Annotated in this window: 54 protein-coding genes and 1 pseudogene (1 of these 55 cut by a window edge); 23 read left to right on the plus strand and 32 right to left on the minus strand. The window is 61.9% G+C overall.

What is annotated here, in order from left to right; genetic code table 11:
• Window positions 1-394 precede the first annotated feature (394 nt).
• Window positions 395-859, minus strand: a complete 465-nt coding sequence (locus tag EB235_RS26050; RefSeq protein WP_032926124.1) for a hypothetical protein — start codon at window positions 857-859, stop codon at window positions 395-397.
• Between the two features lie 534 nt (window positions 860-1,393).
• Here EB235_RS26050 and EB235_RS26055 point away from each other — a divergent pair.
• On the plus strand, window positions 1,394-1,705 hold the full coding sequence (locus tag EB235_RS26055) for a transcriptional regulator (RefSeq protein WP_027034525.1): 312 nt from the start codon (window positions 1,394-1,396) through the stop codon (window positions 1,703-1,705).
• A gap of 7 nt (window positions 1,706-1,712) precedes the next feature.
• Here EB235_RS26055 and EB235_RS26060 read toward each other — a convergent pair whose 3' ends face one another.
• The 6 genes from EB235_RS26060 to EB235_RS26085 form a co-directional block, all read right to left on the minus strand.
• Window positions 1,713-2,327, minus strand: coding sequence for a LysE family translocator (locus tag EB235_RS26060; RefSeq protein ID WP_027034524.1), 615 nt, complete (start codon window positions 2,325-2,327; stop codon window positions 1,713-1,715).
• A gap of 77 nt (window positions 2,328-2,404) precedes the next feature.
• Window positions 2,405-2,593 carry a hypothetical protein gene (locus EB235_RS26065; protein ID WP_155256498.1) on the minus strand — a complete coding sequence of 63 codons (189 nt, stop codon included), beginning with the start codon at window positions 2,591-2,593 and terminating at the stop codon, window positions 2,405-2,407.
• Window positions 2,590-3,426: a DMT family transporter gene (locus EB235_RS26070; RefSeq protein ID WP_027034522.1), complete on the minus strand. Its 837-nt coding sequence runs from the start codon at window positions 3,424-3,426 to the stop codon at window positions 2,590-2,592. The genes EB235_RS26065 and EB235_RS26070 overlap by 4 nt, the downstream gene beginning before the upstream one ends.
• Window positions 3,423-4,004, minus strand: coding sequence for a TetR/AcrR family transcriptional regulator (locus tag EB235_RS26075; RefSeq protein WP_027034521.1), 582 nt, complete (start codon window positions 4,002-4,004; stop codon window positions 3,423-3,425). The genes EB235_RS26070 and EB235_RS26075 overlap by 4 nt, the downstream gene beginning before the upstream one ends.
• A gap of 137 nt (window positions 4,005-4,141) precedes the next feature.
• A complete protein-coding gene (locus tag EB235_RS26080; protein WP_027034520.1) occupies window positions 4,142-4,594 on the minus strand; it encodes a hypothetical protein in 453 nt (150 codons plus the stop codon).
• A 135-nt stretch (window positions 4,595-4,729) separates the two neighbouring features.
• The gene (locus EB235_RS26085) at window positions 4,730-5,152 is read right to left on the minus strand and encodes a VOC family protein (protein WP_027034519.1); all 423 of its coding nucleotides are present in this window, start codon (window positions 5,150-5,152) and stop codon (window positions 4,730-4,732) included.
• A gap of 50 nt (window positions 5,153-5,202) precedes the next feature.
• Here EB235_RS26085 and EB235_RS26090 point away from each other — a divergent pair, with 50 nt between their 5' ends.
• On the plus strand, window positions 5,203-6,084 hold the full coding sequence (locus EB235_RS26090) for an AraC family transcriptional regulator (RefSeq protein WP_246741400.1): 882 nt from the start codon (window positions 5,203-5,205) through the stop codon (window positions 6,082-6,084).
• Between the two features lie 22 nt (window positions 6,085-6,106).
• Here EB235_RS26090 and EB235_RS26095 read toward each other — a convergent pair whose 3' ends face one another.
• The gene (locus EB235_RS26095) at window positions 6,107-6,970 is read right to left on the minus strand and encodes a 23S rRNA (adenine(2030)-N(6))-methyltransferase RlmJ (protein ID WP_027034517.1); all 864 of its coding nucleotides are present in this window, start codon (window positions 6,968-6,970) and stop codon (window positions 6,107-6,109) included.
• Window positions 6,967-7,578 carry a hypothetical protein gene (locus EB235_RS26100; protein WP_027034516.1) on the minus strand — a complete coding sequence of 204 codons (612 nt, stop codon included), beginning with the start codon at window positions 7,576-7,578 and terminating at the stop codon, window positions 6,967-6,969. The genes EB235_RS26095 and EB235_RS26100 overlap by 4 nt, the downstream gene beginning before the upstream one ends.
• 1,306 nt (window positions 7,579-8,884) lie before the next feature.
• On the opposite strand from EB235_RS26100, the gene EB235_RS26105 reads away from it, so the two are divergent.
• Both EB235_RS26105 and galE read left to right on the plus strand, forming a co-directional pair.
• The gene (locus EB235_RS26105) at window positions 8,885-9,922 is read left to right on the plus strand and encodes a UDP-glucuronic acid decarboxylase family protein (RefSeq protein WP_032926123.1); all 1,038 of its coding nucleotides are present in this window, start codon (window positions 8,885-8,887) and stop codon (window positions 9,920-9,922) included.
• On the plus strand, window positions 9,919-10,950 hold the full coding sequence (gene galE / locus EB235_RS26110) for a UDP-glucose 4-epimerase GalE (RefSeq protein WP_027034514.1): 1,032 nt from the start codon (window positions 9,919-9,921) through the stop codon (window positions 10,948-10,950). Before EB235_RS26105 ends, galE begins: the two co-directional genes overlap by 4 nt.
• A 1-nt stretch (window position 10,951) precedes the next feature.
• Here galE and EB235_RS26115 read toward each other — a convergent pair whose 3' ends face one another.
• The 6 genes from EB235_RS26115 to EB235_RS26140 all read right to left on the minus strand — a co-directional run bounded on the left by EB235_RS26115 (window position 10,952) and on the right by EB235_RS26140 (window position 18,866).
• Window positions 10,952-11,365, minus strand: a complete 414-nt coding sequence (locus EB235_RS26115) for a hypothetical protein (protein WP_027034513.1) — start codon at window positions 11,363-11,365, stop codon at window positions 10,952-10,954.
• A gap of 409 nt (window positions 11,366-11,774) precedes the next feature.
• Window positions 11,775-12,455, minus strand: a complete 681-nt coding sequence (locus tag EB235_RS26120; protein WP_245268937.1) for a DUF995 domain-containing protein — start codon at window positions 12,453-12,455, stop codon at window positions 11,775-11,777.
• Between the two features lie 306 nt (window positions 12,456-12,761).
• Window positions 12,762-13,172: a hypothetical protein gene (locus EB235_RS26125; protein WP_245268936.1), complete on the minus strand. Its 411-nt coding sequence runs from the start codon at window positions 13,170-13,172 to the stop codon at window positions 12,762-12,764.
• Between the two features lie 316 nt (window positions 13,173-13,488).
• A complete protein-coding gene (gene pssA / locus EB235_RS26130) occupies window positions 13,489-14,313 on the minus strand; it encodes a CDP-diacylglycerol--serine O-phosphatidyltransferase (protein ID WP_032926122.1) in 825 nt (274 codons plus the stop codon).
• A gap of 4 nt (window positions 14,314-14,317) precedes the next feature.
• Window positions 14,318-16,717 (minus strand): sulfatase-like hydrolase/transferase, encoded by a 2,400-nt coding sequence (locus tag EB235_RS26135; RefSeq protein WP_027034509.1) that lies wholly within the window; start codon window positions 16,715-16,717, stop codon window positions 14,318-14,320.
• Between the two features lie 265 nt (window positions 16,718-16,982).
• Window positions 16,983-18,866, minus strand: coding sequence for a glycosyltransferase family 2 protein (locus EB235_RS26140; protein ID WP_027034508.1), 1,884 nt, complete (start codon window positions 18,864-18,866; stop codon window positions 16,983-16,985).
• Between the two features lie 608 nt (window positions 18,867-19,474).
• On the opposite strand from EB235_RS26140, the gene EB235_RS26145 reads away from it, so the two are divergent.
• Entirely contained in the window at window positions 19,475-20,401 is a 927-nt protein-coding gene (locus tag EB235_RS26145; RefSeq protein WP_027034507.1) for a glycoside hydrolase family 26 protein, read from the plus strand.
• 68 nt (window positions 20,402-20,469) lie between these two features.
• Window positions 20,470-20,988, plus strand: coding sequence for a DUF995 domain-containing protein (locus tag EB235_RS26150; protein ID WP_027034506.1), 519 nt, complete (start codon window positions 20,470-20,472; stop codon window positions 20,986-20,988).
• A gap of 28 nt (window positions 20,989-21,016) precedes the next feature.
• Here the strand turns inward: EB235_RS26150 and EB235_RS34865 are convergent.
• Window positions 21,017-21,100 (minus strand): annotated as a pseudogene (locus EB235_RS34865) (DNA polymerase III subunit chi); the annotation flags it as partial.
• Window positions 21,101-21,441: 341 nt separating this feature from the next.
• Here EB235_RS34865 and EB235_RS26155 point away from each other — a divergent pair.
• A complete protein-coding gene (locus EB235_RS26155; RefSeq protein ID WP_027034504.1) occupies window positions 21,442-22,599 on the plus strand; it encodes a hypothetical protein in 1,158 nt (385 codons plus the stop codon).
• Window positions 22,600-22,668: 69 nt separating this feature from the next.
• On the opposite strand, the gene EB235_RS26160 is transcribed toward EB235_RS26155, so the two are convergent.
• From EB235_RS26160 to EB235_RS26195, 8 genes are all read right to left on the minus strand, one after another.
• Entirely contained in the window at window positions 22,669-23,664 is a 996-nt protein-coding gene (locus EB235_RS26160) for a Rieske 2Fe-2S domain-containing protein (protein WP_027034503.1), read from the minus strand.
• Entirely contained in the window at window positions 23,661-24,797 is a 1,137-nt protein-coding gene (locus tag EB235_RS26165; RefSeq protein WP_051429824.1) for a GNAT family N-acetyltransferase, read from the minus strand. The genes EB235_RS26160 and EB235_RS26165 overlap by 4 nt, the downstream gene beginning before the upstream one ends.
• Entirely contained in the window at window positions 24,794-26,056 is a 1,263-nt protein-coding gene (locus EB235_RS26170; protein ID WP_027034501.1) for a F390 synthetase-related protein, read from the minus strand. The genes EB235_RS26165 and EB235_RS26170 overlap by 4 nt, the downstream gene beginning before the upstream one ends.
• Window positions 26,053-26,877 carry an MBL fold metallo-hydrolase gene (locus EB235_RS26175; protein WP_027034500.1) on the minus strand — a complete coding sequence of 275 codons (825 nt, stop codon included), beginning with the start codon at window positions 26,875-26,877 and terminating at the stop codon, window positions 26,053-26,055. Before EB235_RS26175 ends, EB235_RS26170 begins: the two co-directional genes overlap by 4 nt.
• Window positions 26,874-27,878 (minus strand): NAD-dependent epimerase/dehydratase family protein, encoded by a 1,005-nt coding sequence (locus tag EB235_RS26180; protein WP_027034499.1) that lies wholly within the window; start codon window positions 27,876-27,878, stop codon window positions 26,874-26,876. The genes EB235_RS26175 and EB235_RS26180 overlap by 4 nt, the downstream gene beginning before the upstream one ends.
• On the minus strand, window positions 27,875-28,864 hold the full coding sequence (locus tag EB235_RS26185) for a 3-oxoacyl-ACP synthase III family protein (protein ID WP_032926121.1): 990 nt from the start codon (window positions 28,862-28,864) through the stop codon (window positions 27,875-27,877). Before EB235_RS26185 ends, EB235_RS26180 begins: the two co-directional genes overlap by 4 nt.
• An 86-nt stretch (window positions 28,865-28,950) precedes the next feature.
• Entirely contained in the window at window positions 28,951-29,400 is a 450-nt protein-coding gene (locus EB235_RS26190; RefSeq protein WP_027034497.1) for a DNA polymerase III subunit chi, read from the minus strand.
• A gap of 9 nt (window positions 29,401-29,409) precedes the next feature.
• Entirely contained in the window at window positions 29,410-30,921 is a 1,512-nt protein-coding gene (locus tag EB235_RS26195; RefSeq protein WP_027034496.1) for a leucyl aminopeptidase, read from the minus strand.
• A 364-nt stretch (window positions 30,922-31,285) separates the two neighbouring features.
• Between EB235_RS26195 and lptF the strand changes: the two genes are divergently transcribed.
• The 6 genes from lptF (at window position 31,286) to rsmA (ending at window position 38,874) form a co-directional block, all read left to right on the plus strand.
• Window positions 31,286-32,488, plus strand: coding sequence for an LPS export ABC transporter permease LptF (lptF, locus tag EB235_RS26200; protein WP_027034495.1), 1,203 nt, complete (start codon window positions 31,286-31,288; stop codon window positions 32,486-32,488).
• Complete coding sequence (gene lptG, locus EB235_RS26205; protein ID WP_027034494.1) at window positions 32,485-33,570, plus strand: LPS export ABC transporter permease LptG; 1,086 nt, start codon at window positions 32,485-32,487, stop codon at window positions 33,568-33,570. Before lptF ends, lptG begins: the two co-directional genes overlap by 4 nt.
• On the plus strand, window positions 33,570-35,963 hold the full coding sequence (locus EB235_RS26210; protein WP_027034493.1) for an LPS-assembly protein LptD: 2,394 nt from the start codon (window positions 33,570-33,572) through the stop codon (window positions 35,961-35,963). The genes lptG and EB235_RS26210 overlap by 1 nt, the downstream gene beginning before the upstream one ends.
• An 83-nt stretch (window positions 35,964-36,046) precedes the next feature.
• Window positions 36,047-36,979 carry a peptidylprolyl isomerase gene (locus tag EB235_RS26215; RefSeq protein WP_027034492.1) on the plus strand — a complete coding sequence of 311 codons (933 nt, stop codon included), beginning with the start codon at window positions 36,047-36,049 and terminating at the stop codon, window positions 36,977-36,979.
• Between the two features lie 13 nt (window positions 36,980-36,992).
• Window positions 36,993-38,009 (plus strand): 4-hydroxythreonine-4-phosphate dehydrogenase PdxA, encoded by a 1,017-nt coding sequence (gene pdxA / locus EB235_RS26220; protein ID WP_171878154.1) that lies wholly within the window; start codon window positions 36,993-36,995, stop codon window positions 38,007-38,009.
• Between the two features lie 25 nt (window positions 38,010-38,034).
• Window positions 38,035-38,874 (plus strand): 16S rRNA (adenine(1518)-N(6)/adenine(1519)-N(6))-dimethyltransferase RsmA, encoded by an 840-nt coding sequence (gene rsmA, locus EB235_RS26225; RefSeq protein WP_027034490.1) that lies wholly within the window; start codon window positions 38,035-38,037, stop codon window positions 38,872-38,874.
• A 174-nt stretch (window positions 38,875-39,048) separates the two neighbouring features.
• Here rsmA and gmk read toward each other — a convergent pair whose 3' ends face one another.
• From gmk to mltG, 3 genes are all read right to left on the minus strand, one after another.
• Window positions 39,049-39,705 carry a guanylate kinase gene (gene gmk, locus EB235_RS26230; RefSeq protein ID WP_051429898.1) on the minus strand — a complete coding sequence of 219 codons (657 nt, stop codon included), beginning with the start codon at window positions 39,703-39,705 and terminating at the stop codon, window positions 39,049-39,051.
• 21 nt (window positions 39,706-39,726) lie between these two features.
• A complete protein-coding gene (locus tag EB235_RS26235) occupies window positions 39,727-40,617 on the minus strand; it encodes a YicC/YloC family endoribonuclease (protein ID WP_027034488.1) in 891 nt (296 codons plus the stop codon).
• Window positions 40,618-40,774: 157 nt separating this feature from the next.
• Entirely contained in the window at window positions 40,775-41,893 is a 1,119-nt protein-coding gene (gene mltG, locus EB235_RS26240) for an endolytic transglycosylase MltG (protein WP_245268935.1), read from the minus strand.
• On the opposite strand from mltG, the gene EB235_RS34870 reads away from it, so the two are divergent.
• Entirely contained in the window at window positions 41,892-42,164 is a 273-nt protein-coding gene (locus tag EB235_RS34870) for a hypothetical protein (RefSeq protein ID WP_245268934.1), read from the plus strand. The genes mltG and EB235_RS34870 overlap by 2 nt on opposite strands.
• Here EB235_RS34870 and fabF read toward each other — a convergent pair.
• From fabF to fabD, 4 genes are all read right to left on the minus strand, one after another.
• Window positions 42,152-43,414, minus strand: a complete 1,263-nt coding sequence (gene fabF / locus EB235_RS26245; RefSeq protein WP_027034486.1) for a beta-ketoacyl-ACP synthase II — start codon at window positions 43,412-43,414, stop codon at window positions 42,152-42,154. The two genes, EB235_RS34870 and fabF, sit on opposite strands and share 13 nt — an antisense overlap.
• 34 nt (window positions 43,415-43,448) lie before the next feature.
• Window positions 43,449-43,685 (minus strand): acyl carrier protein, encoded by a 237-nt coding sequence (locus EB235_RS26250; protein ID WP_006203723.1) that lies wholly within the window; start codon window positions 43,683-43,685, stop codon window positions 43,449-43,451.
• 199 nt (window positions 43,686-43,884) lie between these two features.
• Window positions 43,885-44,622 (minus strand): 3-oxoacyl-[acyl-carrier-protein] reductase, encoded by a 738-nt coding sequence (fabG, locus tag EB235_RS26255; protein ID WP_027034485.1) that lies wholly within the window; start codon window positions 44,620-44,622, stop codon window positions 43,885-43,887.
• 59 nt (window positions 44,623-44,681) lie between these two features.
• The gene (gene fabD, locus EB235_RS26260; RefSeq protein WP_027034484.1) at window positions 44,682-45,629 is read right to left on the minus strand and encodes an ACP S-malonyltransferase; all 948 of its coding nucleotides are present in this window, start codon (window positions 45,627-45,629) and stop codon (window positions 44,682-44,684) included.
• 255 nt (window positions 45,630-45,884) lie between these two features.
• On the opposite strand from fabD, the gene EB235_RS26265 reads away from it, so the two are divergent.
• A complete protein-coding gene (locus EB235_RS26265) occupies window positions 45,885-47,837 on the plus strand; it encodes an LTA synthase family protein (RefSeq protein WP_080680993.1) in 1,953 nt (650 codons plus the stop codon).
• A 34-nt stretch (window positions 47,838-47,871) separates the two neighbouring features.
• Here EB235_RS26265 and EB235_RS26270 read toward each other — a convergent pair whose 3' ends face one another.
• A complete protein-coding gene (locus EB235_RS26270) occupies window positions 47,872-49,548 on the minus strand; it encodes a pilus assembly protein TadG-related protein (RefSeq protein ID WP_245268933.1) in 1,677 nt (558 codons plus the stop codon).
• 513 nt (window positions 49,549-50,061) lie between these two features.
• Here EB235_RS26270 and rpsF point away from each other — a divergent pair.
• The 8 genes from rpsF to radA form a co-directional block, all read left to right on the plus strand.
• On the plus strand, window positions 50,062-50,556 hold the full coding sequence (rpsF, locus tag EB235_RS26275; protein WP_027034481.1) for a 30S ribosomal protein S6: 495 nt from the start codon (window positions 50,062-50,064) through the stop codon (window positions 50,554-50,556).
• Complete coding sequence (gene rpsR, locus EB235_RS26280; RefSeq protein ID WP_006203718.1) at window positions 50,556-50,804, plus strand: 30S ribosomal protein S18; 249 nt, start codon at window positions 50,556-50,558, stop codon at window positions 50,802-50,804. The genes rpsF and rpsR overlap by 1 nt, the downstream gene beginning before the upstream one ends.
• 217 nt (window positions 50,805-51,021) lie before the next feature.
• Window positions 51,022-51,606, plus strand: a complete 585-nt coding sequence (rplI, locus tag EB235_RS26285; protein ID WP_027034480.1) for a 50S ribosomal protein L9 — start codon at window positions 51,022-51,024, stop codon at window positions 51,604-51,606.
• 175 nt (window positions 51,607-51,781) lie between these two features.
• Window positions 51,782-53,074 (plus strand): SAM-dependent methyltransferase, encoded by a 1,293-nt coding sequence (locus EB235_RS26290; protein ID WP_027034479.1) that lies wholly within the window; start codon window positions 51,782-51,784, stop codon window positions 53,072-53,074.
• Between the two features lie 92 nt (window positions 53,075-53,166).
• The gene (locus EB235_RS26295; RefSeq protein ID WP_027034478.1) at window positions 53,167-53,490 is read left to right on the plus strand and encodes a YnfA family protein; all 324 of its coding nucleotides are present in this window, start codon (window positions 53,167-53,169) and stop codon (window positions 53,488-53,490) included.
• Window position 53,491: 1 nt separating this feature from the next.
• On the plus strand, window positions 53,492-54,469 hold the full coding sequence (locus tag EB235_RS26300) for a small ribosomal subunit Rsm22 family protein (RefSeq protein WP_027034477.1): 978 nt from the start codon (window positions 53,492-53,494) through the stop codon (window positions 54,467-54,469).
• Window positions 54,470-54,689: 220 nt separating this feature from the next.
• Window positions 54,690-56,183 carry a replicative DNA helicase gene (locus tag EB235_RS26305; RefSeq protein WP_027034476.1) on the plus strand — a complete coding sequence of 498 codons (1,494 nt, stop codon included), beginning with the start codon at window positions 54,690-54,692 and terminating at the stop codon, window positions 56,181-56,183.
• Window positions 56,184-56,231: 48 nt separating this feature from the next.
• Window positions 56,232-57,363 carry the 5' portion of a DNA repair protein RadA gene (radA, locus tag EB235_RS26310; protein ID WP_027034475.1) on the plus strand. The gene runs 272 nt beyond the window's last position, so 1,132 of the gene's 1,404 nt are visible here — the first part of the coding sequence; its start codon is at window positions 56,232-56,234; its stop codon lies beyond the right edge, outside the window.

Genomic DNA, 57,363 nt, shown 5'->3' on the forward strand with positions numbered 1-57,363 from the left:
TGTTGACTGGACAGGCACTTGCGATCAACCGCCAGAACGCAAAAAAGCTACCGCCAGAAACCGGTCGCGGTTTCCGCCCAGGCATCACGACAAGCCTACTGGCTGTTACGCTGCAAATCACACGCAGGCGACGGAAACAGGCTGAGCGGAATCAGACCTGCGTCGCGCTTCACACGCCCCAGGCATTGTGCCGGGACCTTCGCCAACACGGCAAGGGGAGAACCAGATCGGGCGAGCGAGGCAGCCAACTGGCGCGCCTCGCTCTGCTTGCCCCTCGGCCCCTTCCCGATGCTCAGCCCCGAGGGCTGAACCCGCTGCCGGATATGCTTCGACCCAGAGCGTCAGAGCGTCCTTTGCGGAGTCCGAAGGACACGCGACGCCCCAACGACCCGGTCTACTTCTTGGCCGGAGCCTTCGCCTTCGCAGGCGCTGCCTTGGCCTTCGGCGCGGCGGCTTTCTTCACCGCGGGCTTTGTCGCGGCCGCTGCTGCTTTCACAGCCGGCTTTGCCGCTGCCTTCGCGGCAGGCTTTGCCGCAGCCTTGGCAGGCGCTGCCTTCTTGGCCGCAGGTTTTGCCGCCGCCTTGGCCACTGGCTTCTTCGCCGGTGCTGCCTTGGCCGCCGGCTTTGCCGCTGCCTTGGCGGGTGCTGCCTTCTTGGCCGCGGGTTTTGCCACAGCCTTGGCTGCCGCCGGCTTCTTTGCCGGTGCTGCCTTGGCTGCGGGCTTGGCTGCGGGCTTTGCCGCCGCCTTCGCAGGCGCTGCCTTCTTCACTGCCGTTGCGGCCTTCGCCGCGACTGCTTTTGCAGGTGCTTTCTTTGCCGGTGCCTTGGATGCCGGCGCTTTAGATGACTGCTTAGCCATGTCATGCCCCTTCACGTTATGCCGATGGCCGTGAATGACCCCGGCGCGCAATGCATATCTGACTCGCGGCTCGCTAGCCAGCGAAGCAATGGTATGATTTTCTCAGCTTAAATTTTGGTTGAGATCCGCACATGATCGCACTCGTCATCGCAAAAATCCTCTGTTGATCTTCTGATGCCATCAGCAATTGACACCGGCATTCTCGATGCGACGCCACCATGAAGCTGCAAAGATTAGCGAGCAGCTTCACGCATGATCCTCGGTCGTGAATATCATGACCTGCCGTCTCATCGAGGCGATCATCTTCTGTAGGCGAACGGTCCATGTGCTATGCGACGACCGATCTGAAGATCACCTTGTCAAGCCGCTTCCGTCGCTCGGCGAACGGTTGACAGATAAATCTGCTTGGCAGAGTATTCTGTACCAACAACGAGTCTGCTTCGATTTCGACCCCCTGAAAGCAATGACGCTGCTCGCGAATCGCCTGGCCATATATGGCCACAGCCCAAGGCTTTTCCGCATTGGAGCCTCTAGATGAGCGCTGACGACATTATCCACCAGAGCACACGGCTCAGGATCATGGCCGTGCTGAACACGCTGGAAAGGCGCGAGGCACTGGAGTTCACCCAGTTGAGGGCGATGATCGACACCACTGATGGAAATCTCGGGGCACATCTCGATACGCTGGCCAGAGCGGGCTACGTCGATATTGAAAAGCTGTTCGTCGGGCGACGGCCGCAGACACGGGTCAAGGCAACAACGATTGGGCGGCGGGCCTTTCGCGGCCACATTGCCTTTCTTCGCAAGATCATTGATCAGGCCGAGCCCGCACAACGCAGGAAATAGCACTGCCTCAGCGCGTTGCGACCACGGCGATGCCGGCGCCGATCATCACGCCGCCTGCCGCGCGGTTGACCCGGCGTACGATCCTGGGCGTGCGCAACAGATTGCGGGCGCGGCCGGCGAGAATCACATGCCCGCCGATCACCACAATTTCGACAGCCAGGATCACAGCCACCAGGATGCCGAGATGCGCTGATGTGAGCGAGGCCCCGACGACGTTGGGCAGCAGTGCCACATAGAACAGCGGCATTTTCGGATTGCCGAGATTGAGCGCGACACCCGTGGCAAAGATAGTCAGCAGCCCACGCCGCCCCGAGACAGGCTGCAACTCCGGCACGACGGGCGCGGCCGTCCAGAGCTTGATGCCCATCCAGACCAGATAGGCCGCTCCGCCGTAGCGAAGCACCGTCATGACGAATGCCATCTTGGCAGCGATGATCGACAGGCCGAAGGCAGCGAGCATCAGGAAGATGAGGATGCCGACAACGGTGCCGGCGCCATAGGCAATGCCCGACGCCGCGCCGCTGGAGATCGTGCGGGCGACGATCGTCATGTTGTCGGGGCCAGGGCTGGCGGCGAACACGAAGAAGGCGGCCGCGAAGGCAAGGATGGTGGCAAGGTCCATGAAGGCTCCCGAAAGTGACGCGTTGCTCTCGGGTGAGAGGGTTAGCCGATTTGCCTGCGGGCGATAGCCCGAAAAATTCAGCGCCTTCGCGACAGCAGCAGCGCGGCTGCCGCGGAGGCCACGCCGAACAGGCAGGTGCCGCTCCACCCCAACACCGAATAGGCAAGCCCTGCGAGACCCGAGCCGCAGTTAACCGCCAGTATCGCCAACAGGCCATTGTCAATCGTGGCGCTGCGCGTGCCGACAGGTGCATGCATTATCGTCACGGCTGATAGCCGAGGCAGATGGCGCCGAGCGCGACGACGGCACAGGCGCCGACCCTACGGGGCGTTAGCGTCTCGCCGAGAAACAGCCGGCCGATGAAGGCCGCGAAGACGACGCTGGTCTCGCGGATCGCGGTGATCGGACCGGCAGGCCCGAGCGCGAAGGCCGCAACCACGACGCCATAGGCCAGAAGCGCGAACAGCCCGCCGCCCAAAGCCTTGCGGGTTTCCGGCGCTCGCGGGTCGACAATGAGCCGGCCGCGATGAGCGACGAAGGTCGCCGGCAGCAATGCGCCGTAGGCCAGCAGGACCCAGGCTGTGTAGGCGCCGACATTACCCGCCACACGAACGCCGATGGCATCGACCGTCGCATAGGCGGCGATGATTGTCCCCGTCGCCAGCGCATAGAGGATCGACGTCGTGGCCGCTCTTCCACGCCCAAGCGAAAGCCCCATGATGCCACCGCCGATTAGGGCAACACCCACGGCCTCAGGAATGGTGATCTGCTGACCGGCGAACAGCAAGCCGCCGAGAGTGACAAGCAGAGGCACACTGCCGCGAACAATCGGATAGACCTGCCCCAGTTCGCCATATTGGTAGGCAGCCACCAGAAACACGCTGTAGCCGACCTGCAGGCCAGCCGAGAGGGCGACATAGGGCCAGGCTGATGTGGCTGGAAAGCCGTTGAAGACTGCCAGGGGAATGGCGAGCGCGGTGCTGGAGAAGCTCATGACGGTGACGGTCCACAACCTGTCGGCTCCAGTTCGCAGGAAGGCGTTCCAGCTTGCATGCAGGATCGCCGCGAACAGCGCGAGCCCGATGACCAGCGGGCTCATTGCGGCCTGCGCGCGGCGGCGACGATGTCCAGGGCGGCCTTGCGGGCTTCACGAAGGGCGGTATCCGGCTGCCCCATCTGCGCCATCAGGGTCGCCCCTTCGATCAGCATCAACAGCGTCGCCGCGACGCTCTCGGCTCGCTCGCGCGGCATCACCTCCGCAAGGATCGACTGCATGCGCTGCCTCAGGCCATTCTTCTGCCGGGAAACAGCCTCGAACACCGGATGCCGGGGATCACCGAACTCGGCCAGCGCATGGGCGAACAGGCAGCCATGAAAATCGGGGCTGCGGAACCAGCGCCCATGCCAGTCGAAAATCTCAGCGATTTTCTGCTCCGGCGTGATGTCCTTCAGGGCAAGCCGGTCGAGCTGATCGTCAAAACGCCTGGCACGATAGTCGAGTACCGCGACGATCAGTTCGTCCTTGCTGGGGAAATGGCGGTACATCGTCATCTTGGCCACTTCGGCCTCGGCGATGATCCGGTCTATGCCGGTGGCATGGAAGCCGGCGCGCTTAAACAGCGCGTAGGCGGTTTCGACGACATGCTGGCGTTTGTCGGAAAGAGGAGACGGCGTCATGGCGCGCACCAAGTGATGAGACAGGTCTGTCTCATACCTATGCGACGGATCACGCCTTCTGTCAACACGGCACGAAAAACGCCTGCGGCCAATCCGGCCGCAGGCGCGAAAGTAAATCGGTAATGGGAAGGCCGCGCTTAACGCAGGACGCGGCAGCGGCCGTTATAGACCAGCCAGCGGTCGAAGCCAGAGACGCAGAATTCGACGTTGTCGCCGATCGAGGCAAAGCCCTGGCCTTCCTCGATCAGATACCAGATGGTCCGATCGCGGCCGTCCGAGAGGCTGACGGTGGCGCCGCAATAGCGACGACCGATCGGCCAGGTGTCGTTGGCAGGCAGATAGCGGTGCTGATGGATGCGCCGGAAATCGGTGATCTGCACATCCGGCAGGTGTGGCACGTGGTGCACCTGGTAGGAGAAGCGGCTGGAAATCTTGCTCAGCACCCAGGGCTGACCGCAGACGCCGCCATCGTCGTCGGCATAGACGCCATAGTCGGCCGCCTGCACTGCCTGCGTGACGCCGAGGGGCGCGGCAAGCGGGGTGCAGAGCGAAATCAGGGCAGCAAGTGCGGATTTGGCGAAGCGAGTCATGGCAGCCTCTCAAGGTCGGTTGTACGCACTGTGCGGATTCGCTCGGCGGCGGTCAAGCGGTTGCCGAAACAATGGTTTCCAGAAACGAGCAGAGCGTCCACCAACGTCCTTACCGGCTACGTGTTCCTCTCCAGGTCAGTCCTCGGGAAGAAATGCAGGGTTAAAGACAACTTCCCAGAGATGATCGTCCGGATCCTGGAAATAGCCGGCATAGCCACCCCAGAACGTGTTCTGGGCCGGTTTGACGAGGCGCGCGCCGGCGCTGACGGCCTGCGCCATCACGGCATCGACCTCGGCCTCGCTCGTGACATTGTGACCGATGGTAAACTCGGTCGGGCTGCGGCCGGTTTGGGCGATGCCGGCGTCAAGAGCGATGTTGGGGCGTTCGAAGATCGCGAACTTCAAGCCACCCTGCAGATCGAAGAAGGTGACGGCGCCGTGCGCGAACTCCTTCCCGATGATGCCTTCGGTCGGAAGGCCGAGGCCGTTTTGGTAGAATTCGAGCGACGCTTCCAGATTGTCGACGCCAAGCGTGATGACGCTGATGCGAGCTTTCATTTTGATTTGTCCTTTCTATATTCACGACTGCGCGATGTCGGTGACCTTGAGTGGCACCGAAAGGCTTCGCGCGGTTTGCCATGGTGGCAACGGCCCGCCTTGAAGATTTCGGCCAAAATGGGCGGGGCCATGCAGCGAATGGCGGGCTGACGAAGGCTGACGGGATGGAAGCGGTACTGGCGCGGACCACGGGCCTTTTCCAGGAACGGTCCGCAGAGGGGCGACTCGGCGCCACCTTCGCATCCGTCTGGGTGCACCGGATGCGGGACCAGGACGCTCCACCTGTGGTGATAACGTCGGATGCGACGATCGACCTGCAGTGGATCGACGGCCGGTTCCGGGTCGCGGGACCGGACCGGGAGCCGCTGATCGAGATATTGCCGCCAGGCGCGACGATTATCGGATTCAGATTCCGGCCAGGGGCGGCCGCCGATTGGCTGGGAGTGCCGGCCAACCGGATCGTCGGAGAACGCCTTGACTTATGCGAGTTCTGGGGCGCGAGGGCGCGCCATCTGGCAGGCCGCATCCGGGCCACGCCCGATCTCGCTGGGCTGGTGGAACAATTGGAGAAGGCTGTCGCGGCACAGGCTCAAGATCGCCATGCGCCTGATGCGGCCATGGGCCTTGCCTTTGACGTTATCGACCGGGGTCTGCCAGCCGACAAGCCGCTGGTGCCTTTCCTCTTGCGCTCCCTGCATATGAGCGAACGAACGCTGCGGCGCCGTTTCGACGAAAGCTTCGGCTACGGCCCGAAGACGCTCGACCGGATCCTGCGCTTCCATCGCTTCAGGCGCCTGCGGCAGGCATCCGGCGATACCTCGACCGCGGTGTTGGCGATCGAGGCCGGCTATGCGGACCAGGCCCATCTGACGCGCGAAAGCAGGCGGCTATCCGGCATCACGCCGGCCGCGCTGGCTGCCACCGGAGTGTAGCAGCGCCCCGGCCGACAACGGTCTAAGCCATGCCCGCCTGCTCACCGGCCAGCCATTCCAGCGACCAGTGCGCGGGCCTGCCCACGGCGAGCAATTTGTGCAGGGCTGGCAGCAGCGTGCGCAATTCGCCTTCAAGAATGAAGGGCGGGTTGACCACGATCAGGCCGCTGCCGTCGAGGCTGGGTTCCGAAGAGGCCGGCCTGATCTCGAATTCTATGTCGAGAATTTTCGGAATGCCGGATTGCTTCAGCGCTTTCCTGAAGGCGATGATCGCCTTGCGATCCTTGATCGGATACCACAGCGCATAGATACCGCCGGGCCAGCGCTTGTACGCCCTTTCGAGCCCGTCGACGAGGCGATCGAACTCACCCGGCTCCTCGAAGGGCGGATCGATCAGCACCAGGCCGCGCTTCTCCTTCGGCGGCAGATGCGCTCCGAGCGCCAGCCAGCCATCGAGCTCCATGACCCTGGTCTGGAAATCGCCGGCGAATTCGGCCTTGAGCTTCGCGACATCTTTCGGGTGCAGCTCGATCGCCGACAACCGGTCCTGCTTGCGCAGGAGATGGCGTGCGAGCAGCGGCGAGCCCGGATATTTCTTCACGCCGCCCTCGGGATTGAGCGAGCGCACGGTCTCCAGATAGGCCGCCAGCAGCGCCCTCGTCTTGGCATCGAACGAGGCATCGATCAGCCGGCCGATGCCGCCATGCCACTCGCCGGTCTTCTGTGCTTCGACCGATGACAGGTCATAGCGGCCGATGCCGGCGTGGGTATCGACGACGCGAAACGCCTTGTCCTTCTGTTTCAGATAATCGAGCAGCCGCGTCAGCACGACATGCTTGACGACATCGGCGAAATTTCCGGCGTGGTATGCGTGGCGATAATTCACTTGGATCCCCTGCCCCAGCGTGGCGGTGGCGGCTGCGAGTTCGGATTTTCCGGCCGGCCGCCACCGGAGCGCAAGGTCAGCAGGAAGCCGACCAAGCCGATCGCCATCAGCACAAAGCTGACCGGCCGCGCACGCCTGTCTGCCTCACCAGCACCGGAGCGCAAGATGAGGTCGACCGCACGTATCGGAATGTCCTCGGCGTCGCCTGGACCAACGGTGAAGGTATAGGGGCCGGGATTGATGGTCGCGATGACACCGGCCTCATCGCGAAAAATCTTGTCGGGCAGTTGTGGGCTGGCCTGGCGCGGATTGTCCGGGTGGTTGAACTGCAGCGTCGAGGCAAGCGCCGTGCGGCCGTTGGCGGCAGCGGTCAGCGTCAGTACCGTGCGCTGCTGCGAAACGATGCGCTCGGCCCGCGCCGTCAAATCGACCAGCACTCGCACCGGTGCGTCGCGGACGGAGAGCGGCACCGTCACCGGTTTAAAGCGGCCTTGCTCATAGACGCGCCAGGTGCCGATCTCATGGCCGGAGAAATTGGACATCGCCCAGGGATAGAGGGCACCGACGCCAATGCCGGCGAGCAGGATCAGGAAAAACAAAAAGCGCATTCAGACAGTCACCTTGTAATCATATCTTGCCGGACAACTGGCCCGAATTGGCACCTATGATGCAACTCTCAAGGACATCCAGTCGACCATGGGCGGCGTGCCGAGCTTTGTGAAGCGATTTCCCAAGCCGGTCTGCCCGGTGCCTGAGCCGAGGTCAAGGCCATCGAACTCAGCGACAAGACGGCGCTGCCGCCAAAGGTCAAGTCGCTGATCTCATTGGCGGTGGCAGAGCAGATTCCGTGCAACCATTGCATCTGGTGGACACGCAGGATGCCAAGCGCGCCGGCGCTGCTATTTTGTCGTTGCCCGCCAGGGGACGGCCTGAGATGAAGGCCGTTCCCTGGCCCAGACATTTTACAACCAGTTGCGCTGGCGTGTCGTTCGGCTCACATAGGCGATCGCGCAATGGACGGCGCGCTCTACCTATGCGCTCAATGCCATTGCCGAAATGACCGATGTTACGGCTTGGAATGAACACGTGCGGCTTTCCTTCAAAAATGACCTGATCCGCGTGTGCGAAGGAGAGAGGCCTCTATGCGCGGCGCCTGTGAGCAGTGCAACGGAACAGGACTCAAATTTAAACTCGCTCTCACCAAGCGGGTTTCCGTTCTAATTTTGGTTATTGGGCTTTCTTTCCGCTATAACCGGTTGCGATGCGGAGTTTTTTCATAAACGCCCTGATGTTTACGTTTGCACCCCGAGTGGCTTTGGCCAACAAGCCCATTGCGCTCAGAAGGTTTGACACCCGTTGGGTTTGCCCAATCTGTCTTTCATTTAGATATACTGCTTGAGACACGGCGGAGATAAGCACTGAGTGGCGACCTCGGCCTTCCTTGGTTGTCGGGCGCTGATATTGCGCTCAAACACGTCGCCATACCGGACCGCGTCTTTCATCTCTTTGTCCAACCTGTTGATTTAAAATAATTATCTTTCCGGGGAATTCACGAACCACGTTGCCGGCACGAACCCGTCAACGGTTAACCATTCGCAAATTGTTGTAGTTAACGAGATGCTAATTTAGTTGACTATGATTTCCACAGGTATATTTTCAATGCGTTGGGATGTGCAATTTGGGCGAGCAATCGACGATGATGGCACCGAGCGCGTGATCGCGATTTTGGGGCGTAGAGACTGGTGAACAGCGGCACATGAATCGTGTGGCACCGGCCCGGCGAACCCAGAGAACAATTAACGCACATCAATGCTGGCGAATCCGCGGATGCGGAGGGTTTGTCGCGTTCTGAAGGCGTGGCCGGGCTGTTTGTCCCGGCCCGGCGGTAGCGTGCGCGTTGCGTAAGGGGAAAGCATGAGCAAGGTTGTCAAGGTTCTGAAACTGGGATCCGGAATCGGTCAAAGGGAGCCCCACCAAAAACGGCGGCGCGCTCTGGTTGCCGGAGGCGCGGGCTTCCTGGGGTCGCATCTGTGCGAACGCCTGTTGCGGGATGGGTATGACGTCGTCGCGCTGGACAATTTCCACACCGGAAAAAAATACAATTTCAATGCCCTTCTGCGCAATCCCAGGTTCACCTGCATCGAGCACGACATCGTCGATCCGCTGCCTGTGGGCCTTGAGTGCGACGAGATCTATAATCTTGCCTGCCCTGCCTCTCCGCCGCACTATCAGGCCGACCCGATCCATACGTTCAAGACAAACGTTCTCGGTTCGCTGAACCTTCTGGAACTGGCGCGCAGAAGCAACGCCAAGATATTCCAGGCCTCGACTTCGGAAGTCTACGGCGACCCGTTCGTGCACCCACAACCCGAGAGCTATTTCGGCAACGTCAACACGCATGGACCGCGGTCCTGCTACGATGAAGGCAAGCGTTCGGCCGAAACCCTGTTCTTCGATTATTCGAGGACATACGGCCTCGACATCCGCGTCGCCCGCATCTTCAACACCTACGGCCGCCGCATGCAGCCCGATGACGGGCGCGTGGTCTCGAACTTCATTGTCCAGGCATTGCGCGGCGAAGACCTGACAGTCTATGGCAGCGGCCTGCAGACCCGCTCCTTCTGTTATGCCGATGACCTGATCGAGGGCTTCATGCGGCTGATGAATGCGCCGCATGCGCCCGCCCATCCGGTCAATCTCGGTAACCCCGGCGAATTCACCATCATGGAACTCGCGACGCTGGTTGTCGGCTACACCAACTCCAGATCGAAGATCGTGCATCGGCCACTGCCGGTCGACGACCCCAGGCAGCGCAAACCGGATATTTCCTTCGCCAGGGACAATCTCGGTTGGGAGCCGAGGATCAACCTGGCCCAGGGGCTCGCGCACACCGTCGACTACTTCGACACCCTGCTCTACGGCAGCCGCATCACGGGGGCAGCAGCTTCATGAGCCGACCGGCGATCCTGGTCACAGGTGGAGCGGGCTTCATCGGCAGTCACACCTGCAAGCTGCTGGCCGCCGCCGGCTATCTGCCCGTGGCTTTCGACAATCTGTGCCGAGGCAACCGAAAATCCGTCGCCTGGGGTCCGCTTGTCGTCGGCGATATCCGCGATCCGGATGCGCTGCGGGCGACGATCGACACATACCGGCCGACATCGATCATCCACTTCGCGGCGCTGGCCTATGTCGGGGAATCCGTTCACGGGCCGGCCGACTATTATTCGACCAATGTGACCGGCACCATCGCCGTGCTCGACGCGGCACGCGCGCACGCCATTGAAAACATCATCTTCTCCAGCAGCTGCGCGACCTACGGCGTGCCGGAAGCGTTGCCCGTTCGCGAGACCTCCTCGCAAAATCCGATCAGCCCTTACGGGCGCACCAAGCTGATGGGCGAACAGATCATTGGCGACTATGCGTCGGCATATGGGATGAAATTTGCGATCCTGCGCTATTTCAACGCCTGCGGTGCCGATCCCGACGGCGAGCTCGGCGAGTGGCATTCACCGGAAACGCATCTGGTTCCCAGGGTGCTGATGGCGACGTCTGGCATCATCGACGAAATCGAGGTCTTCGGCACGGACTATGACACGCCGGACGGCACCTGCGTGCGCGACTATATCCACGTCGCCGATCTGGCCCGCGCCCACCTGAAAGCGGTCCAGCACCTCGAGGGCGGCGGACAAAGCCTGGCGGTCAACCTTGGCACCGGGCGAGGCGTATCCATCAAGGAGATCATACAAGCGGTCAGTCGGATAACCTCGAGACCGGTTCCGGTTGTGTTCAGGGCCAGGCGCCCGGGAGATCCGGCCGAGCTCTATGCCGATCCGGGCAAGGCGCGCGCACATCTTGGCTTTGTGCCGCAGCTTTCCGACATCGACACGATCGTCAGGACGGCGGCGCCATTTTTCGGGCTACAAGCAAAATCGGTGAAACTGCCGCCAAGCGAGGCGGCTGCATCCGTTGCCGCCCGATAGATCAGAGATAGCGAGGGTGGCAGCTTGCGCGTTGGCCAAATCCGCTGGGGCTGCAGATGTAGGGCGAGGCGCCTGGGAATGCACCATCATCGCCAGGATTGAAAGCGACCTTCATAGGCAGCGTGCGGACTTTGATCAGCTGTGGTGATGCAAAAGCGTAAGCACTTTCAGTCGTCCGTACCGCGCTCGTCATCAGAATCTCAGGCTCGATTCTAAGCGAATGAACAGTGGACATGGCGTAGACCGGCTGGGCCAAGGGTTTGCTGCGCATCGGGTGGACCACAGGCTTGATGAAGACCACATCGGTTCTGGTCGCATCCAGCCCCTGGCAACCCGAAATCATCGCCACAGCCGCAACAATAATCAGATTATACTTGCCCGGACGAAATGCGCCCATCGCGAAATTGACCGTCATCTATCCCCTCCTATCGAGCCAAGGGCGAGTTTCGAGTTGCGACATGCTATGCTCTCGTCGTTTTCACGCCCATGAGCAACCACTCGCGCCAACATCACACAGATATATTAGATGATTCTTATTTAAATGGATCGTGCGACGGACCCAGCGTCTCGCCGTTCTGTAGAATTGAACGCAATCGATCGGAAATCGGCGCGGCGGCAACTCCGGCCGGACTGCTCTGAAGAGCCCCGATAAGCGATTCGCAAGTTCCTCGAGAGGCGCCGGCAAAGCAGCCGGTTGTCAAAACAGGGACGGATTTGAGGTCTGTTCCACCGCCGCGATGGGTCCCGAGCGGATCGCGCAATCGCTGACTGGTCAACGCTCATGCAAGCCGGCCACGAGCTACCGCCGGCTCAGTGTGGCTGACCTAATTCTTGGAATCGATCAGCTTGCGGGTCTCTTCGAATTGCGCGGCCTTGGTGTCGCCCGCTACGAATTTCCGGTATTCGTCAGAAGGATCTTCTGGAGTACGTTTGAAACTGTACCATTCCCCATCCGGATCCTTGCGCTGCTCAATGGTCCCGCCCTTGGTGCGGTGGCTGTAGCAGGTGCGCTGCAGCTTGCCCTTGTAGCTCTTGGACCGCCAGGCGACTTCCATGCACATCTTGCCGTCTTTGGTCACCAGCCACCTGCCCTCGGCGACAGAGGCTGAATCCTGCCCCGACGTCCACGCCCGCAGCGGTCGGCCGGTCTGCCCGAAATAGGCGGCTCCATCTTTCCAAAGCCATGTGCGGTCGGCGTAGAGAAGCTGCAACTCAAAAGCCGTCGGCACGGTGGCGGCGGCTTCCGCGGGCTTGGTCTTCTTTTCGTCGGCCGCGTGAGCGGCTCCGGCAAGGGCCAACTGGCCGCAAACGACCAGCAGAGACACAAACCGGACGCGCCTGGAAGACTGGCCGCGTTCCACCTCTCCATCTGCGCGAGCCCAGGGCAATCCGGTCAAAACTGTCGGCACAATCAGCGGTCGCATGTCGATTTTCGCATCCCCGATCCAGCGCAGCGCCGACACGATCGTGGCGGAGGACGCACCACCACGGAGCGTTCCCCCCATCGACGCAGCACCGGGTTACCGGCGTGCGGTCGGCAGCTTGGCTTACGAGCATTAACTGCCGGGCAAGGACCGATGTCAAACCTTTTGCGCCGTAGCGAGGTGCTTCAGGCCGTGGGCCGACAAACCGGTTAAACACGCGCCGACGTGAGGCTTCGACATCAAGCAACGACGGCCGATCGAAGACGGTTCGAAGGCATTTGTCGATAGGTATGGGCGCGCATGGAAAATCCGGGCGCGAGGGGTGGCTGGCGCGGCCCGCGCCGCCTCACCTCTCGTACCCGGATTCTAGTCCCCGCCGAACTCCTGTTAGCGCGCCCGGCAAGCCGCGCGCTGGCCAAATCCGCTCGGACCGCAGATCCAGGGCGAATGGCCGAGGAATGGGCCGCCATCGCCCAGCTTGTAAGAAACCTTGATCGGCGCCGGCGCCGCGATCCTGGTCCGCTGCGGCCGCACGAAGGCAGCGTAGGCCGTTTCGGTTGTCCGTGTCACGCTGGTCGTCTGCATGAGGCGCTTGCGGTTGAATATATGGTTCCGCTTCTTGCCGACGTAGTGGATCTTCTTGCCGGGCGCATGCACCGCCAGCTTGGCGGCGAGCGAGCCGGTCGTGGTCGCGTCCATGCTCTGGCAACCGGAAACCATCGACATCAATGCAACGACGGCTATAGACCAGGCATTGTTTCTGCCTTTGACGGCCAAACCGCTCATGAACTTGTTCATCATCTATCCCCTGTCGATAAATGCACATCGATTGGACGCGGAGATATTTTTTCTTTGGTGGTCTTCCGCGCCGTGTGAACGGTCAACCGCCATTCACATCATGGCCGAATATTAGGGGATACTTATTAAAATTCGCGCAAACGGCGTGGTGAACACTGTATGTCGCACTTGCATCGGATTTTATCGAAGCGCAGACAGTGTCTGATGTGCCGGAGTGGATGATCGAGCCGCAGGATAGCCGCCGGCCGATTTGAGCATCACGGCGAATTTCGCAAGTCACATGCCGGCAAGCGGCGCGGGCGAAAGACTGCCGCGATCACGCATTGGTCTTTCTTTCATCCTCGATACGCGCCCGTCGCGAATATGCGAGCGCGCTTAGAGGCAGGAAAACAAGATATGCGAGCGCCGAGGCCGTCAGCGTGTACCATGCATAGTTGAACAGCGGCATTGCGTAACCCAGCAGCCCGGACATCACCATGATCGCGATAAAAAACGGGATACGGCCACCTATGGCTTTCCCGGAGAAAACAGGCATCCTGCTGACAAGCAGGTACGCCACCATGATCGTGTAGCCGCTGCCGAGCACGGCAAATGTTCGATCCGGTTGCAGGCCACCGAGCACCAGGTACATCGGCAGAAGCACGAGCAGAGCGCCTGCCGGCGCGGGGACGCCAACAAAGTATTCGGCTTGCCAATTTCCCCTTTCGTGTCCTGTCCCCGCAAGGACGTTGAACCGCGCCAGGCGCAACCCGCAGGCGATGGCGAAGAGAACGGCGGCAATCCAGCCAAGCGGGCCAGCCTCATGAAGCAGGAAGGCGTGAAGCACGAGCGCGGGAGCAACGCCGAAGTTCACGATGTCAGCCAGCGAATCCATCTCAGCGCCAAAACGCGAGGTCGCATGAAGCGCGCGGGCGAGCCGGCCGTCGATCCCATCCAGCAGACAGGCGACCAGTATCAGACTTACGGCGGCCTCGAAATGACTTTCGAAGGCAAGCCGGATTGCTGAAAGACCGGCGCAGATTGCCAGCACGGTGATCAGACTGGGCAACACCATCCGTGGCGGCACCTCACGCATGCGAGGGCCGCCACTGCGGTGCGGTTCGAAATGCGGAAACGATGCGACCCGTTTCAAGATGCCCATGGCGCTATAAGCACCCCTCGATAAAGGGGCCGCTGACCCACAGCGAACCATTGTTGAACATGCTGGTCCCGCTGTCGTCGATGTATCCGACGGCCCTGTTGTCGACATGCAGCCTGTTCTTCGGCACCGCATGGCCGTTTACCTTGACACTCCCGACAAACAGGTTGCGATCGCCCGCCTTGCCGGCCCCGGCCCAGAGATCGTTGGCGTAACGCAGTTCGATCTTCTGCGGATTTGGCACGGCGCCGAGATCGAAACGAAATGGTGTGGCGTGAGCGGACGCTGCCTTCAACTCCGCCACGATGGCGTCGGAGGTGATCGCTTTGCTTTCCACCCCCTGGATTTCAACCTCTCCAACGGTTTTTCCGTCAACCAGCACGTCGAGCCGAGGTGGTCCTTCAAAGCTGGTGCCGGCGGCGTCGACCTCAAGGCTGTCGATGCGGCAACGGGCCGCGTTTTTCTCCGTCTGAGCGATCATATCCGCTACCCGCCGCTTCTGCGACTGCACCCATCCGGCAATGGGCCGCAGCAGTTCGCTATGGTCGCCCGTGTCGTCCTTGACGAGATTGACTTTTTCCGTGGGATCCGCCTTGAGATCATACTCCTCGACCTTGCCGGTGGAGGCGCTGAAGATGACTTTGCGATCATTCTCGCGGTAGCCGAATTGGAACCCGCTCCACGGGATGAAGAAGAATGTCTTGTTCGGCCGCTGCTCGCTGAACAGGCTGCGGCCTTGCCACGGCTTCGGCAGCGGAAGGCCGAGTATATCGAGGATGGTTGGGGCCATGTCAACAATTCCGCCGACCGAATGCGCGACATCATCATGAAAGAGCTGCTTGTTGATCATGATGAGGGGAATATGGATGTTTTCTTCGTAGAGAGCGCTGGCATGGACGTAATTTCCGTGCTCTCCAAACGCTTCGCCGTGATCGCCAAGTATGACCACAAGCGTGGAATCGAGTTTGCCGGATTGCTTGAGTGAATCAAGGATCTGCCCGAGCGCCTGGTCGCCGATCTTCAGAGCATTGAGGTAGGCGTTGAACTTCTCGTCATCCGAATAGTGAACCTGCTCGCTGTCCGTGAAATAGGGATAGTGGGTCATCGCCGTGAACATGACGGCGAAAAATGGATTTTCCGCATCCTGATTCACCCAGTTGATGACGGACTGGGCCGTGCAGAGATCGCTGTTGTAGTCGAAATTCTTCCATTCTTCCGAGCTGAGCTTGAATGTGGGAATGGTGCATTTCTGACCGCGATAGTCCTGGATGATATCCAGCCCCTTGTTGAGCAGAAACTCATCCACGCGCTGGAATCGTGAATCCGCGCTCCAGAAGAAGCCGGTGCGAAAGCCACTCGCGGTCAGAGTGTTGGATATTGAATTCAGCGGCAGATCCGGGTGGCTCGCGGTCATGCCGTAGTAGGATATGTCGTTGTACAGCGAGCTGAACAAAGAAAATATCGAATAGTTCGTGGAAGGCGTGTGCGCGTATATATTGTCGAAGCGCAGGGAATCGCTCGCGTAGCTCTTTATATTTGGTGTGACCGGGTACTTTCCGCCAAACGTCTCGATATAGCGGGATGGCACCGATTCCATCATGAAGACCAGCACGTTCTTTATCGGATTTGGCGACGGCGCCTTGAAACGGGAGGTCTCCGCCGGACGCTCCCCAACGCTGGCGACGTCCGGGTCGTTGGCGTCGACTTTCATGGTGAAGACGACCGGCGTAGGCTTGAGCAAGGCGGATTCGACAAAATGCACGATCGGATTTTCGACTTTTGCCGCCGGCAGGGCCGCTGCCTGCAGATAGCGTCCGGTACCGAACAGTGCCGCCGCAACGCACAGGACCACCACGCCCAGGACTATCGTGCGGCCGGTTGGCCCCAGCCGCGAGCATAGCCTCGCTGCGGCGTACCCCAGGACCAGCACCATAACTATCGAGATGGACGAAACCGCGAAATCCCTTGGATTGAGCGCGTCGCCTATCGCGTTCTTGGCGTCGGCGTTCTGCAGGAAGTCGCCATAGACCAGCCATTGGAAGGTGAACGGCTCGCTCAGCATCTTGACGAGATTGATGTTGGCAAACCCCCAACACAGCGAAACAAGGATAGCGATGTAGAATATTGCGACGACGACGACGGTGCCGAGGCGGCTGGCCCTCGCCAGGAAAAGCAGAACCAAGGCTGCCGCCGTCAGCGACACAACGAAAACCAGGTCGTAGTAGCTCGCGGCTATTCCACTTGGGATGGACGCCGAGAGCCCCTGCAGCGTCGTTTGCGGATTGATGATGAAGCTTCGGTAGATGCCCAGAAGCAGCCAGGAGAACAGGGCGGTACAAATGACCAGCATGCCTGCGCGAAAGAAGCGCGTGTCGCGGAGGGAACTGGGCCGTGTCTTCAATTCCATCTGACTGTTCCGTGCATGACTCGCGGGGGACAACCGAAAGAACAAATGTCTGGCCCTGTGAAGCCGCGAGCAAGTGCTCGCGCCGCCACCTCAACTCCTGCTGGCATTTGCTGGATGCCGGATTTGCCCCCCGGCAAATCGACCGAAAATCTCCAACCGACCGCTGCTTTCAATCTCCGGCGATCGAGACCTCATCGCGTACCTTGCGGCGCTTTGTTTTGGCAATCGGCCCGAGAAGGTGGCTCGCCTGACTCTTCCAATCCGGCTATCTGACAACGGCCTGATCCCAGCCTGGGTCAAAATGGAACGTGCGGGTTCCGATCCCGCCACGACCCGCGCCCGAAACCGGATAGGCCACGCTGACGATGCGCAGGCTGCCCGCGCCCTGCTGCAGCCCATATATGCCTTCCAGGCCGCGGTCATAAAACGCGGCGCTCGGGACTGACAGCGCCACACCTGCAAGCGAGGCCTGTAAAACGAGTTTCGCAACATTGCGCCGCACCGAAATTCTGTTCTCTGCGAGGTGCCTGATGATGATCACGATCACAAGCAACCCGTAGACGAACGCGTTGAAGGCGGCGAACCAGTAAAAGCCGGTGGCGTCCGAGGCGCGGTCGACAAGAAGGACCGGCAGCGAAGCCCCGATCGCAAGCGCCACATAAGGAAAGATGACGCGGGCAGGCAGGAGATTTTTCGGGCCGCTGCCCTTGGGGGTGACGCGAAAATCGACGAACGACTTGGTCAGATAATCACGAACCGAAGATAGCGCGCCCGCCAGCACCCATGGCCAACGCGCAAAGAAGGAGAACAGCGTTCCCTCCCAACTGATTGTTCTGGCATTGAGCGGGCGTGACAAGCCGAAGGCCCTCAGGAGCATTACGAGAAGAATCAGGGTTATGGAATTCGGCGCATAATAACAAAGAAAGTCGGCATAACTCACCTTGGCGAAGCTGTGCCCCGACAGCAGTGCATAGATTGGCATTGCATACATCAGAAGCGAGAATAGGGCGAACAGCGGGTACCAGAGCTGCCGAAAAAGGAACTGAAACTTCAACCGTGGCGGCAACTTGGAAAGGTAGATGGGCGAGTATTGGAGCATAATCGTCATCAGGCTCCGCGACCACTGGAACTCCTGCGTGACAAGGTCGGCGAAGGTTTGCGGGCCGTCGCCATGGGCGATGGCGTCTATCGCATGCACGCCGCGCCATCCGGCCGCAATGAACAGCATCGATGTCGAGTGATCCTCGGCCAATTCCGGGCCGAGACCGCCGATTTCCTTAAGTGCGGCGGTTCGCACGGCGTAGTGCGAGCCGATGCAAAGTGGCGTTCCGTCGCCCGTGTGGCCGGACTGCAGGGGGCCATGGAACATCCCTTCCGGAAACAGCCGGCCCCGCGCCGACCAGCTCTCGGCGGCGTTGTTGTCGCAAATGCTCGGCGCCGAGACATAGCCGACAGCGGGGTCGGCGAAGGCGACCAGAATCTCCCTGAGATAGGTTGGTGTCGGAACGTGGTCGGCGTCCATCTGGGCGACGAAGTCGTAGCGTTCGTAACCGTAATTGTCATAGAAGAACGCCAGATTTCCTTCCTTGCATCGCGTCCGGCGCGGCCACACCTGGCGATGATAATCGTCCCGCCCGCGCCGTGTCGAAATCATGACGTTATGGACATCGCACCAGGCAGCTGTTTCCTCTGAAGGATCCTCGTCAGCCAGCCAGGTGTCGTGTGGATAGTCCTGCGCTAGCATCGCCTCAAGTGTACGCACAATCACGGAAAACGGTTCGGAAGGCGCCTTGGTCACCACCATCGCGACCCGTGAATGTCTCGGGATCGTGTGAAGCTTGGATGGTTTTTTCATCGCATGCACGTTCAGGAGAAAGTACATCGGCATGAACGTCAGCCATACGAGTGTGATTGTCGCGATAGCGTATGGACCGATATTTTCAATGTGCTCCGGCTGCAGCCACCAGAACCAGAAAACCCCAAACGTGACTGACCAGCACCCAAGTCCGAGCTTCCAGAACCGCTGCTGGGAGGCCGACAGAACAGGCAAAAGAAAAGGGGCCGTCTTGGCGGCGGCCAATATCGCCTTGGATCGACCAGTCGACCTGGTCTTACCGCCGGTCCTGCCGGCGTCCGCGGAGACACTCATACACGTACCCACCACCACTTTGGACTTCAGTCGACCAATGGCTGAAGCTCTCAAAATCCCGGCGGAAGAATCAGCTCTCGCTTTCTTAGAGTCAACTAAATTAAGTGTTAGTTAACCACACCTCTTGAGAATTGGTTAATCTAACGCCTTGAATCGGGAGGGAATAATAGCGTCCGACCACTCGGGACATTGCGGTCGGCAAAACGATTGGCGCTGATAAACTCGCTGACACAGCCAAGGCGCCCGACAGGGATCCAGCCCGGCGGCAGCGTTAACCATGTTGCGGATGCCATGGTTAAGCAACCGTTAATTGCACTTGACTCTTGGTCCCGACCGGCTCTTAATTTAGCAAGGGATGATATATCGGGATATTTGACGCGAATTTGTGAGTATCGCGGCGAACCTTCTTCTCTTGAGCCCTTCGTGCCAGGGCCTTGAAGAGATGATTTCATGGCGGGATTTGTGCGTAGCACTGCCGCCAACAGTCGCTCCGAAATCCCGCAGATTCCGCCGATAAAGCCGATCGGGTTTTGGATGGCCGTGTCGATCATTGATCGACACGTGGGCGAAGCTTTGACTTCCGTAGGATGTCGAAGCCATGGGAGATTATGATGAAACACACCGCAGTAAGTGCACTTGTAATCGCGTTGGCTCTGGGCGGGAGCGCAGCGTTCCCGACTTCGGCCGGCGCCGGCTCGACAGTCGCGACGGATCCCGTTCAGACGAGCAGCGCCGCGTCGGCGTTCGGATCCTATGATCCCTACGGCGACTTCAGCGCCGACAAGAGCGCCAGCATCGAGGAGTTGTTCCTGCCTTGGGAAGACGTCGATCTGGCGACCCTTCCCTTGGCCGATGCCTATGCCCTTCAGCGGAACCGGTCCCTCTTGATCACCATCGAGCCCTGGACCTGGTCGAAGGACTGGCGCATCACCCCGAACGAACTGCGCGACGGCATATTGAGCGGCAAGTATGACGCCAACATGCAGGCGATCTGCAACCTGGTGGGGGCCATGAAGAGCCCCGTCACCATTCGTTGGGCGCAGGAAATGGAGGACAAGAACGGCCGCTTCACTTGGGCCAACTGGGCTCCCAAGGACTGGATCGCTGCCTACAGGCGCGAGGTCGATCTCTGCCGCAAGGCTGCTCCAGCCGCCAAATACATGTGGTCACCCAAGGGTGAAGAGGGTCTCGAGAAATATTACCCCGGCGACAACTACGTCGACGTCATCGGTCTGTCGGTGTTCGGCCTGCAGAAAAAGGACAATGACGAGACCGGTCATGACCGTACATTCGCCGAGATGCTGAAGCCCGGCTATGACCGCGTCGCGGGTTTCAACAAGCCGATCGAGGTGGCGGAACTCGGCTATGTCGGGAAGCAGGACTATGTTTCGCAATGGGAGGCCGATTCCCGCAAGTCCTATTCGGAGTTTCCGGCGCTGACCTCGGTCGTCTACTTCAACCAGAAGGAAGTGTGGCCATGGTTGGGTGGCTATGGGCTGCCCGACTGGAGGGTTACCCAGCATATCTTGCCCTAGACAGACGGCACCATGTGCAAAGGCAAGCGTAAGAATTGGGCGTAGCGTAAAAGAGTAGGGGTAGGGTCGTGAAACGAGTTCTGGGGAATTGTATTGGAACGGCATTTGCCTGTTCCATCGCTCTCTTTGGTTTCCAACTTCCGGCAACGGCCAAGACGGCGGCGCAAATCGCCGAACTGGCCAAGCAGGCCGAAGCAGTGCCCGACGAAGGCATCTACCAGATGTACCAGAACCGTTCGTGGCTCTGGGGTCGAAACGGTGCCGGTTACTTTGCCGTGCAGCGCCGTCAATTCAGTTCCTGGACTTCGGACAAGGGCAAGCTGGGCTATGGCGACGGCATCTGGTTCATTCCCGGAGGCGGCAAGCTTTGCTTCCGCGCAAAATGGCATGGAGCAGGAGGCGACGCCAACGCACTTACCTGTTTCGAGCATCGCCAGGCCGGCAGGGTGCTTTACCAACGCAAGTCACCGGATGGCGACTGGTACGTTTTCAGGAGTTCGCACCGCAACCTGGCGGACGAGTTCATGAAATTGAAATACGGCGACTACGTCACCCGGAAAGAAAACCGAATCAAAGCGATGCAGTAGGCATCGCCATTTGCCAGAAGCCGCTGGGCTAAGCCTTGCGCTCCCAGCGGCGGTCCGATGTCTGCTGCCAGTAGGTCACGGCGTGGCCGGCGTCCTTCATCGTCTTCCAATGCGCCCCTCGTCGCTAAAGATCTTGTCGGGCAGTTGCGGGCTGACCTGACATCGTCACCGGCTTGAAGCGGCCCTGCTCGTAGACGGGCTAGGTGCCCTATCTCATGGCCGGAGAAATTGGACATCGCGCAGCGATAGATGACATCGGCACCGAGGCCAGCGAGCAGGACAAACAGAAAGCGCATTCATATCACCGCGAAGTATCGCAACCCTGCCAACAACGCCCTGACGGTCAAAAGGCGATGGCCTGGCAATCGGTTCAGCCTGCGTTGCCAACGCTTCAAGATTCGCGCAACGCTTCTGGCCAACGAAGCGGCCACGGTGATTGCCTCTTGATGTCCCATGCCAAATAGCACCGTGCTGATCACCGGGGCGCGTGCCCCTGTCGCGCTTCATCTGGCGCGGCTGCTCCACGCCACCGGGCTGCGCATCATCCTTGCCGACAGCCCGGCCCATCCGATCGCTGCTGCAAGCACGGCCTGCGCCGCCTATCGCCGTCTGCCGCCGCCGCGCTTTGCCGGACATGCCTATGGCGAGGCCGTGGAAGCGCTGGTGCGCAGCGAGGCCGTCGATCTCGTCATCCCGACCTGCGAAGAGATCTTCTATCTCGGCCAGATCTGGCGCGACCGCGCCCTGCCGGCCCGACTGTTCGCGCCCGATATGGCGCTGCTGGCACAGGTCCATGACAAGCACGCGTTGATACGACTGGCCGAAAGCCTCGGCCTTGCGGTGCCGGAGACCACGCTGCTGCAAAGCGGGGATGATCTGCAAGCCGTGCGTGGTCAGTCTCGCGAGCTGGTGTTCAAACCGGTCTGGTCGCGTTTTGCCAGCCATGTCCTGCTGCGCCCCTCGCCGGAAAAGCTCGATGCAATCAACCCTTCGCCAGCAATCCCATGGGTGGCACAGCGCTTTGTCGACGGCGACGAGATCAGTGCCTATGCGGTGGCGGTGAAAGGCGAGCTCAAGGCGCTGGGCCTCTATCGCTCGCTCTACCGCGCTGGCAAGGGCGCCGGTATCTGCTTCGAGCTGGTCGACGACCCTGCCGCGCGGCTCTTCGTCGAAAGCTTCGTGGCCGGCACCGGATGGACCGGACAGATTTCCTTCGACCTGATGCGCGAACAGAGCGGCGGCATTCTACCGCTCGAATGCAATCCGCGCGCCACCAGCGGCCTGCATTTTTTTCGCGATCCGGAGCGCTTCGCCGACGCCATGCTCCGTGATGGCGACGAGGTGATGCCGGACGTCGATGTGCCACAGACGGTACGGCTGGCGATGTGGATTTACGGACTGCCGGCGGCTTTGCGGTCACGACAGATCCGGCGTTTTGCCCAAGCGATGCGCGATGCCGACGAACTGCTTGACTGGCCCGGCGACCCCGCGCCGAAACGGGCGCAATGGCGTGCCCTGGCCGAGATCGCCGGCACGGCACTGCGCCAGCGCATCAGCCTGCAGGTAGCATCGACGCGCGACATCGAATGGAACGGAACGCTTCAGGATTGATGCAAAGGATTCCGCAAACACGCCTATCCCTTTGTTCAGCCGAGTTTTTCTGACTGTATCCGTCGAGACCTAAAGTTCGATCTGGTGAACGCTCGGCTCCGTTGCGGCCGATGGCATCTTGCCGTCCATGATGGCTGATATATCGCGCCGCAGGAAATCCAGCGGCCCGATAGCAGGCAGCACCTGAGGCGGAAAAAGCGCATTGTCGCTCGCCGATTTCAACACCCTGCGATCCTGCCCCAGCGCAATGTTGAACAATGGCTTGAAGGCGAGCGCCTTGAGATGACCAAAGCCTCCCTGCCGCTGGCCGATCAGCCAGCCGACGCCCTCGACGGTCCGTTCATCGGCCTGGCGCAGATGAAAAGTCGTCGCCAGCACGAGTCCGCCCTTGCCCCAATATTCCAGCTCGGCGATGCCGGGGTAACGGAAGCGGCCGATGGTTTTGGTCCGCTCTCCTTCCAAAAGCCGGCTGATCAAGCCCTGCTGACGCTCTTCGCCGGTGTAGCAGGCTTCGACCCAGCCCTCGCCGCCGGTGACCTCGACCCGAACCAGATGGCGCTTGGCACTGAGGCCGCGCAGCAGACCCTTGTGGGTGAAATGCGTGTGCGTGGCATCGAGGATGTTTTCCGCCGCATCGATGACCGTCGATTGCGTCGAAGAACGCACGCGCCGCACGATCACATCCTTGCCTTGCATGCAGTGCAGGTAGGGTTCGCCGCTGGGCGTACCGACCGCGACGAAGACGACGCCGTCGCGCTCGATCGCATGATAGCGCCGCACCCTGTAATGCGGCATCTCGCCGACATGGCCGGGAATGGCGGTGCAGCGGCCGTCGCCGTCGAAGCGCCAGCCATGATAGGGACATTCGATCTCGCCCTGGATGATCTTGCCGGTCGACAATTCGACCAGCCGGTGCGCGCAACGGTCGAACAGGGCCGATATGCCGGTGCTGGAACGAAACAGCACGATCGGCGCGCCATCAAGCAGGACACGCCAGGGCTTGCGGCCGACATCGGCCGACAGCGCCACCGCCTGCCAGAACTCCTTCTTCGCGGGAAGACTCACAGTTCAAATCTCCGCAGCAGTGGTATGCCCACCTGCGCCAGAACCATTTCCATGATCCGCACCGCCGCGCGGCGACGGCGGGACAAATGGCCGACATAGACGGCGTTGTACTCGATTGCCGGCACGGCGCCGCGACGGCGTTTGAAATCGGCCGCACCGGCGCTCATGTTGAAGAACAGACCGCGCGCGGTGGCATGATCCTGCGCCGTCGCCATCATCATGCGGTAGAGCGCGTCGCTGGCCGGCAGGCTGGTGTCGTAGCCGACGATGGGCTGGGTCAGGGTGCCGCCATTCTCGAACAGGCCGGTGACAGCGACGAGGCTGCCACTGCCGTCACGCAAGCCGGCGAGCTGCAGGATACCGCGCCGATGCATCTCGCTGATGTAGCGTGCCGTGTAGTGCGGATTGAGCGGCGTGTACTTGTCGAGATAGAGCATGGCGTAGAGCTCTTCGCTCCTGGTGTAATCGGCGTCAGTGAAGTCGCCGTTGCCAACCCGTCGATAGGGCGTCGCGCGCAATCGGGCGCGGTCGCGCTTCATGTCGCGTGTCATTGGCGGCGCAGCACTGCGGTCGGCGAAGATATAGATCTGGCGCGCCGCCAGCATGCGAAAACCCTCCGCCTTCAGCGCTGCGATGGTCGAGGGATCGGCGATCTCATTGAGCGAACGGATGACGATGGCGCGGTCGGCAAAGCGTGCCGTCAGACCGGCCCGTATCGCCGCGATCGCTATTCTGTCGAGCCGGGGCACCGGATTGGTCGAATAGAGCCAGTTGTTGAGTTGCGCCTGGTGACCGAGACCGCTCGCTTTGACCAGCGGCGCGCAGGCTCGGATCAGCGCGCGAATTGTCCCCTGCAGCAATGGCACTGAGCTGAAGTTGCGCGTCTCGTCTATGGCATAGTCGATATAGGCGCTGGACGGACAGCAGATGTAGCAGTTGGGCGCCTCGCCGGCGTCGTTTAGCGTCAGCGGAAAGCTGCGCCCGGCGACTTCGAAAGTCTCGACCCTGACCGTCAGGTTGCGCACGAGGTCGTGCACCGCGGCTTCGTTGAACAGTCCGACGAAAGCCTCGACCTGGAGCGGGCTGTTCTCAACCAGATTGGCTTGGGTTTCTTCGAGGGTTGCGAGGCTCATGGAGCCGCTCCTGGCGGCAGCCGACATTCTACCCGGCGTAGTTTGCGGCTGGTTTCCAGCGTCAGCGGCACACGAACGAGTTCGACTGTGGCGATTGACCGGCGCGTAGCGAGCAGCGCGCGTACTGCCCCCAGTGCGGCCTGCGCTGCATCATCGGCAAGGTCGGGCGCCAACCGCAATTCGACGGTATCGGGCGTGGTCTGGATCAACCGGAAATCGTCGATGCGGCGGTCCGCCTTCAGCACCGCGTTGCGCAGAATGTCTGGTGTAACCAGGATCGGTCCGCGCACGGAGGCTAGCCGGAAGGCGTCGTCCATGCGGCCGACAATCTCGTCCACCGTGCGCAGTGGCGAGCCGCAGCGACAGGGCGCCTTGGACAGACGCAGCAGGTCGTTCATCCGATAGCGCGCCATGATCTGCGTGCGCCTGCGGAAAGCGGTGACCAGCGGCGTGACCAGGCCGTCGCCGACCGGCTCGAATTCGAAATGTACCGAATCTTCCGCCAGATGCAGCCCGCCTTGCCGGCAGGTGACCGCGAACAGCCCTTCCGTCGCCATGTAGATCTGATCGAGCGGGAGCGAGAAAAACGCTGTGATGACCGGCCGATCGACGGGATCCAGCGTTTCGGCGGCCGAGAAGATGCGGGCCGGCGACAGCTTGAATTTCTCGGCTGCGAAATGCCGCAGCATCTTCGGCGGCGCGATGATCACCGTTGGCGCAAAATCCTCGAGTTCCCTGCGCCAAATTTCGGGGCCGAGTGTCAGGTCGAAGAAGCCGAGTTCGATGCGCCGGGACTTCCGGGCGCGTTCATAGAGCCCGGTGTTTTGCGGCAGAATCACGGCCACGCGCTGCAGGCGCCATAAAAGATCGGGAATGGCTTTTGCCAGGATTGCACCCAGCCAACGATATGTCTCGGCCTCGGAAATGACGAACAGGCCGCGATTGCCCGAAGTGCCGGTGCTGGCGCCAACGGTCAGGTCGCCGAGGCGGCCATCGGCGGAAGCCGCGGCCCAAGCATCGCTGGCCGACACGCCAGCGATGTTGAAGCGCTCGAAATTCGCCATCAGCAGCGCCTTGTCGGTGACCGGAAGATCGCCAAGGCCGCGCGGCGGTTTGCCGTAGAAAGGCGCCAACGGCAGGTCACGATCAAGCCAGCGGCGCAAGGCTCGCGCCTGCCAGCGTTCGAAGTTTTCGCGGCTCTTGCGCGACACCCATTGGGTGACGGCAAACGAGCCCAGTGCCTCAGTGAGCCCGTTCATTCGCCCCCGGCGTCCAGATCGTATGGCGTCGGAACGGGATCGTGGCAGAACATCACTTCGCCGCCGGCCGCAGCAAAGCGCCTCAGCATATCGCTGGTCGGCTCGATGGCAGCGAAATCCTCGGCCAGCAGGCTCGCCGGAAAGCCTGGCGTGCGCTTCTTCAGTAGTGCCGCGACCAACCACTGCACATCGACGGCGTAGAGCAGCGGGCGTTCGATGTCGGGAAAGAGCAGGCCGAACTGGCCATCGGCATGGCCGGGCAAATCAACGGCGACCACGCTGCCGTCGCCGAACAGATCGGCGCCGCCGGGAATGGCTCCTCGCGACGCGATCTGCTGCTTCGCCGACAGCCCGTCGAGCCGGGTCTCAAAATCGGCCGGGAACAGTTCGGTGAAGACGCCATGATGCAAGTTCTGCCAGGCCGTCCGTACCTTCAGCCGCGACCAGGCAGCGTCGCTGGCGATGAAGCGGGCATTGGGAAACAGCGACAGGCCGGAAACGTGATCGGCATGGAAATGGGTGACGATGACGGTGCTGACATCCTGCGGGGTGAGACCGAATCGCGCCAGCAGCGGCAGCATTTGTTCTGATGCGTTGAGCTGCGGCTTCAACACCGCACCGTAGAGGCGGAGCGCTTTGCCTCTATGGTCGCCACTGATGGCCTGCGGCGTATAGCCCGTATCGATCAGCACCGGACCGGCCTGTGGATGGATGACGAGGCCATAGCGGACACGCAGTCGTACGCTGCGCCAGCTGCCGCCGCGCAGGATCAGCCTTTCGGCGGCACTGACCCAGGCGCTGTTGGCAAAGACAATCTTCACGCTGCCGCCCTCCCTCCGCCTTCCGCTTCGTTGCCGAATGTGCGGTCGAGCCCCTCCTCGAACGACACTTTCGGCGTCCAGCCAAGAATACGCCCAGCCTTGGAAATATCGAGGCTCTGGGCATAGGCGAACAGGCCAAGGCCATAACGGGTCACCAGCGGCTCAGGACGACCCGGCAAACGCAGCGCCACGGCCTCCATCAGGCCCGCCGCCAGCAGCGCCGGCCATAACGGCATTTTTCGCCAACGCACGGCCACACCGGCATGGGCGCAGGCGCCTTCGGCGATGCGGCGCATTGGCAACACCTCGCCGCCCGAGATATTGAAGATCTGGCCTTCAGCAGCATTGCCAGCCCCGAGCACCGCGACAACCGCGTCGACGACATCATCGACATGGGTGAGGTCTATGCGCGCATGGCCGTCGCGAAACAGCGGCAGCGGCCGTTGTCGGGCAGCACCAAGCAGGCGCGGCAGCAGCGAACGGTCGCCTGCGCCATAGATGCCGCGCGGCCGCAGGACAATTGATCCGACCTCGGGCGCCGCCAGCACGATCTTCTCGCCCAGCCGCTTGGTGCGGGCATAGGCGTTGACCGGCTCCGGCAAGACCATGTCCTCGGACACATCGAGCTGGTCGCGAAAGGCGAAACAGACCGAAGGGCTGGAGATGTGGACGAAGCGGCGCACGCCTTGCCGCCGCGCGAAATCGACGAGATTGCGGGTTGCCGTGACATTGGCCGTCTGGAAATCCGACAACCGGCCGAACGGCGCCGAAAGTGCGGCGCAGTGGACGATGGCATCGAGTTCGCCAAACGTGGCATCGATCGAGGCGTCGAACGGTTGCGACAGGTCGATGCGGACAACCGTGTGGCCGGCCGCTTCGAGTGCCGCGCAGCGTGCGGTGTCACGGCCCTGTGCCACCGCCTGTGTGCCGTCCGCTGCCAGACGGTCCGCGACATGTGCGCCGAGGAAGCCGCTGGCGCCGGTGACGAGCACGCGTCTCATGCTTGGAGCGCCATGCCGCCGAACGACACGCCGGCCGAGGTGCCGAGAAAGAGCACTTTTACGCCCGGCGTGATGCGACCTTGCCGACGGGCCACGTCGAGTGCAAATGGAATGGAGGCGGCGATCTGGTTGCCGTATCGTCCCGCGATGTCGACCAGCTTTTCCCGGGCAAAGCCGGTCTGGCGCGCCATGTGGGTCAAGGCAAAAGGGCTCGCCTGATGCGGCACGACCAGGTCGACATCGTCATGCCGCCAACCTGCTCGTTCGAGAAGGTCGCTGACGAAGCCGTTGAAATGGCGCGATGTCACGCGAAACAGCCCCTTGCCATCCATGTGGAACAGAGTGTGGCTGGCGAACTCCTGCGGCTGGCCGTGAAAATCGAAACGCGTGCCACCGGAGCCGATGCCGCAGGCATCATAGGCCGAGGGATAGGTGCGCATCAGATTGGCCACCACCTTGGCCTCCCCTGACGCCGACCGGCACAAGATAGCCGCCGCAGCACCATCGCCAAAGAGCGCGGCGATTTCCGGCTGGTCTTTCCATGGCAGCGCCCGCGAGGCGATTTCCGAAGAGAAGATCAGCGCCCGTTCGCTTTGTCCGGCTTCGATCATGCGGCCGGCGGTCTCGAAAGCGGTAAGGAAGCCGAGGCAAGTGCTGTTGACGTCGAAGGCCGCGGCCGAGCCATCGACCATGCCCAGACGCTGCATGACCAGCGGCGCGGTCGACGGCAGCGGCTGGTAAGGCACGCCGCAGCCGCCGATCACGAGATCAATTTCGCTAGCCTCGATTCCGGCATCGGCGAGGGCAAGACGGGCCGCCGCGCAAGCCAGATCTATCTGCGATTCGCCCTCGCAGACATAGCGCTCGATGACGCCGGTTGCCGCCTCCAATTGCCCAAGGCCAAGCCCCAGTCTTTCGTCGAGCGCGCGCGACGTCACGCATGCAGCGGGCACGGCTCGCCCGGTTCCGATGATCTCGATCCGCATTCTCAGCCCGCCGCGAGAGGTGCGCATTTTCAATGCTTAAATCGGATCGTTCGTCGATAACTGCGTCCTTTGCAAGACGGCCCTCTTTACGCCTTGCGCTCCCAGCGGCGGTCCGGCGTCTGCTGCCAGTAGGTCACGGCATGGCCCGCGTCCTTCATCACCTTCCAGTGTCCTCGGGCCGCCTCGACCTGGGCGGAGTCATGGCCGTCGAACAGGAACACGGCACGCTCGTAGCTGCTGAGCTCAGGCGGCACCGCGCCGTCGACCAAAAACCTTATTTTGGCTTCGTTGGGGTTGCCGTCACCGGTGGTCAACAGGACAGGCTGTTCGCCGGGATAGGCCTCGCGATCGGTCGCATGCGCCAGGAACGAATCATCGCGGAAGGTCCATAGATGCTGGTCGAGCGCGTCGCGTCGTTCCTCGGTGCCGGTCTGCACAACGGCACGCCAGCCACGATCGACGCTGCGCTCAAGCAGGCCGGGCAACGCATCCTCCAGCGTCGATTCGGTCAGGTGGTAGAACAGCACGTCGGCCATGGATCGCGGTCAGCTTTCGTAGTGATCGCGCACCAACCGGTCGAGCAGGCGCACGCCAAAGCCTGAACCCCAGGACTGGTTGATCTCGCTCGATGGCGCGCCCATCGCGGTGCCGGCAATGTCGAGATGCGCCCAGGGCGTATCCTTGACGAAACGCTGCAGGAATTGTGCCGCGATGATGGCACCGCCATAACGGCCGCCGATGTTCTTCATGTCGGCGTTCTTGGAATCGATCAGCTTGTCGTATTCGGCACCAAGCGGCATGCGCCACAACCGTTCCTGCGTCGCCTGCCCCGCCGCCGTCAGCCTTTCCGCCAATTCGTCGTTGTTGGAAAACAGGCCGGCATAGTGCAGGCCGAGCGCGACCATGATGGCGCCGGTCAGCGTCGCCAGATTGACCATGAATTTCGGCTGGAAGCGGTCATTGCAGTACCATAGCGCATCGGCCAGCACGAGGCGCCCTTCGGCGTCGGTGTTGAGCACCTCGATGGTCTGGCCCGACATTGAGGTGACGATGTCGCCGGGGCGCTGCGCGTGGCCGTCGACGGCGTTCTCGACCAGGCCGATGATGCCGACGACATTGGCCTTGGCCTTGCGCGCTGCCAAGGCATGCATGAGGCCGGTCACCGCAGCGGCCCCCCCCATGTCGCCCTTCATGTCCTCCATGCCCGAAGCCGGCTTTATCGAATTGCCGCCGGTGTCGAAGGTCACGCCCTTGCCGACAAAGGCGACAGGGCTGTCCTTGGGCTTGCCGCCGTTCCACTGCATGATCGCCATGCGGGCGCCACGAGGCGAGCCTTGGGCGACCCCGAGCAGCGAGCCCATGCCGAGCTTCTTCATCTCCTTTTCGGTCAGAATCTCGACCTTGACGCCGAGCCCCTCGAGTTCCTTGGCGTAGGCCGCGAACTCGACGGGTCCCAGCACGTTTGCCGGTTCATTGACCAGGTCGCGCGCCAGAATCACACCGTCAACCACCGCCTCGGCCTCAGCGAAAGCCTTCTTGGCGCCGGCCGGATCGGCGGTGTGGATGGTTATCTTGACCGGCTTCTTCGGATCGGCCTTCGCGTCATCCTTGTCCTTCCTGGTCTTGTACTTGTCGAAGGAATAGCCGCGCAGGAGAATGCCCGCCGCCAGGTTGGCGGCATCCTTGCCGTCGGGCGAGGCTCCGACGAGATCGAACACCACGGCGACGTCGGTTGCCTTGCGCAGCGACGCTGCAATGGTACCGCCGAGTTTCAGCCAGGCGTATTCGTCGAGCCCCGACACCTTGCCGGCACCGATCGCGATCAACCTGTCGAGCGACGTTGCTTCCGGCGCCAGAATCTCGACGACACCAGCGAACTTGCCCGTGAACTCTGCCACCGGGAAGGCCCGGTCGAGTGTCTTGCCGGGATCGTAGGCCCTGGCCGCATCGCTCAGGCCACCGTCATCCGCCGACAGCACGAAGACCGTGCCCTTCCTGTTCGCCGCTTGCTGAGGCGCAGCGAATTTTGCAAAGGCGATCGACGGTCTCGGGTTCATCATGTCCTGCTTTCGGGGATTGCGCGATGGTGCGCGACGCGGTTTGAAGCGATCCGCGACATTTGGTCGTTTTCCGGCATTTGGCAAGACTTTGCCAAAATGGCTACCCATATGACACATGGAATCGATGGCGATTCGTCGCGGCACGGCCCCGCTTCATGCCGCAACCTGTTGTTAACCATCGATGTTCGCCTTTTCTTATCCATTCCCTCCGACACTCCGGTTCATTGCGGCACGCGACGTGGGACGGGAACCGGATCGCCTGCCTGATCGAGCCTATCGCAGCCAGTTGTGCGGGCGTCGCCGGACAGCTACCCTTAGCGTGGTGGCATGATGCCGTTCGAGAAAACCGAGTAAAGCCTTCATGAAGGTCGTTGAACGCTACATCATGCGCCGCGCTTTCGTGGTCTTCCTGGCAGCGCTGGTCTGGACGCTTGCCATCGTGTGGACCACGCAGGTGCTGGCCAAGATCGATCTGGTCACCGATAGCGGCCAGTCGTCGCTGACCTTCTTCGAGGTCGCCGCCCTTATTCTTCCCTCGATCATCCCGATCGTCGTGCCTTTCGCGCTGGTGGTGGCGGTCGCCCAGACACTCAGTGTCATGAATTCGGATTCCGAGCTCGCCGTCGTCAACGCGGCGGGCGCATCGCGCTGGACGATCGTGCGGCCAATCATGCTTCTAGCCCTTGCGGCCAGCGTTTTTTCCTTTGCCGTCGACAATGGCATCGACCCTTATGCACGGCAGAAGAACCGCGCTTTGGTGGCCGAGTCGCGCGCCGATCTGTTGTCGCTGATCATCCAGGAAGGTACCTTCCGAAAGATCGAGGAGGGGCTGTTCCTGCAGATCGGCGAGCGGCTTCCCGACAACAGGCTGGGCGGCGTCTTCGTCGCCGATTCGCGCGAGGAAGGCGTCAATCTCGTCTATTACGCCAAGACTGGCAGCGTTGCCGAGCGAAACGGTGAAAAAGTCCTGGTGATGAATGATGGCGTCATCCATCGCAAAACGGTGACCGGAGATCTGTCCGTTATCCGGTTCACCTCCTATGCCTTCGACATGTCCGCCTTCATGTCCGCAGCCAACCAGGTAACGCTGCTGCCGAAGGACCAGACGACTCAATACCTGCTCAATCCGAGTGCCAACGACAAGAATTTTCAGCAAAACCCCCAGGAATACCGCGCCGAGATCGATCAACGGTTTTCGGAATGGACCTATTCCATGGTTTTCGCGCTGATCGCGCTCGCGGTCGCGGGCGATGCGCGCTCGCATCGCGAGGCGCGCATCAATCCCTTGATCACCGCCATCACGATATCGCTGTTCGTGCGCTGGCTGGGTTTCTTTGCCGCGAGCAAGGCCGATGAAGTGCCTTTATACGGCTATATGGTCTATTGCGTGCCCATCGTGGCTGCCGTGGTGGCCATCTGGTTCATCGTCTCGAACCGGACCATGGAGCTCCCGGTGGCCTGGGCGGACTGGATGACGAACCTGGCGAGCCGCGTCGGCGACGGCTGGAACGCGCTCAAGCTACGTTTCTCCAGACGCGGCACTTCAGGTCAGGGGATCGGCTGATGGGCTGGACGCTGGGCCGTTATTTCTTCTTCCGCTACCTGACGATCACGATCTGGTTCTTCCTGGGCCTGCTGGCGCTGGTGTTCCTGATCGATTTCACCGAGCTGTCCGGCCGTACTACCGGCCTGCCCGGCTTCACCTACGGCACGGCGGTGGCCATTTCGGGCCTTCGGATGCCGATGATCATGCTGCAGACGGTGCCGTTTGTCGGCCTGTTCTCGGCAATGGCAACCCTGGTTTCGCTCAACCGCCGTTACGAACTGGTCATCGCGCGCTCGGCGGGCGTTTCCGCCTGGCAATTCCTGCTGCCATGCTGCATCGGGGCTTTGCTTTTCGGCTTTGTGTCGGTGGGGCTCATCAACCCGCTCGCCGCGCACGCCTTCTCCTGGTCCGAGCAGATCGAAACGCAGTTGCGCTCCGGCAAATCAAATACGGTTTCGGCCGATGCCGCCCCCTGGATCCGCCAGAAAACCAGCTCCGGTGACACCATTATCGGCGCTCGGGCGATCCTCAATCAGGGCCTTGAGATGTCCGATGTCGTCTTTTTCATTCTTGACCCGCAAGGCAATATCGTCGAGCGCAAGGACGCTGCCCGCGCCTATCTTCGCGACGGATATTGGGAATTGCAGGATGTAAAGACGTTCCGGAACGGCACCATCACGCCGGCGGCAAGCGATCGTGTGCCGACCTATCTGAAGCCGGAATTCGTGCAAGAGCGGCTGGCGCGCCCGGAAACCATTCCGTTTTACGACCTGCCCGGAAAAATCGAGGTTGCCCGCTCCTTCGGCCTCAAGGCAAATGCCTTTGCCATGCAGTTCGATTCGCTGGTGGCGTTGCCGTTCCTCCTCGTCGCCATGACGCTGATTGCGGCAACAGTTTCAATGCGATTTGCGCGAATGGGGCAGTCGGCAACGATGATTCTGGGTGGCGTCGTTGCCGGGTTTCTGCTTTATGTCGTTTCGGTGCTGGTGAAGGCATTCGGCGTGGCAGGATTCGTGCCGACCGCCATAGCCGCCTGGGTACCGGTCGTGGTAGCTATGTTCTTCGGGGTGACTTTCCTGCTATACAAGGAAGACGGCTAGTGAGGGAGGCGTTTTTGCCCAGCAACAGGCAGGCCGGTTTGGCGCGCCTCTATGCGGCGAGCGCTTTGGCGTGCCTGCTTGCCTGCGGTGTCGCGCTGCCGGCGTTCGCGCAGAAGGTCGGCAACGTGTCGTCCGTTCCGGCTGGCACGCAGATGCTGCTGGCTGCCGATACCCTGGAGTATAACAACGACAACCAGACCGTGACGGCAATCGGTGGCGTGCAGATCGACTATGGCGGCAACCGCCTCGTCGCCCAGAGGGTCGTATACGACCGCGCCACCAAGCGGTTGGTTGCCAGTGGCAAAGTCGAGCTCGTCAACAGCGACGGCACCAAGATCAATTCGGAACATATCGACATCACCGACGATTTTGCCGACGGTTTCGCCAACGCGCTGCGCGTTGAAACCATCGACAAGGCCTATTTCGCCGCCGAAAGCGCCGAGCGCATGGGCGGTGTGCTGACCACCTTCCACAATGGCGTCTACACCGCCTGCGAACCGTGCGAAGACAAGCCCAACAAAGCGCCGACCTGGCGCGTGAAGGCCAGAAAGATCATCTGGAACGGCGAGAAGAAGACGGTTCGCTTCGAGAATGCGAATTTCGAATTCTTCGGCTTTCCGCTCGCCTACCTGCCGGCGTTCGAGATTGCCGACCCGACGGTGAAGCGCAAGAGCGGCTTCCTGATCCCCAGCATCAGCTACAACAGCCATCTGGGATACAGCGTCAGGGTTCCGTATTATTTCGCCCTTTCGCCGACATATGACCTGACGGTGACGGGAAGCGGCTACACCAAGCAGGGTTTCCTTGGAGAGGCCGAGTGGCGCCAGCGCTTCAACAATGGCGAATACACGTTGAAGATCGCCGGGATTCAGCAGCAGAATCCAGACGCCTTCATCGACAGCAACGGCCGCAATGTCGATTCGGGCGCGGCGGGCGATCCAAACAAATTCCGCGGCATGATGGGTACGCAAGGGCAGTTCGCCATCAACGAGCGCTGGAACTTCGGCTGGGACGTACTGCTGCAGACCGACAAGGATTTTTCGAACACCTATAATATCGACAAATACAACGCCTCCGTCCACCAGTCGACAGTTTACCTGACGGGCCTCAATGGCCGAAATTACTTCGACGTGCGCGCCATGCATTTCGACGTTCAAGAAAACACCATCGACAGCACCGCGCGTAGCGGCCAGCAGCCCTGGGTGATGCCTTCGCTCGACTACGCCTACATTCCCGATACGTCGGTGGCCGGCGGGCAGTTGTCGTTCAATGTCAACACGCGGGTCATCCGCCGCGATGATCTCGATGACGGCTCGACTACACCTACGGTGCGCGTGCCCGGCATCGAGGGCGAATCCGGGCGCCTCACCGCCGAGTCCGAATGGAAAAGGACATTCGTCACCGATGACGGGCTGGTGGTGACACCATTGCTGGCGCTGCAGGGTGACGTCGACTACCTCAACGCATCATCTGGTTCGCTCGCCGCCATCAACCAGATGGCGACGAATTTGGGCCAACAGGACGACATGCGCTCATCGTTTGCCCGTTACATGGCAACCGCCGGGCTTGAGATGAGCTGGCCGCTGCTGTTTTCCTTGGCTAGCGGGTCCAGCCATGTCATCGAGCCGATGGCGCAGGTGTTCATGCGTCCGAACGAACAATATGTCGGTGGCCTCGCTATTCCCAACGAAGACGCCCAGAGCATGGTGTTCGACGCGACCACTCTGTTCGAACGCGACAAATTCTCCGGTTATGACCGCATCGAAGGTGGCTCGCGCGCCAATGTCGGCTTCCGCTATTCTGGCTCCTACATCAACGGCTGGGGCACCAATGCCATTTTCGGCCAGTCCTATCAGATAGGCGGAGAGAACTCCTTCGCCGCGCCGGATCTGGTCAATGTCGGCGCTTATTCGGGCCTAGAAACCAGCAAGTCTGACTATGTCGGCCTGTTTGGCATCAACAGCCCGAACGGCTTCGCGGCCTCGGTCAGCGGCCGCTTCGACGAGCAGACCTTCGAGGTTCGCCGCGCCGAGGTGAAAGCCGCCTATTCAGGCCTGCCGGTGTCGCTGAGCGCCAAATACGCCTTCATCCAGGCCCAGCCGCTCTACGGTTTCACCACCGACCGTCACGAGGTCACGCTTGGTGCATCGACGCATCTTGCCGAGAACTGGCGCGTGTTCGGGACAGGAACCTACGATCTGCAGCAAAGCCTGCTGGTCAAGGATGGGGTCGGCTTCGCCTACAACGATTCCTGCTTCACCTACCTGATGACGTACTCGCAGTCGCGTGACCTGACCACGAGGGAAGTGACGCAGAGCATCGGCTTCAACCTGTCGTTCCGCACCCTTGGCGACTTCGGCTCGTCGACCAGCGCAGTCGACACCATCCAATAGCGACATGGTTTCGCCGCATAGGGCTGGCACGGATTCGCGCACCCGGAAGGGATTGAATTGGGCGGAACCGGGATAGAATTGGGATGCTAACGATGAGGAAATATCTCTTTTCAGCAGGATTTGCGCTGCTTGTTGCCGCGACATCGGTGTCGATGACCGTCATGACGCCGCCGGCTTTCGCCAGCGAGATCAAGTACGTCGTCAACGACATACCAATCACGTCAGGCGATATCGCGCACCGTGCCGCCTTCCTGAAGCTGCAGCACAAGAAGGGCGATGCGGGCCAGGAAATGATCGACCAGACGCTGCGGCTGGCCGAGGCCAGGCGGCTTGGCATCCGCATCAGCGACGCTCAGGTCGAGGCCGCCTATCAGCGCTTCGCCTCGGGCAACAAAATGCAGCTCAGCCAGCTTGACGGCGTCATGGAAAAATCCGGCGTCGGCAAGGACCATTTCAAGGAGTTCATCCGCGCCCAGATGGCCTGGAACCAGGCCTTGAGCGCGCGTTACCGTTCGGGCGAAGGCGGCAGCGTGACCGAGGAGGACGCCGTCAGGCGCATGCTCGACAAGGGCGGAGCCAAGCCGAGCGCCACCGAGTACATGCTGCAGCAGGTCATCTTCGTTGTGCCCGCCGCCGAACGCAGCGCCACGCTGGCCAAGCGCAAGCGCGAGGCTGACGCCATGCGCGCCCGCTTCAACGGCTGCACCACGACGCGCGAGTTCGCCAAGGGCCTGATCGACGTCACCGTTCGCGATCTGGGCCGGGTTCTGGCGCCGCAATTGCCGCCGGACTGGGCCGAGCAGATCAAGGCCACCAAGGTCGGCGGCGCTACCGTGACCCGCGAGACCGAGCGTGGCGTCGAGTTTATCGGCATCTGCTCATCGCGCGAAGTCTCGGACGACAAGACGGCGCAGATGGTGTTCCAGAGCGAAGGCTCCGGCGACAAGGATGCCGACGCACTCAGCAAGAAATATGTCGACGAGTTGAAGGCGAAAGCCCGCATCGTCAAGCGCTGACGTGAGCAGCGCGATGACCGCGCTGGCGCTGAGCGTCGGCGATCCCTCCGGCATCGGCCCCGAAATCGCCATTGCCGCCTTTCTGGCGCGCAAGGCTGCCGGCTTGCCCGCCTTTTATCTGCTGGCCGATCCGGCGCTGATCGCGTCGCGGGCAAAGCACATCGGCGTGTCGGTGCCGATCGTCGAAACGACGCCGGCGCAAGCAACGCAAGTGTTTGCCCGCGCCCTGCCGATCGTTTCGTTGACGGCCAAAAGCATCGACAGTCCCGGACGGCCCGATCCGGCCAATGCGGCCGGCACCATCGAAGCGATCGACCGCGCCGTCGCCGCTTGCCTTGCCGGCGACGCCGCGGCCGTGGTCACCTGCCCCATCGCCAAGAAGCCGCTCTATGACGCCGGCTTCCGCTTTCCCGGCCACACGGAGTATCTGGCGCATCTGGCGGCCCGACACAGCGGCGTCGAGGTGATGCCGGTCATGATGCTCGCCGGCCCCGACCTGCGCACAATTCCCGTCACCATCCACATCGCCCTAGCCGAGGTGCCGAAGCTTCTGACCACCGAGTTGATCGTTACGACCGCCCGCATCACCGCCGCCGATCTCGCCAGCCGCTTCGGCATCGCCAGGCCAAGGCTGGCCATAGCCGGCCTCAACCCGCATGCGGGCGAAGGCGGTTCCATGGGCCTGGAGGACGAGCGTATCGTGCGCCCTGCAGTTGAGATCCTGCGCGCCGAAGGCATCGATGCCTTCGGGCCGCTGCCGGCCGACACGCTGTTTCACGTCCGGGCGCGGGCAGGCTACGACGCGGCGCTGTGCATGTATCATGACCAGGCGTTGATCCCGGCAAAGGCGCTGGCTTTCGACGAGGCTGTCAACGTCACGCTCGGCCTGCCCTTCATCCGCACCTCGCCAGACCACGGCACCGCCTTCGACATCGCCGGCAAGGGCATTGCGCGGCCCGACAGCCTGATCGCCGCGCTGAAGCTTGCCAGGAGGCTCGCCGACACCGACGGAAAGGCTGTGGCCGCATGAGCTTTTCGGCTTCAGGTCTTCGAGCATGAGCATCGACGGGCTGCCGCCGCTGCGCGACGTCATCGAGCGCCATGGTCTGCAGGCGAAAAAGGCGCTTGGCCAGAATTTTCTGCTCGACCTCAATTTGACCGGCAAGATCGCACGCAGCGCCGGCGATCTGACAAACACTGCGGTGATCGAGGTTGGACCGGGGCCTGGAGGACTGACAAGGGCGCTGCTTTCCAACGGCGCGCGCCGGGTCGTTGCCGTAGAGCGCGATGAACGCTGCCTGGCAGCCCTTGCCGAGGTCTCCGCTCATTACCCCGGCCGCCTGGAGGTGATTTCGGGCGACGCGCTGAAGACCGACTTCGCCGCTCTTGCCTCCGCGGCTGCCGCAGACGACGGTCCGGTGCGGATCGTGGCCAATCTGCCCTACAATATCGGCACGGAACTGCTCGTGCGCTGGCTGACGGTCGTGGACTGGCCGCCCTTCTACGCCTCGATGACGCTGATGTTCCAGCGTGAAGTGGCGCAGCGCATCGTCGCCGCGCCCGGCAGCGATGCCTATGGCAGGCTTGGCGTGCTGGCCGGCTGGCGCACGCAGGCCAGGATCGCTTTCGACGTGCCGGCCCAGGCCTTCACACCACCGCCCAAGGTCACCTCTTCGGTGGTGCATCTGGAGCCGCGCACGACGCCCCTGCCCACTGACGTCAGGAAACTCGGTCGTGTCACCGAAGCCGCCTTCGGCCAACGCCGGAAGATGCTGCGGCAGAGTGTGAAAAGCCTTGGCGGTGAGGCCTTGCTCGAGCGCGCGGGCATCGATCCGACCCGCCGCGCCGAAACGCTCAGCGTCGAGGAATTCGTGAGGTTGACGAACGCGGTATGAAGCGCCGCTTCTTCCTTCTCCCCTTGCGGGAGAAGGTGGCCTCGCGAAGCGAGGTCGGATGAGGGGTGCTCCAGAAAGCACCAACGCCTCACTCCGCTGGAACACCCCTCAACCGTCTCGGCGCTGCGCGCCGATCCACCTTCTCCCACAGGGGAAGAAGGAAAAAGAGAGACCTCACTCCGTCCTCTCGTCCAACAGTCCAGAGACAAAATCGAACAGACCGGGTCGGCGGTCCCGCCGCAACCTTTCGGCGACAACGATGCCGCGCACCTCGGCGAAGGCGCGGTCGAGATCGTCATTGACGATGACGAAATCATATTCCTTCCAGTGCTCGATCTCGTTGCGGGCGTTCTTCAGCCGCGTCTCGATCACCGCTTCCTGGTCCTCGGCGCGGCGCTTCAGCCGCGCCTTCAATTCCTTCATCGACGGCGGCAGGATGAAGATCGAGACAATGTCGGCGCGCATCTTCTCCTTCAGTTGCTGCGCGCCTTGCCAGTCGATGTCGAACAGCATGTCGCGGCCCTGCGCCAGCGCCAGTTCGGCGGGTTCGCGCGGTGTCGCATAGCAATTGCCGTGCACCTCCGCCCATTCAAGCAGCGCGTCGGAATCGCGCAGCCGCTCGAACTCGCGCATGGTGCGGAAATGGTAGTGAACGCCTTCAATCTCCGAGCCGCGGCGCGGTCTGGTGGTGACCGAGACCGACAGTTCGAGGCTGGAATCGCTTTCCAGGAGGTTGCGCGCGATCGTCGACTTGCCGGCGCCTGACGGCGACGACAGGACGAGCATCAGCCCCCGGCGGCGAATGCGGGACCCCAAATCCCTCAGAACCATTGGTTCCTTGGCAACCATCGGCTACTCCAGATTCTGGACCTGTTCACGAAACTGGTCGACCACCGCCTTCAGCTCCAGCCCGATCGCGGTAACGGCTGCGGCATTCGACTTCGAGCACAACGTATTCGATTCGCGGTTAAATTCCTGTGCCAGAAAATCGAGCTTGCGACCGACGGCGCCGCCGTCCTTGAGCAGGGTTCGGCCGGACGCGACATGTGTCTTCAACCGGTCGATCTCTTCGCGAATGTCGGCCTTGGTGGCAAGGAAGGCCGCTTCCATATGCAGCCGGCTCGGGTCCAGATTGGCGGACGCATCCATCAGCAGCCTGACTTGCTCGGCAATGCGCTCACGGATCGCCGCCGGATCGCGTGACGGGTCCGCCTCGGCGCGCAGCGTCAATGCCTCGATGGCGTCGATCTGGCCCGACAGCAGCAGAGCCAATGCAGCACCCTCGCTCTGCCGTGCCTGTTCCAGCCCTTTCAGCGCCACGTCGAGCGCAGCCATGATGGCGATGTCGAGCGCAGCGCGCGCCTCTTCGGTTTCGACGGTTTCAGGAATGTCGAGCACGCCACGCAGGGACAGCAGGCCATCGGCCGTCGCGGGCGCTACGCCGAACTGCTCCTGCAGCCGCTTGGCAAGGCCAGCAAGGTCTTTCAGGAACGCCTCGTTGACGACAGGCTGCGCCTGCGCGCCGGCGGCGCGGCCGATGGTCAGCGTCGCCTGGAAATTGCCGCGGGCGAAACGCTTCTGCAGCGTTTGCCTGACAGCTGGCTCCAGCCGCTCGAAACCTTGCGGCAGGCGCAGCCGCACCTCAACGCTCTTGCCGTTGACGGACTTGACCTCCCAGGCGATCGAGGTGCCGTCATGCTCAGCGACGGCGCGTGCAAACCCGGTCATGCTCTGCAAATTCATGTAGCCTGCACCCCCTGGCGCATCACCCCGAAACCAGTCTTCCGGACAGGGGCAAGTGCTGCTTAAAAATAACCGCGCCGCGGATGCGTCGAAATCAGACGCGCGACGTCCTTTCAAATGTCAGGCTGTCGCCCTGCGGGCAACGCCTTTCTTTGTCTTACTGGGCATCGCCGCCGGCGTCGCCGCTGTCGCCACCGCTGCTATCGCTATCGCTGTTGTCGGCAGGCTTGGTGTCGGCGGGCTTGTCGTCGGCAGGCTTGTCGGCATTGGTGCCAGCGGCAGCGGCGGCCTTGGCCGCGTCATCGGCCTGCTTCTTCTGCAATGCACGATAACGGGCGACGTTCTCATTGTGCTCATCCAGCGTCGCGGCAAAGACGTGACCGCCCGTGCCGTCGGCGACGAAATAGAGGTCGTCGGTCTTGGATGGATTGGCCACGGCCTCAAGTGCTGCACGGCCCGGATTGGCGATGGGCGTCGGCGGCAGGCCGCTGATCACATAGGTGTTGTAGGGCGTCTGCTTCTGGATGTCCGACTGGTAGATCGGGCGATCCGCGGGCTTTCCCTTGCCGCCGAACAGACCATAGATGATGGTCGGATCGGATTGCAGCCGCATGCCCTTGGCCAAGCGGTTGATGAAGACAGCGGCGACGCGCGAGCGCTCGTCACCCCTGCCGGTTTCCTTCTCGACGATCGAAGCCAGGGTGACAAAGTCATCGACGCTGGCCAGCGGCAGGTCCGGCGCACGCCGTTGCCATACCTCATCGACCAGCTTCTTCTGGTCGGCCACCAGCTTGTCGATCATCTGCTGGCGCGTCGCGCCACGCGTGAAGCGCAACGTGTCGGTGGCAAGGCTGCCCTCGGGCGGCGTTGTCTTTGGCATGTCGCCACTCAAGGCGGGTTCGTCGGCGATGCGCTGCAGCGCCTGCTCGACCGTCAGCCCTTCGGGAATGGTCAGTGAGTACATCACCGACTTGCCGCTCTTCAAAAGCTCCATGATGTCGCGCATGGAAGCCTTGGGCTTGATCTCGTATTCACCGGCCTTGAGCGCGGAATCGTTGCCGAAGGCACGCACGCCAAGGCGGAATACGCGAGCGTCGCTGATCAAGCCACGGCGCTCAAGCTGGTCGGCGATATCCGCAACGCCGGTGTTCGGCTTGATCAGGAAGGTGTCGCCATTGGCCGAGGGGCCTGGCTCGGTGAACTCCTGCTTGCCAAGATAGACTGCGACGCCCGCCGCCAGAACCATCAGCATCACCGAGGTGATGACGAAGTTCATGAACACAACCACCTGGCTGCGCGAAGCGCGCGAGCGCTTCGGCGGCGGAGTACCGGCTTCCGGGCGCAAGGCCTCGCTCGCCGTTTTCGGCACAATCGGCCCGGTGTTCGCCGGCCGTTGCCCGATTTCTCCGTTGCCCGCCGGATTTGTGTTCATTTCGCCCTACCGTTTGATCGCCCAACGAATCCCCTGCGGCAGAGTAGGGGCGAATATGGCAAAATTGACGGCAGGCCAAAGCATCGCCCGGCAGCCGGGCGATCAGCCATTGTAGCGTTGGAACACAAGCGAAGCGTTGGTACCGCCAAAGCCAAAGGAATTGGACAGCGCCACGTCGATCTGGCGAGCGCGGGGCTTGTTCGGCACCAGGTCGATCGCGGTTTCGCGCTCCGGGTTGTCGAGGTTGATGGTCGCCGGCGCGACATTGTCCCTGATCGCAAGGATCGAGAAGATCGCTTCGGCGGCACCCGCCGCGCCAAGAAGATGGCCGATCGACGACTTGGTCGACGACATCGAAATCTTCGACGCAGCATTGCCGACAAGCCGCTCGACGGCGCCGAGTTCAATGGTGTCGGCCATGGTCGAAGTGCCATGGGCGTTGATGTAATCGACATCGGCAGGCGTAAGCTTCGCCCGGTTCAACGCCGCCGTCATGCAGCGGAAGGCGCCATCGCCGTCCTCCGCGGGGGCCGTAATATGATGGGCATCGCCAGTGAGACCATAACCGGTCACCTCGGCATAAATCTTTGCACCGCGCGCCTTGGCGTGCTCCAATTCCTCAAGCACCACAACACCGGCACCCTCGCCCATGACGAAGCCGTCGCGATCGCGGTCGTATGGGCGTGACGCCGTCTCTGGCGTGTCATTGCGATCGGTCGACAATGCCCGACATGCGGCAAAGCCGGCGATCGACAGCCGTGTCACCGGCGCTTCGGCGCCGCCGGCAACCATGACATCGGCATCGCCCCACATGATCAGCCGGGCAGCATCGCCAATGGCGTGCGCGCCGGTCGAACAGGCTGTGACGACGGCGTGGTTCGGGCCTTTCAGCCCGTGCCGGATCGAAACCTGGCCGGAGACGAGATTGATGATCTGGCCTGGGATGAAGAAGGGGCTGATGCGGCGCGGCCCGCGCTCCTTGAGGATCATCGCGTTCTCGGCGATGCCTTCGATGCCGCCAATGCCGGAACCGATGAGCACGCCGGTAGCGCATTGTTCTTCGTGGGTCTTGGGTTCCCAGCCGGAATCCTTCAGCGCCTCATCGGCGGCGGCAATCCCGTAAAGGATGAAGTCGCCGATCTTGCGCAGTTCCTTCGGCTCGAGCACGGCCTCGGGATTGAAAGTGGCATTGCTGCCATCGCCACGCGGAACGACGTGGGCGATCTTGCAGGCAAGATCCTCCACCTCGAACTCGGTGATGCGCTTGGCGGCGCTGCGGCCGGTCAGAAGTTCCTTCCAGCTGTGCTCGAAGCCCATGCCGAATGGCGACAACAACCCAAGGCCCGTGACAACGACACGCCTCATCGCAGGTCCTCCCCGGTGATGACTGCGGAAAGCGTCAGGCCGAAGCCTTGTCGATGTACTTCACCGCATCGCCGACCGTCAGGATGGTCTCGGCTGCGTCGTCGGGGATCTCAACGCCGAACTCTTCTTCGAACGCCATGACGAGTTCGACCGTGTCGAGGCTGTCAGCGCCCAGATCATCGATGAAGCTCGCCTGCTCCGTCACTTTGTCGGCATCGACGCCAAGGTGCTCGATGACGATCTTCTTGACGCGCTCTGCGGTGTCACTCATTTGGGGCATCCTCGTCTTTTGTTTGTCTGTCTTCGTTAGCGGGCAGAATGCCGCTAATCAAGCTGAAAGATGGTCCTGCCGGAAACGCAACGGCCACGAACCGGTTTTTGCCCGAACCGCCGGGTTGCGGGCCGCATTACACGAAAAATCGCTGAGGTCCAAGGCGAAATGGTCTCTTTTCACAACCCCGCCATTACTGTCAAATCATCGCCATGCCGCCGTTGACATGGATGGTCTGGCCGGTGACGTAGGCGGCTTCATTGGAGGCGAGATAGGCGACAGCGGACGCGACTTCAACACTCGTTCCCATGCGGCGTGTCGGGATCGCCGCCATGATCGCCTCTTTCTGCTTGTCGTTGAGCTTGTCGGTCATCGCCGATTCGATAAAGCCCGGAGCGACACAGTTGACGGTGATGTTGCGGGTGGCGATCTCCTGCGCCAGCGATTTGGAGAAGCCGATCATGCCGGCCTTGGTGGCGCAGTAATTGGTCTGGCCGGGATTGCCGGTGACGCCGACCACTGAAGTGATGTTGATGATGCGGCCATGGCGGCGGCGCATCATCGGGTGGGTGAGTTCGCGGGTCAGCCGGAACACGGCCGTCAGGTTGACCTCCATCACGCTATCCCAGTCGGCGTCCGACATGCGCACGAACAGGCCGTCCTTGGTGATGCCGGCATTGTTGACCAGGATATCGACGCCTTCGAGATCGGCCTCCGCCTTCTGGCCAAGCGCCTTGACCTCGTCGCGGTTCGACAGATTGGCCGGAAACAGTTTTACCCGCTCGCCGAGTTCGCTTGCCAAGGCCTCCAGTTTCTCGATGCGGGTGCCGTGCAGGCCGACAATGGCGCCTTGCGCATGCAGCACGCGGGCGATCGCCTCGCCGATGCCTCCCGATGCGCCGGTGACGAGCGCCTTGCGGCCGGTCAGTTCGAACATTTTCGTCTCCTGATCTGAGAGAACACCCTTCCCACGGGAGGGGTCAAATCGCCAGTGGATTATGCAAGTGAGGCCAGCGCGGCCTCAACGTCGGCCGGCGTGCCTACGGCTGATGTGGCGATGTCGCGGTTGATCCGCCGTGCCAGACCCGACAGCACCTTGCCGGCGCCGACCTCATAAAGCGTTGTCACGCCGTTGGCGCCAAACCATTCCACCGTTTCGCGCCAGCGCACTCGGCCGGTGATCTGCTCGACCAGGCGCCGCGCGATGTCGTCGGGATCGCTGGTCGGGGTCACGGTGACGTTGGACAGCACGGGAACCGCTGGCGCATGCTTCGTCACGCCAGCCAGCGCGTCGCGCATGACGTCGGCAGCCGGCGCCATCAGCGCCGAATGGAAAGGCGCCGAGACCTGCAGCATCAACGCCCGCTTGGCGCCCTTTTCGGTGCACAATTTTGCAGCGAGCTCGACCGCGACCTTGGCGCCGGAGATGACCAGCTGGCCGCCGCCATTGTCGTTGGCGATCTGGCAGACCTTGCCGGACCCTCGCGCGGCCTCGGTGCAAGCGGCCTCGACATCGGCCTGCTCCAGTCCAATGATCGCCGCCATGGCGCCCTCGCCGGCCGGCACCGCCGCCTGCATGGCATTGCCGCGAATGCGTAGCAGACGGGCGGCATCGGCAACGGAAACAAAGCCCGCGGCTGCAAGCGCTGAATATTCGCCCAGCGAGTGGCCGGCGACATAGGCGACCTTGTCCTCCAGCAAGAAACCGCGCGCTTCCAGCGCCTTGATGGCCGCCAGCGATACCGCCATCAGCGCCGGCTGCGCGTTGGCAGTCAGCGTCAAGGTCTCTTCGGGACCTTCCCAGATCAACTTCGACAGGTTCTCGCCGAGCGCGTCGTCGACCTCCTGGAAGATCCTGCGCGCCTCGGGAAAGGCGTCGGCGAGATCCTTGCCCATGCCGACAGCTTGGCTGCCTTGTCCCGGAAAGGTGAATGCAATGGCCATGCGAGGGCTCTCCAAGACTGGTTTTGCTTGCTTGATAGTACGAGTTTTCCCTGCCTGTGGCGCAAGGCAGGCTGCCAAGTCAAGCCCGGTTCAACCTGACCCCGAACCCGAACCCCGCGCGGAGTGCCTGTTCCAAAAGGGCTTTTTGGCGATCACTCCTGATGAAAACCGCTCACGAATCGTTTGCTGGCTCTTCTTATTTTCGCTACAGGCGCTAGCTTTGCGTGACAATTATATGACAATCGAGCGACGTGCCTGTCGCTGGGTGGGGAAGTTAAGGTGGCAAAGAGTTCGAAACGCGTCGGCAAGGCCGCGCCACAGTTCCTGGAAGACGATCCGTCGACCGGCTATCTGCCAGGCCGGAGGTGGCCGGTGGTCCGTTACGGGCTGATCAGCCTGGCGATCTCGGCCATTCTTGTGTTTGCCATCGAATTGATCGTGCGCGGCGACTTTGCCGGCACCGTCTCCTTCTTCCTGCAGCCGCTCAAGCCTGGCTGGACCACGATCGTCGTGTTCGCGCTGATCCTGATCGGTCTCGACGCCGTGCTCGGCCGCAGTCACCAGAGCCTGATGATCGTCGCGCCCTTGACGCTGTCGCTGGCCTTTGTCGGCCACCAGAAATCGCATTATCTGGGCGATCCGCTTTATCCGACTGACTTTCTCTATGCCCGCCAGATCTTCGCGCTGCTGCCGCTCCTGGTGCGCGACCGGCCGATGACCGCACTCGCCATGGTCGTCGGCATCGTCGCGGGCCTGTCGCTGCTCGTCTATGGCTGGCGGCTGTGGCGCCGCAAGGTTCCCGCACTCAGCCGCAAGGGCCGCCTTGCCCGGCTGACGCTGGCCGTGCCGCTGCTCGCCTTCTTCGTCTCGATCATGGACTACGCCACCTTCTCCTGGACCCGGGACAGGCTGCAGATCATCCCGATCATGTGGGACCAGAAGGAAAACTACGCCTCCAACGGCTTTGCACTCGCCTTTGCGCTCAATGTGCCGATGGCGCATGTCTCGGCACCGCCGGGCTATTCGGACAAGGCGATTGCCGCGATCGACCGGCCGCAGATTGCCGCTTCGGTGCCTGATGAAAAGCCCGACATTATTGTCGTCATGAGCGAATCCTTCTGGGACCCAACCAAGCTTCCCGGCGTCACCATCACGCCGGACCCCATTCCCACCGTGCGGGCACTGCGTTCCGGTTCGATGTTCTCGCCTGAATTCGGCGGCATGACCGCGAATATCGAATTCGAGGCGCTGACCGGCTTTTCCAACGCCTTCCTGCCCGCCGGCAGCATCCCCTATCAGCAATATGTGCGCACGCCGACACCTTCGATGGCGACCTTCCTGAAGAGTGAAGGCTACCGGGCGCGCGCCATTCATCCAGGCACCAACTGGTTCTGGAACCGTGGCGCGGTCTATGCCGATTTCGGGTTCAACGATTTCAAGTCGGAAGAGACGCTGCCACCCATGGAGAAGCGCGGACCGCTGGCATCTGATGCGGCAATGACGGATGAGATCATCCGCGAGGCCGACGCCAGCGACGAACCGGTTTTCTTCTTTGCGGTCAGCCTGCAGAACCATGGCCCCTATGAACCGAACCGCTATGACAACACGACCCACTCGGTGCAGGCGCCGATCAGCCAATGGGCGCGCGCCTCGCTGCTGAGCTATGCGGAGGGTTCAGCCGACGCTGACCACGGCCTTGAACGGCTGATCGAATGGGCCAACAAGCGCGAGCGGCCGACGATTGTCGCCTTCTTCGGGGACCATCTGCCGCCGCTGGGGCCGGTCTATGTCGAAACCGGTTTCCTCAAGGACAACGTCGCGCCACGCAAGGAGCCGACGCCGGAAGCCGCACTCGACCATCACGAGACACCGCTGGTCATCTGGTCGAACCGCTCCGGTGCGGTCAAGAACCTCGGGACGGTGAGCCCGGCATTCCTGCCCTATCATATCCTCACCGCAGCGGGCATCACCCATCCCTACTATACGGGCTTCCTGGGCGAGATGCGGGAGCGCTACCGCGTTGTCGACCGCAATCTTTTGCTGACCCCGGCTGGCGAGGCCACACCCGATTGGTCGCGTCAGAAGGATATCGACCCGGCGATCCGCGATTTCCGGCTCATCCAGTACGACATGATGTTCGGCAAGCGCCAGGCTGCGCCGGACTTCTTCCCCGAGACGGTCGACAAGGTCGTCGCCCATACGAGTTGAAGCATTCGATTGCCTTCGGAAGGGCGAATAGGCGTCAATTCGTGAGTTGCAGCTTCGAGAACTTGTTGGCAATCTGCTCGAATACGTTCGGCAGTTTGGCGGGATCGTTGACGGCGTAGTAGTCGCTGGGATCCGAAGCGCAGGCGCTGTACAGCGCGCGGTTGGCGGCGGTGTCGGACTGCAGCACCATGGTGTAGATTTGCGCGCCCTGGTTCTTAAGCTGCGTGCAGACGCTTTTGGTCCAGCCGTCAACGTTGCGGGCCGCCGCCGCCTGGTTGTCCGAGCCCATGCGACCCGGTGCGCCATAGGGGGAGCCCGCGAGATAACCGTAGGACGTATAGTCGGATTTGGTCGCCTCGTTGCTTGCGCCGTAAACGACGTTCTCACCATCGGTCAGCAACATAACGATCTTGCTGACCCCGGGCGTCTTCCACGGCGTTCCGTCGGTATACGGCGCACCCGGCGACAGCACGCGCTGGCCCCAGGCCAGTCCCTCCGCGACGTTGGTGCCAGAGCCCGCCCAGGCAAGCATCTTGCCAGCCTCCTTGCGAAGCTTTGTAAAATCGTCTGTCAATGGAACGATCGGCGACGGGCAGGATCGGTTTGGCCCCACTGTCAATTGCAAGGCATTTGGGTCCGTCGTGGCCGCGGTGCCAATGGAGCTGTTCTGCGGTGCCACATATTTGGCGACCGTGTCGAGATCTGCCTTCGAAGGGCCACCGAGCACCAAATTGACGACGCTTCCAAGCAGGCCGCTCAAATCTATTCCAAGGATGTTGACGCCGCCGTCGCGAGCAAGCTTGGCATCGTCAGCTGTGTCTTTGATAAATGAGTTATTGTAGTAATTGGCGTCGTTTGAATAACTGCCGGAAGGTTTGGTGCCATCCCCCGGATCGTCCGGCGCGAAGTACGGCACGAACAGAGTGTCGGGCCTGGACGGATCCGGCGGCGTGTCGGAGATGTTAAGGGTCCCAGGCCGTGCTTCGACACAACCTTTCCAGCCCGTGTCCGTCCCGGCAGCGTCCATCCATCCTGTCAATTTGGCGGCCGATGCGGGGTCTTTCATCAGTTGCCTGAACAGCGCCATATGATTGGGACGCTTGCCGTTGATGATGGGAAAATTGATTCCGTTGGTGGATGACTTGCCATCCATGTCGATCCAGGAGGGATCGAACCCGTCGCCATTGACATTGACAGCGGTGACGAATGGCACCAGCGCCACATGGACCTTGCGCGTCGGAGACTGCGCCGCCTCGAGTTGCTTGAGCAAACTGTCGGTTGCTGTCTTGAGGGCAGCAATTTTTGCCCCAGCCATCGAGCCGGTATTGTCCAGCACCAGCACGACTTCGAGCTGGTTGTTCGATTCGACGGCCGACGCATCGACGACAATGTGTTTGTTCTGGCCGAACAGGAAGGCGAAGTTCAAATTGACGTCCGCCGAGGCGACAGCTTTCGTCTTGATGTAGTTGACGCCCTTGTCGACGGTCAGCGTCGCCTGCGCGTTGGCGAGTTCACCGTGCCCTGCAATGTTGGCCTGAAAATAGCGATTGAAGGCGTCGGTGCGGGTAATGTCGAGATCGCCGAGATGCGAGGAGGCGAGATTTGCGGAGTCGAGCGCATTCTGCAAATTGCTCTTGGCCCGCATGATGGTCGACACGTCGACCGCGAAGGCCACGGCCGACAGGATAGCGGGCAGCCCGACCCCCATCATAAGCGCGAAATTGCCGCTCTTCGAGCGCCAGAATTTGTTGAGAAGCATCCTTACCCCCGGAAATGCTTGCCGCCTGTTCTGTGCGGATTGCACGGGCTTTTGCGCCTTCCATGATGAATCGACCGTTGACGGAGGGGCTCAACCCTTTGCAACCTGACATTGTGGTTAAGGGCTGGTTGCCGGGAAATTGCCAAGCGGCTCCGGCGCTGCAGCTTGATTTTCCAGCGCCTGCGACATCGGGAATGCCGCCTGCCCTTGCCTTATCAGTGGATTGCTGTATAGACGCCGCCAATCTGCCGGTCCCAGCTGGGGGCTGAACGGAGGGCCGGAGGTTTTTTCGAAAGCCTTCGTGTGAAGCCAGAAGTGCTTCCGCCTCCCGTGTCTCCGCTCTCGACCGTCTCGTCATGCTCCTTTCTTCCCCGCCCCTTTAACCGGGACCAGCGGGACAGAGAAGTTGCAGAGGCTTTTGCCGCCGGGAACCGGGAGAGAAACGAAGAAAGGCACCAAGACATAATGGCTCTTTACGAACATGTGTTTCTTGCCCGGCAGGACCTCTCGCAGCAGCAGGTCGATGCGCTTGTCGAACAGTACAAGGGCGTCATCTCCGCGAATGGCGGGTCCGTCGGCCGGGTCGAGAACTGGGGACTGAAGTCCCTCACCTACCGGGTCAACAAGAACCGGAAGGCATACTACACGCTCATGGACCTCAACTGCCCGCCGGCCGCGCTCAACGAGATGGAGCGCCAGATGGGTCTGTCCGAGGACGTCCTGCGTTTCCTGACCATCAAGGTCGAGGCGCATGAGGAAGGTCCGTCGGCGATGATGCAGAAGCGCGAAGAGCGCTCCGAGCGCGGTGGCTTCGGCGATCGCGACCGTGGCGACCGTGGCCCGCGTTCCTTCGGCGACCGTGACCGGGGCGATCGTCCGCCGCGCAGCTTCGGCGGCGACGCCGGTGCTGATCGTGGTCCGCGCCGTCCGCGCGAAGGCTTTGAAGGGGGTGCAGAATAATGGTCGACATCAATCAGATCCCGACCCGGCGCCCGTTCCATCGTCGCCGCAAGACCTGCCCGTTCTCCGGCGCCAACGCGCCCAAGATCGACTACAAGGACGTGCGTCTGCTGCAGCGCTACATTTCCGAGCGCGGCAAGATCGTGCCGTCGCGCATCACCGCCGTCAGCCAGAAGAAGCAGCGTGAGCTCGCCAAGGCGATCAAGCGCGCCCGCTTCCTCGGCCTGCTGCCCTACGTCGTCCGTTAATTCTCTCGAACGGGCGGTTCGCCGCCCGTTCCTTTCGCCGGCCATGACGGGCATGACCGGTTTTAGGCATCAAATCCCGAGTTGAGGTCAAAACCTCTAACTGCCGCGACAGGCAGGACAGCGACACCGGCGGCAACGCCCCTTTTGCTTCCTGACCTGTTCCAGAGAATTCGGCGCCGGCCTTGTGGACGGACGCCCAACCAGAAGGAACAAAACCATGGAAGTCATTCTTCTCGAACGCGTTTCCCGCCTCGGCCAGATGGGCGATACCGTCAAGGTCAAGGACGGCTTTGCCCGCAATTTCCTGCTGCCGCAGGGCAAGGCGCTGCGCGCCAACGAAGGCAACAAGAAGAAGTTCGAAGGTCAGCGCGCGCAACTCGAAGCACGCAATCTCGAGCGCAAGTCGGAAGCGACGCAGGTTGCTGAAAAGCTCGACGGCAAGAGCTTCATCACCGTTCGCTCCGCAGGCGAAACTGGCCAGCTCTACGGTTCGGTGTCGACGCGCGATATCGCCGACCTGCTGACGGCGGAAGGCTTCTCGATCGCCCGCAGCCAGGTTCTGCTCAACCATCCGATCAAGACCATCGGCCTCACCAATGTTGCTGTTGCCCTGCATCCGGAAGTCGAAGTCACGATCACGCTCAACATCGCCCGTACGGCTGATGAAGCCGAGCGCCAGTCCAAGGGCGAGACGCTGACCACCGCCGAAGCCATCTATGGCGACGACATCAACGACAATGCACGGCCGGAAAACTTCTTCGATCCGAACAGCGAGTTCGAAGGCGGCGAAGACAACGCCTGATCGCGTACGACAAGCCAGGGAGCAGCGCTCCGATCACTTTGTCGTCATCCAGCCTTTCTGGACCAATGCCCGGGCCTCTCGCCCGGGCATTTTTGTGCCAAATGGAACTTTTCGAACCCCTATATATTGTTGCAGAATTAAGGCAGCCAGTCTGACCGTGAGGGGACATTTGGTTATGAACATTCTGCTGAAGCGCGTTCTCGACCGCCTGGTGCGCACGGGCAATCTCAAGGTAACCGGACCCAAAGGCTCGACATTCGTCTTCGGCGACGGCAGCGGCGAGCCGGTGCAAATGCATATCAAGACCCGACATGCCGAACGCGCCATCACCTTCGATCCTATGCTGGCGGTGCCTGAATCCTACATGGACGGCGAACTCGACATTCTCGAAGGCGGCGTTCTCGGGCTGATGCGCATTGCCTTCCAGAACATGGGCAGCGGCGGCATCGACGCGACATGGTCGAAGGCCATAGAGGGCCTGCGCCATGCCTTCCGCCGACTGCAGCAGATCAACACAGCCTCGCGCTCGCGCCGCAACGTGCAGCGCCACTACGATCTGTCGGGCGACCTCTACCGGCTCTTCCTCGATGAGGACATGCAGTATTCCTGCGCCTATTTCGAGCAGCCGGACATGACGCTCGACGAGGCACAGGCAGCCAAAAAGCGCCATATCGCTGCCAAGCTCAGGCTGAAGGCCGGCCAGACCGTGCTCGACATCGGCTCCGGCTGGGGCGGGCTCGGCCTTTATCTCGCCAAGGCCTTCGACGTCGACGTGCAGGGCGTGACGCTGTCGACCGAACAGCATGGGGTCGCCACCGATCGGGCGCATGCGCAAGGCCTGGAAAACCACGTCCATTTCGAGCTGAAGGACTATCGCGAACTCAACGAACGCTTCGACCGCATCGTTTCGGTCGGCATGTTCGAACATGTCGGCGTGAACCACTTCAGGACCTTCTTCGACAAAGCAGCGACGTTGCTGAAGCCCGATGGCGTCATGCTCCTGCACACGATCGGCCGCTCCGGCGTGCCATGGGCGACCAGCGCCTTCATCCGCAAGTATATTTTCCCGGGCGGATACATCCCGGCAATGTCCGAGGTGATGCCGGCCATCGAGAAGTCCGGCCTCGTGGTCACGGACGTCGAGATCCTGCGGCTCCACTATGCCGATACGCTGAAGCACTGGGGCCAGCGCTTCGCCGCCAACCGTGACAAGGCCAAGTCGATCTACGACGAACGCTTCTGCCGCATGTGGGAATTCTATCTGGCCGCTTCGGAAGCCGCCTTCCGCTGGCAGGACCTCGTCATCTTCCAGTTCCAGATAACCAAGAAGAACGACACGCTGCCGGTGACCCGCGACTATATGGCCAAATGCGAAAAGGCGCTGGAAATGCGCGACATGGGCCGCCGCGAGGCGGCTCCGGTCGAGAAGCCCGCCAAGCCCGCCCGCCGCCGCAAGGTGGCTGAATAGAAACAGGACTTTGGTGCGCCTTCGCCATTGGCGCTTGCCATTCCCCACCCCTGCCCTGAAAAAGGCCTCGTGATCGTCGCGAGGCCTTTTTCATGACCTATCTCCTCTATGCCGCAGCAGCGCTGGCCGAGATCGCTGGCTGTTTTTCGGTATGGGCATGGTGGCGGCTGGAAAGATCGCCGCTGTGGCTGGCGCCGGGCTTCGTCTCGCTGCTTGTGTTCGCCTGGCTTCTGGCGCTGGTCGACACCAACGCCGCGGGCCGTGCCTATGCCGCTTATGGCGGCATCTACATCGTTGCCTCGCTGGCCTGGTTGTGGCTGGTGGAAGGCGTGCGGCCCGATCGCTGGGATGTTGCCGGTGCTGCGCTCTGCATAGCCGGGGCCTCGATCATCCTGCTCACACCGCGAGGAGCATAGCGTGGAACTGCCCGCCCCTCTTCGACAAGCTGTCGATCGCATCCTTGAAAAAGTGCCGCTTCCGGAGCTCAAACAGGCGGCAAAGACACTCTCCGACCGCTACCGCGCCGAACTGCGCGACGGACGTCTGCACATGGCGCAGGACATGGCGGTCAAGGCCTATCTGGCGACGCGGCTGCCGGCGACCTATGCCGCGGTCCGCGCCAGCCTCAGCGCGCTGAACGAGGCCCGGCCGGATTTCATGCCGAAAACCCTGCTCGATGTCGGCGCCGGCCCTGGTGCGGTGCTTTGGGCCACCAGCGAGCTCTGGCCTGATCTCGAACAGGCCGTTTTGCTGGAAGCGAGTGCAGCAGTGCGCAAGGTCGGCGAGACGCTTGCCACCGATGCGATCGCAGCACGGACCGAATGGCGGGCCGGCGACGTCACAACAGACCTTGCCGACCTTCAGCCTGCAGACCTCGTCACATGCGCCTATGTGCTGGACGAGATCGTGCCGGCATCCCTGCCCAAAATGGTCGACCGGCTATGGCAACTGACGGCAGATACGTTGCTGATCGTCGAGCCGGGCACGCCGGCGGGCTGGCAGCGAATTCTGGCGGTGCGCGCGCAATTGATCGCGGCCGGCGCGCATGTGCTGGCGCCGTGTCCGCACCAAGCGCCCTGCCCGCTCAACCCGCCCGACTGGTGCCACTTTGCCCGCCGCGTCGCCCGCTCGCGCCTGCATCGGATGGCCAAGGACGCGGAAGTGCCGTGGGAAGACGAGAAATTCATTTTTGTCGCCGTTTCGCGCCAGCCGGCAGCCGCCCATGCCGCGCGGGTCATCGCCCCGCCGAAATCCGGCTCCGGCAAGGTTCTGCTCAAGCTGTGCGGACCGGACGGCGGCGCCGGCGAACAACTGTTCACAAAACGCGACGGTGATCTGTTCAAGGCTGCGCGGCGCCTGGACTGGGGCGATACGCTGGACCCGGGAAGCACGTGACCGTCAAGATTGTTCTTGATCTGTTCCCGCGACTCGGATAGAGATCCGCGCCTCTCGGAGTCAAAGGGAATCGGGACACAGGAACATTCTCCTGTGGACGGTTTGCCGTTCCTGTGAACAACGGGCATCGAGGCTGTTTGGTCGTGCAGTGATGCAGAAAGGTCAGCACCGTTTCGTCTCGTTCTGATATCGAGAAGCCGGGATCGAAATCGGGGATATCATGGCAGAGGCAGCGCGAAAATTTGGCGTGGCGGAGCAGCAACCGCTTTATCGCGAGGCGCCGAACAACATCGAGGCCGAGCAGGCGCTGCTCGGCGCCATCCTCGTCAACAACGATGCCTTCTATCGTGTCTCCGACTTCCTCAAGCCAGGCCATTTCTACGAGCCGCTGCACAGAAAAATCTTCGAAATCGCGGCCGAGCTCATCCGCATGGGCAAGGTGGCGACGCCGATCACCTTGAAAACCTTCCTGCCGGCCGACGAGAAGGTCGGCGACATGACGGTGGCGCAATATATCGTACGGCTGGCGGTCGAAGCCGTCACCGTCGTCAATGCCACCGACTACGGCCGCGCCATCTATGATCTGGCGACGCGCCGCGCGCTGATCACCGTCGGCGAAGATATGGTCAACATCGCCTATGACGCGCCGGTCGACATGGCGCCCTCCGAGCAGATCGAGGACGCCGAGCGGCGCCTGTTCGAACTGGCCGAGACGGGCCGCTACGACGGCGGCTTCGAGAGCTTCACCGACGCAGTCAAGACCGCGGTCGACATGGCCAACGCCGCCTATATGCGCGACGGCCATCTGTCGGGCCTCGCCACCGGCATGCGCGATCTCGATCGCCGCATGGGCGGCCTGCAGTCGTCCGATCTGATCATCATCGCCGGCCGTCCAGGCATGGGCAAGACATCGCTCGCCACCAACATCGCCTTCAACATTGCCGAGATGTATGAGCCGGCGCAGCAGGCCGATGGCTCGTTCAAGGCAGCCAATGGTGGTGTCGTCGGCTTCTTCTCGCTCGAAATGTCGTCGGAACAGCTCGCCACCCGCATCATTTCCGAGCAGACGGAAATCTCGTCCTCGAAAATCCGCCGCGGCGAAATCACCGAAATGGATTTCGAGAAGCTGGTCGCCTGTTCGCAGACCATGCAGAAGATCCCGCTGTTCATCGACCAGACCGGCGGTATTTCCATTGCGCAGCTGTCTGCCCGCGCGCGTCGCCTGAAGCGCCAACGCGGCCTCGACCTGATCGTCATCGACTATATTCAGCTGATGCAGGGTTCATCCGCCAAGTCTTCGCAGAACCGCGTGCAGGAAATCACCGAGATCACCACCGGCCTGAAGGCGCTGGCCAAGGAACTGGCCGTGCCGATCATTGCACTGTCGCAGCTGTCGCGTCAGGTCGAAAGCCGCGAGGACAAGCGCCCGCAGCTCTCGGACTTGCGTGAATCCGGTTCGATCGAGCAGGACGCCGACGTCGTGATGTTCGTCTATCGCGAGGAGTATTATCTCAAGAACCGCGAGCCGAAGCTTGGCACTGAGGAATACGTCAAGTGGGAAAACGAGATGAACGAGATGCGCGGCAAGGCCGAGGTCATCGTCGCCAAGCAGCGCCACGGCCCGACGGGCTCGGTGACGCTCGCCTTCCACGGCGAATTCACCCGCTTCTCCGATCTGGCTGAGGAACATCATATCGCGGAGAGGTTTGAGTAGCCCTTTGACCCACCCAACCTTCAGCGATTGGCAAACGGCGCAACGCTAGTGGCCAAATCGCGCGTCCAGTTCATCTGCCAGAATTGCGGATCGGTGCATCAGCGCTGGGCCGGCAAGTGCGATGCCTGCGGCGAGTGGAACACGCTGGTCGAGGAAGGCACGTCCGGCGGCATCGGCTCGGGACCAGCCAACACGCGCAACGCCCGCAAGGGCCGCGCGGTGGTGCTGACCACACTGTCGGGCGACATAGAGGATGCGCCGCGCATCATTTCCGGCATCGGCGAACTCGACCGTGCCACCGGCGGCGGTTTCGTTCGCGGTTCGGCGCTGCTGGTCGGCGGCGATCCCGGCATCGGCAAGTCGACGTTGCTCACCCAGGCTGCCGCTGCCCTTGCTTCGAGAGGCCACCGCATCGTCTATGTCTCAGGCGAGGAAGCCGTGGCCCAGATCAGGCTGAGGGCGCAGCGGCTGGGCGTCGCCGACACGCCGGTGGAACTGGCGGCCGAGACCAATGTCGAGGACATTCTTGCCACCATCGCCGACGGCAAACGGCCGGATCTGGTCATTCTCGATTCGATCCAGACGCTGTGGACCGACCTCGCCGATTCAGCGCCTGGCACCGTTACCCAGGTGCGCGCCGCCGCCCAGGCGATGATCCGCTATGCGAAATCCACGGGTGCGGCGATCGTGCTGGTCGGCCACGTTACCAAGGAAGGCCAGATCGCCGGTCCGCGCGTGGTCGAGCACATGGTCGATGCCGTGCTCTATTTCGAGGGCGAAGGCGGACATCACTACCGCATCCTGCGCACGGTGAAGAACCGCTTCGGCCCGACCGACGAGATCGGCGTCTTTGAAATGTCGGACAAGGGCCTGCGCGAGGTCGCCAACCCGTCCGAGCTTTTCCTCGGCGAGCGCCATGCGAAATCGCCAGGTGCGGCCGTTTTCGCCGGCATGGAAGGCACAAGGCCGGTTCTGGTCGAGATTCAGGCGCTGGTCGCGCCCTCCTCGCTCGGCACGCCGCGGCGCGCCGTGGTCGGTTGGGACGGCGCCCGGCTGTCGATGATCCTGGCGGTGCTTGAGGCCCATTGCGGCGTGCGCTTCGGCAGCCACGATGTCTATCTCAACGTTGCCGGCGGCTACCGCATCAGCGAGCCGGCGGCTGACCTCGCGGTCGCGGCCG

This window comes from Mesorhizobium loti R88b, from assembly GCF_013170845.1.
Classification (GTDB): Bacteria; Pseudomonadota; Alphaproteobacteria; order Rhizobiales; family Rhizobiaceae; genus Mesorhizobium; species Mesorhizobium loti_B.

Bases quoted from the DNA above. Each gene is read 5' to 3' on its own strand.
- EB235_RS26180 (WP_027034499.1), bottom strand. From the start codon at position 27,878: ATGAGACGCGTGCTCGTCACCGGCGCCAGCGGCTTCCTCGGCGCACAT.
- EB235_RS26140 (WP_027034508.1), bottom strand. From the start codon at position 18,866: ATGAGTGTCTCCGCGGACGCCGGCAGGACCGGCGGTAAGACCAGGTCG.
- fabF (WP_027034486.1), bottom strand. From the start codon at position 43,414: ATGAGGCGTGTCGTTGTCACGGGCCTTGGGTTGTTGTCGCCATTCGGC.
- fabD (WP_027034484.1), bottom strand. From the start codon at position 45,629: ATGGCCATTGCATTCACCTTTCCGGGACAAGGCAGCCAAGCTGTCGGC.
- EB235_RS26290 (WP_027034479.1), top strand. From the start codon at position 51,782: ATGAACATTCTGCTGAAGCGCGTTCTCGACCGCCTGGTGCGCACGGGC.
- EB235_RS26305 (WP_027034476.1), top strand. From the start codon at position 54,690: ATGGCAGAGGCAGCGCGAAAATTTGGCGTGGCGGAGCAGCAACCGCTT.
- EB235_RS26190 (WP_027034497.1), bottom strand. From the start codon at position 29,400: ATGGCCGACGTGCTGTTCTACCACCTGACCGAATCGACGCTGGAGGAT.
- rplI (WP_027034480.1), top strand. From the start codon at position 51,022: ATGGAAGTCATTCTTCTCGAACGCGTTTCCCGCCTCGGCCAGATGGGC.
- EB235_RS26100 (WP_027034516.1), bottom strand. From the start codon at position 7,578: ATGCGCTTTTTGTTTTTCCTGATCCTGCTCGCCGGCATTGGCGTCGGT.
- EB235_RS26060 (WP_027034524.1), bottom strand. From the start codon at position 2,327: ATGGACCTTGCCACCATCCTTGCCTTCGCGGCCGCCTTCTTCGTGTTC.
- rsmA (WP_027034490.1), top strand. From the start codon at position 38,035: ATGAGCATCGACGGGCTGCCGCCGCTGCGCGACGTCATCGAGCGCCAT.
- EB235_RS26270 (WP_245268933.1), bottom strand. From the start codon at position 49,548: ATGATGGGGGTCGGGCTGCCCGCTATCCTGTCGGCCGTGGCCTTCGCG.
- EB235_RS26120 (WP_245268937.1), bottom strand. From the start codon at position 12,455: ATGGGGGGAACGCTCCGTGGTGGTGCGTCCTCCGCCACGATCGTGTCG.
- EB235_RS26075 (WP_027034521.1), bottom strand. From the start codon at position 4,004: ATGACGCCGTCTCCTCTTTCCGACAAACGCCAGCATGTCGTCGAAACC.
- EB235_RS34870 (WP_245268934.1), top strand. From the start codon at position 41,892: ATGAACACAACCACCTGGCTGCGCGAAGCGCGCGAGCGCTTCGGCGGC.
- EB235_RS26250 (WP_006203723.1), bottom strand. From the start codon at position 43,685: ATGAGTGACACCGCAGAGCGCGTCAAGAAGATCGTCATCGAGCACCTT.
- EB235_RS26085 (WP_027034519.1), bottom strand. From the start codon at position 5,152: ATGAAAGCTCGCATCAGCGTCATCACGCTTGGCGTCGACAATCTGGAA.
- EB235_RS26170 (WP_027034501.1), bottom strand. From the start codon at position 26,056: ATGAACGGGCTCACTGAGGCACTGGGCTCGTTTGCCGTCACCCAATGG.
- EB235_RS26115 (WP_027034513.1), bottom strand. From the start codon at position 11,365: ATGACGGTCAATTTCGCGATGGGCGCATTTCGTCCGGGCAAGTATAAT.
- lptF (WP_027034495.1), top strand. From the start codon at position 31,286: ATGAAGGTCGTTGAACGCTACATCATGCGCCGCGCTTTCGTGGTCTTC.
- EB235_RS26125 (WP_245268936.1), bottom strand. From the start codon at position 13,172: ATGAACAAGTTCATGAGCGGTTTGGCCGTCAAAGGCAGAAACAATGCC.
- EB235_RS26185 (WP_032926121.1), bottom strand. From the start codon at position 28,864: ATGCGGATCGAGATCATCGGAACCGGGCGAGCCGTGCCCGCTGCATGC.
- EB235_RS26070 (WP_027034522.1), bottom strand. From the start codon at position 3,426: ATGAGCCCGCTGGTCATCGGGCTCGCGCTGTTCGCGGCGATCCTGCAT.
- fabG (WP_027034485.1), bottom strand. From the start codon at position 44,622: ATGTTCGAACTGACCGGCCGCAAGGCGCTCGTCACCGGCGCATCGGGA.
- EB235_RS26080 (WP_027034520.1), bottom strand. From the start codon at position 4,594: ATGACTCGCTTCGCCAAATCCGCACTTGCTGCCCTGATTTCGCTCTGC.
- pssA (WP_032926122.1), bottom strand. From the start codon at position 14,313: ATGGGCATCTTGAAACGGGTCGCATCGTTTCCGCATTTCGAACCGCAC.
- EB235_RS26135 (WP_027034509.1), bottom strand. From the start codon at position 16,717: ATGGAATTGAAGACACGGCCCAGTTCCCTCCGCGACACGCGCTTCTTT.
- EB235_RS26165 (WP_051429824.1), bottom strand. From the start codon at position 24,797: ATGAGCCTCGCAACCCTCGAAGAAACCCAAGCCAATCTGGTTGAGAAC.
- EB235_RS26235 (WP_027034488.1), bottom strand. From the start codon at position 40,617: ATGAATTTGCAGAGCATGACCGGGTTTGCACGCGCCGTCGCTGAGCAT.
- EB235_RS26145 (WP_027034507.1), top strand. From the start codon at position 19,475: ATGATGAAACACACCGCAGTAAGTGCACTTGTAATCGCGTTGGCTCTG.
- EB235_RS26155 (WP_027034504.1), top strand. From the start codon at position 21,442: ATGCCAAATAGCACCGTGCTGATCACCGGGGCGCGTGCCCCTGTCGCG.
- gmk (WP_051429898.1), bottom strand. From the start codon at position 39,705: ATGGTTCTGAGGGATTTGGGGTCCCGCATTCGCCGCCGGGGGCTGATG.
- EB235_RS26050 (WP_032926124.1), bottom strand. From the start codon at position 859: ATGGCTAAGCAGTCATCTAAAGCGCCGGCATCCAAGGCACCGGCAAAG.
- galE (WP_027034514.1), top strand. From the start codon at position 9,919: ATGAGCCGACCGGCGATCCTGGTCACAGGTGGAGCGGGCTTCATCGGC.
- rpsF (WP_027034481.1), top strand. From the start codon at position 50,062: ATGGCTCTTTACGAACATGTGTTTCTTGCCCGGCAGGACCTCTCGCAG.
- EB235_RS26215 (WP_027034492.1), top strand. From the start codon at position 36,047: ATGCTAACGATGAGGAAATATCTCTTTTCAGCAGGATTTGCGCTGCTT.
- pdxA (WP_171878154.1), top strand. From the start codon at position 36,993: ATGACCGCGCTGGCGCTGAGCGTCGGCGATCCCTCCGGCATCGGCCCC.
- EB235_RS26105 (WP_032926123.1), top strand. From the start codon at position 8,885: ATGAGCAAGGTTGTCAAGGTTCTGAAACTGGGATCCGGAATCGGTCAA.
- mltG (WP_245268935.1), bottom strand. From the start codon at position 41,893: ATGAACTTCGTCATCACCTCGGTGATGCTGATGGTTCTGGCGGCGGGC.
- EB235_RS26295 (WP_027034478.1), top strand. From the start codon at position 53,167: ATGACCTATCTCCTCTATGCCGCAGCAGCGCTGGCCGAGATCGCTGGC.
- EB235_RS26055 (WP_027034525.1), top strand. From the start codon at position 1,394: ATGAGCGCTGACGACATTATCCACCAGAGCACACGGCTCAGGATCATG.
- EB235_RS26195 (WP_027034496.1), bottom strand. From the start codon at position 30,921: ATGAACCCGAGACCGTCGATCGCCTTTGCAAAATTCGCTGCGCCTCAG.
- rpsR (WP_006203718.1), top strand. From the start codon at position 50,556: ATGGTCGACATCAATCAGATCCCGACCCGGCGCCCGTTCCATCGTCGC.